Annotated in this window: 62 protein-coding genes, 1 pseudogene and 2 other annotated features (2 of these 65 running past the window's edge); of the genes and pseudogenes, 25 read left to right on the top strand and 38 right to left on the bottom strand. The window is 36.4% G+C overall.

Going from position 1 to position 57,671, the window contains the following annotated elements; translation table 11 throughout:
• From MKY90_RS06285 to MKY90_RS06275, 3 genes and pseudogenes are all read right to left on the bottom strand, one after another.
• Positions 1-1,045, bottom strand: partial view of an RNA-guided endonuclease TnpB family protein gene (locus MKY90_RS06285; protein ID WP_215584695.1) — the 5' portion only. It extends 35 nt beyond the left edge of the window; the window shows 1,045 of its 1,080 coding nt (coding positions 1-1,045); the start codon lies at positions 1,043-1,045; its stop codon lies beyond the left edge, outside the window.
• Between the two features lie 342 nt (positions 1,046-1,387).
• Positions 1,388-1,726: pseudogene (locus MKY90_RS06280) on the bottom strand (zinc-ribbon domain-containing protein); the annotation flags it as partial.
• Positions 1,727-1,745: 19 nt separating this feature from the next.
• Positions 1,746-2,531 (bottom strand): zinc ribbon domain-containing protein, encoded by a 786-nt coding sequence (locus MKY90_RS06275; protein ID WP_215552747.1) that lies wholly within the window; start codon positions 2,529-2,531, stop codon positions 1,746-1,748.
• Between the two features lie 195 nt (positions 2,532-2,726).
• Between MKY90_RS06275 and MKY90_RS06270 the strand changes: the two genes are divergently transcribed.
• Positions 2,727-3,560, top strand: a complete 834-nt coding sequence (locus MKY90_RS06270) for a hypothetical protein (RefSeq protein WP_215552748.1) — start codon at positions 2,727-2,729, stop codon at positions 3,558-3,560.
• 14 nt (positions 3,561-3,574) lie between these two features.
• Here MKY90_RS06270 and MKY90_RS06265 read toward each other — a convergent pair whose 3' ends face one another.
• The 10 genes from MKY90_RS06265 to trpE all read right to left on the bottom strand — a co-directional run bounded on the left by MKY90_RS06265 (position 3,575) and on the right by trpE (position 12,770).
• The gene (locus MKY90_RS06265) at positions 3,575-4,267 is read right to left on the bottom strand and encodes a DUF2278 family protein (RefSeq protein WP_215552749.1); all 693 of its coding nucleotides are present in this window, start codon (positions 4,265-4,267) and stop codon (positions 3,575-3,577) included.
• A gap of 82 nt (positions 4,268-4,349) precedes the next feature.
• The gene (locus tag MKY90_RS06260; RefSeq protein WP_341090812.1) at positions 4,350-5,849 is read right to left on the bottom strand and encodes an L-lactate permease; all 1,500 of its coding nucleotides are present in this window, start codon (positions 5,847-5,849) and stop codon (positions 4,350-4,352) included.
• 127 nt (positions 5,850-5,976) lie between these two features.
• A complete protein-coding gene (locus tag MKY90_RS06255; protein ID WP_002086916.1) occupies positions 5,977-6,327 on the bottom strand; it encodes a DUF4029 domain-containing protein in 351 nt (116 codons plus the stop codon).
• A 74-nt stretch (positions 6,328-6,401) separates the two neighbouring features.
• Positions 6,402-7,178: a tryptophan synthase subunit alpha gene (gene trpA, locus MKY90_RS06250; RefSeq protein WP_002011422.1), complete on the bottom strand. Its 777-nt coding sequence runs from the start codon at positions 7,176-7,178 to the stop codon at positions 6,402-6,404.
• A 3-nt stretch (positions 7,179-7,181) separates the two neighbouring features.
• A complete protein-coding gene (gene trpB, locus MKY90_RS06245) occupies positions 7,182-8,375 on the bottom strand; it encodes a tryptophan synthase subunit beta (RefSeq protein WP_002086917.1) in 1,194 nt (397 codons plus the stop codon).
• A complete protein-coding gene (locus MKY90_RS06240) occupies positions 8,372-8,986 on the bottom strand; it encodes a phosphoribosylanthranilate isomerase (protein ID WP_215552751.1) in 615 nt (204 codons plus the stop codon). The genes trpB and MKY90_RS06240 overlap by 4 nt, the downstream gene beginning before the upstream one ends.
• Complete coding sequence (trpC, locus tag MKY90_RS06235; RefSeq protein ID WP_016101537.1) at positions 8,983-9,744, bottom strand: indole-3-glycerol phosphate synthase TrpC; 762 nt, start codon at positions 9,742-9,744, stop codon at positions 8,983-8,985. The genes MKY90_RS06240 and trpC overlap by 4 nt, the downstream gene beginning before the upstream one ends.
• Before the next feature lies 1 nt (position 9,745).
• Positions 9,746-10,771 (bottom strand): anthranilate phosphoribosyltransferase, encoded by a 1,026-nt coding sequence (gene trpD / locus MKY90_RS06230; RefSeq protein WP_002140867.1) that lies wholly within the window; start codon positions 10,769-10,771, stop codon positions 9,746-9,748.
• On the bottom strand, positions 10,768-11,355 hold the full coding sequence (locus MKY90_RS06225) for an anthranilate synthase component II (RefSeq protein ID WP_002086924.1): 588 nt from the start codon (positions 11,353-11,355) through the stop codon (positions 10,768-10,770). Before MKY90_RS06225 ends, trpD begins: the two co-directional genes overlap by 4 nt.
• The gene (trpE, locus tag MKY90_RS06220) at positions 11,352-12,770 is read right to left on the bottom strand and encodes an anthranilate synthase component I (protein ID WP_341090808.1); all 1,419 of its coding nucleotides are present in this window, start codon (positions 12,768-12,770) and stop codon (positions 11,352-11,354) included. Before trpE ends, MKY90_RS06225 begins: the two co-directional genes overlap by 4 nt.
• 51 nt (positions 12,771-12,821) lie before the next feature.
• Positions 12,822-13,068 (bottom strand) — a binding site (T-box leader).
• 42 nt (positions 13,069-13,110) lie between these two features.
• Positions 13,111-13,348 (bottom strand) — a binding site (T-box leader).
• Between the two features lie 307 nt (positions 13,349-13,655).
• Here trpE and putP point away from each other — a divergent pair.
• Both putP and MKY90_RS06210 read left to right on the top strand, forming a co-directional pair.
• Positions 13,656-15,134 (top strand): sodium/proline symporter PutP, encoded by a 1,479-nt coding sequence (gene putP / locus MKY90_RS06215; RefSeq protein WP_002188786.1) that lies wholly within the window; start codon positions 13,656-13,658, stop codon positions 15,132-15,134.
• 158 nt (positions 15,135-15,292) lie between these two features.
• Positions 15,293-15,691 (top strand): Ig-like domain-containing protein, encoded by a 399-nt coding sequence (locus tag MKY90_RS06210; RefSeq protein WP_159146350.1) that lies wholly within the window; start codon positions 15,293-15,295, stop codon positions 15,689-15,691.
• Between the two features lie 24 nt (positions 15,692-15,715).
• On the opposite strand, the gene MKY90_RS06205 is transcribed toward MKY90_RS06210, so the two are convergent.
• Complete coding sequence (locus MKY90_RS06205) at positions 15,716-16,111, bottom strand: PH domain-containing protein (RefSeq protein WP_078184104.1); 396 nt, start codon at positions 16,109-16,111, stop codon at positions 15,716-15,718.
• 87 nt (positions 16,112-16,198) lie between these two features.
• On the opposite strand from MKY90_RS06205, the gene MKY90_RS06200 reads away from it, so the two are divergent.
• The gene (locus tag MKY90_RS06200) at positions 16,199-16,870 is read left to right on the top strand and encodes a DUF4386 domain-containing protein (RefSeq protein ID WP_215552753.1); all 672 of its coding nucleotides are present in this window, start codon (positions 16,199-16,201) and stop codon (positions 16,868-16,870) included.
• Here MKY90_RS06200 and MKY90_RS06195 read toward each other — a convergent pair.
• Together MKY90_RS06195 and MKY90_RS06190 are read right to left on the bottom strand one after the other, a co-directional pair.
• Positions 16,860-17,435, bottom strand: coding sequence for a Crp/Fnr family transcriptional regulator (locus MKY90_RS06195; RefSeq protein WP_113937697.1), 576 nt, complete (start codon positions 17,433-17,435; stop codon positions 16,860-16,862). The two genes, MKY90_RS06200 and MKY90_RS06195, sit on opposite strands and share 11 nt — an antisense overlap.
• 186 nt (positions 17,436-17,621) lie before the next feature.
• Entirely contained in the window at positions 17,622-18,533 is a 912-nt protein-coding gene (locus tag MKY90_RS06190) for a DMT family transporter (protein WP_002030492.1), read from the bottom strand.
• A 203-nt stretch (positions 18,534-18,736) separates the two neighbouring features.
• Here MKY90_RS06190 and MKY90_RS06185 point away from each other — a divergent pair, with 203 nt between their 5' ends.
• From MKY90_RS06185 to exsF, 6 genes are all read left to right on the top strand, one after another.
• Positions 18,737-19,468 carry an alpha/beta hydrolase gene (locus tag MKY90_RS06185; protein ID WP_113769139.1) on the top strand — a complete coding sequence of 244 codons (732 nt, stop codon included), beginning with the start codon at positions 18,737-18,739 and terminating at the stop codon, positions 19,466-19,468.
• Between the two features lie 90 nt (positions 19,469-19,558).
• On the top strand, positions 19,559-20,077 hold the full coding sequence (locus MKY90_RS06180; RefSeq protein WP_002011397.1) for a YjcG family protein: 519 nt from the start codon (positions 19,559-19,561) through the stop codon (positions 20,075-20,077).
• Position 20,078: 1 nt separating this feature from the next.
• Entirely contained in the window at positions 20,079-20,501 is a 423-nt protein-coding gene (locus MKY90_RS06175) for a GNAT family N-acetyltransferase (protein ID WP_002064289.1), read from the top strand.
• A gap of 235 nt (positions 20,502-20,736) precedes the next feature.
• Complete coding sequence (locus MKY90_RS06170) at positions 20,737-22,803, top strand: ATP-dependent helicase (RefSeq protein WP_002125980.1); 2,067 nt, start codon at positions 20,737-20,739, stop codon at positions 22,801-22,803.
• Positions 22,804-22,946: 143 nt separating this feature from the next.
• The gene (gene cotY, locus MKY90_RS06165; protein ID WP_098167271.1) at positions 22,947-23,417 is read left to right on the top strand and encodes a spore coat protein CotY; all 471 of its coding nucleotides are present in this window, start codon (positions 22,947-22,949) and stop codon (positions 23,415-23,417) included.
• 167 nt (positions 23,418-23,584) lie between these two features.
• Positions 23,585-24,088 carry an exosporium protein ExsF gene (gene exsF / locus MKY90_RS06160; protein ID WP_002011391.1) on the top strand — a complete coding sequence of 168 codons (504 nt, stop codon included), beginning with the start codon at positions 23,585-23,587 and terminating at the stop codon, positions 24,086-24,088.
• A gap of 76 nt (positions 24,089-24,164) precedes the next feature.
• Here the strand turns inward: exsF and MKY90_RS06155 are convergent, their stop codons facing one another.
• Entirely contained in the window at positions 24,165-24,350 is a 186-nt protein-coding gene (locus tag MKY90_RS06155) for a hypothetical protein (protein WP_033708144.1), read from the bottom strand.
• A 164-nt stretch (positions 24,351-24,514) separates the two neighbouring features.
• Positions 24,515-24,874 carry a DUF1360 domain-containing protein gene (locus MKY90_RS06150; protein ID WP_002140858.1) on the bottom strand — a complete coding sequence of 120 codons (360 nt, stop codon included), beginning with the start codon at positions 24,872-24,874 and terminating at the stop codon, positions 24,515-24,517.
• 124 nt (positions 24,875-24,998) lie between these two features.
• Between MKY90_RS06150 and exsY the strand changes: the two genes are divergently transcribed.
• On the top strand, positions 24,999-25,463 hold the full coding sequence (gene exsY / locus MKY90_RS06145; RefSeq protein WP_016094541.1) for an exosporium assembly protein ExsY: 465 nt from the start codon (positions 24,999-25,001) through the stop codon (positions 25,461-25,463).
• Between the two features lie 48 nt (positions 25,464-25,511).
• Here the strand turns inward: exsY and MKY90_RS06140 are convergent, their stop codons facing one another.
• The 10 genes from MKY90_RS06140 to MKY90_RS06095 form a co-directional block, all read right to left on the bottom strand.
• A complete protein-coding gene (locus MKY90_RS06140) occupies positions 25,512-26,036 on the bottom strand; it encodes a CotO family spore coat protein (RefSeq protein ID WP_215584693.1) in 525 nt (174 codons plus the stop codon).
• Between the two features lie 147 nt (positions 26,037-26,183).
• Positions 26,184-26,954 carry an enoyl-ACP reductase FabI gene (fabI, locus tag MKY90_RS06135; RefSeq protein ID WP_002011384.1) on the bottom strand — a complete coding sequence of 257 codons (771 nt, stop codon included), beginning with the start codon at positions 26,952-26,954 and terminating at the stop codon, positions 26,184-26,186.
• 108 nt (positions 26,955-27,062) lie between these two features.
• The gene (gene rfbD, locus MKY90_RS06130) at positions 27,063-27,917 is read right to left on the bottom strand and encodes a dTDP-4-dehydrorhamnose reductase (RefSeq protein WP_215552755.1); all 855 of its coding nucleotides are present in this window, start codon (positions 27,915-27,917) and stop codon (positions 27,063-27,065) included.
• A gap of 11 nt (positions 27,918-27,928) precedes the next feature.
• Positions 27,929-28,900 carry a dTDP-glucose 4,6-dehydratase gene (gene rfbB / locus MKY90_RS06125; RefSeq protein ID WP_341090796.1) on the bottom strand — a complete coding sequence of 324 codons (972 nt, stop codon included), beginning with the start codon at positions 28,898-28,900 and terminating at the stop codon, positions 27,929-27,931.
• Positions 28,901-28,915: 15 nt separating this feature from the next.
• Positions 28,916-29,461 (bottom strand): dTDP-4-dehydrorhamnose 3,5-epimerase, encoded by a 546-nt coding sequence (gene rfbC, locus MKY90_RS06120; protein WP_002011381.1) that lies wholly within the window; start codon positions 29,459-29,461, stop codon positions 28,916-28,918.
• 8 nt (positions 29,462-29,469) lie between these two features.
• Complete coding sequence (locus tag MKY90_RS06115) at positions 29,470-30,207, bottom strand: sugar phosphate nucleotidyltransferase (protein ID WP_002011380.1); 738 nt, start codon at positions 30,205-30,207, stop codon at positions 29,470-29,472.
• Between the two features lie 14 nt (positions 30,208-30,221).
• The gene (locus MKY90_RS06110) at positions 30,222-30,902 is read right to left on the bottom strand and encodes a glycosyltransferase family protein (protein ID WP_215552756.1); all 681 of its coding nucleotides are present in this window, start codon (positions 30,900-30,902) and stop codon (positions 30,222-30,224) included.
• A gap of 11 nt (positions 30,903-30,913) precedes the next feature.
• A complete protein-coding gene (locus MKY90_RS06105; protein ID WP_002140852.1) occupies positions 30,914-31,600 on the bottom strand; it encodes a glycosyltransferase family protein in 687 nt (228 codons plus the stop codon).
• A complete protein-coding gene (locus MKY90_RS06100; RefSeq protein ID WP_002125965.1) occupies positions 31,597-32,286 on the bottom strand; it encodes a class I SAM-dependent methyltransferase in 690 nt (229 codons plus the stop codon). The genes MKY90_RS06105 and MKY90_RS06100 overlap by 4 nt, the downstream gene beginning before the upstream one ends.
• A 155-nt stretch (positions 32,287-32,441) precedes the next feature.
• Positions 32,442-33,539: a tetratricopeptide repeat-containing glycosyltransferase family 2 protein gene (locus MKY90_RS06095; protein ID WP_002140850.1), complete on the bottom strand. Its 1,098-nt coding sequence runs from the start codon at positions 33,537-33,539 to the stop codon at positions 32,442-32,444.
• 165 nt (positions 33,540-33,704) lie between these two features.
• On the opposite strand from MKY90_RS06095, the gene MKY90_RS06090 reads away from it, so the two are divergent.
• The 7 genes from MKY90_RS06090 (at position 33,705) to MKY90_RS06060 (ending at position 41,224) form a co-directional block, all read left to right on the top strand.
• Complete coding sequence (locus MKY90_RS06090; RefSeq protein ID WP_341090794.1) at positions 33,705-34,610, top strand: BclA C-terminal domain-containing protein; 906 nt, start codon at positions 33,705-33,707, stop codon at positions 34,608-34,610.
• Between the two features lie 123 nt (positions 34,611-34,733).
• Positions 34,734-35,579, top strand: a complete 846-nt coding sequence (locus tag MKY90_RS06085) for a TylF/MycF family methyltransferase (RefSeq protein ID WP_002186420.1) — start codon at positions 34,734-34,736, stop codon at positions 35,577-35,579.
• 224 nt (positions 35,580-35,803) lie between these two features.
• Positions 35,804-36,562 carry a class I SAM-dependent methyltransferase gene (locus MKY90_RS06080; RefSeq protein WP_061674941.1) on the top strand — a complete coding sequence of 253 codons (759 nt, stop codon included), beginning with the start codon at positions 35,804-35,806 and terminating at the stop codon, positions 36,560-36,562.
• A gap of 6 nt (positions 36,563-36,568) precedes the next feature.
• Complete coding sequence (locus MKY90_RS06075) at positions 36,569-37,495, top strand: glycosyltransferase family 2 protein (RefSeq protein ID WP_215552758.1); 927 nt, start codon at positions 36,569-36,571, stop codon at positions 37,493-37,495.
• Between the two features lie 130 nt (positions 37,496-37,625).
• Positions 37,626-38,786, top strand: a complete 1,161-nt coding sequence (locus MKY90_RS06070; RefSeq protein ID WP_002030401.1) for an FtsW/RodA/SpoVE family cell cycle protein — start codon at positions 37,626-37,628, stop codon at positions 38,784-38,786.
• A 79-nt stretch (positions 38,787-38,865) separates the two neighbouring features.
• Positions 38,866-39,606: a bis(5'-nucleosyl)-tetraphosphatase PrpE gene (prpE, locus tag MKY90_RS06065; protein ID WP_002030403.1), complete on the top strand. Its 741-nt coding sequence runs from the start codon at positions 38,866-38,868 to the stop codon at positions 39,604-39,606.
• 223 nt (positions 39,607-39,829) lie between these two features.
• On the top strand, positions 39,830-41,224 hold the full coding sequence (locus MKY90_RS06060) for a peptidase G2 autoproteolytic cleavage domain-containing protein (protein ID WP_215552760.1): 1,395 nt from the start codon (positions 39,830-39,832) through the stop codon (positions 41,222-41,224).
• A 45-nt stretch (positions 41,225-41,269) separates the two neighbouring features.
• On the opposite strand, the gene MKY90_RS06055 is transcribed toward MKY90_RS06060, so the two are convergent.
• The 4 genes from MKY90_RS06055 to MKY90_RS06040 are packed head-to-tail and all read right to left on the bottom strand — an operon-like array spanning position 41,270 to position 44,035.
• Entirely contained in the window at positions 41,270-42,163 is an 894-nt protein-coding gene (locus MKY90_RS06055) for an RluA family pseudouridine synthase (RefSeq protein WP_012260553.1), read from the bottom strand.
• 15 nt (positions 42,164-42,178) lie between these two features.
• The gene (locus MKY90_RS06050; RefSeq protein ID WP_002011365.1) at positions 42,179-42,976 is read right to left on the bottom strand and encodes an NAD kinase; all 798 of its coding nucleotides are present in this window, start codon (positions 42,974-42,976) and stop codon (positions 42,179-42,181) included.
• Positions 42,977-42,994: 18 nt separating this feature from the next.
• On the bottom strand, positions 42,995-43,633 hold the full coding sequence (locus tag MKY90_RS06045; protein WP_002125951.1) for a GTP pyrophosphokinase: 639 nt from the start codon (positions 43,631-43,633) through the stop codon (positions 42,995-42,997).
• A 30-nt stretch (positions 43,634-43,663) separates the two neighbouring features.
• Positions 43,664-44,035 carry a UPF0738 family protein gene (locus tag MKY90_RS06040; RefSeq protein ID WP_002030390.1) on the bottom strand — a complete coding sequence of 124 codons (372 nt, stop codon included), beginning with the start codon at positions 44,033-44,035 and terminating at the stop codon, positions 43,664-43,666.
• 144 nt (positions 44,036-44,179) lie between these two features.
• Between MKY90_RS06040 and MKY90_RS06035 the strand changes: the two genes are divergently transcribed.
• The 4 genes from MKY90_RS06035 (at position 44,180) to MKY90_RS06020 (ending at position 46,639) form a co-directional block, all read left to right on the top strand.
• Complete coding sequence (locus MKY90_RS06035; RefSeq protein ID WP_002064261.1) at positions 44,180-44,758, top strand: CYTH domain-containing protein; 579 nt, start codon at positions 44,180-44,182, stop codon at positions 44,756-44,758.
• 185 nt (positions 44,759-44,943) lie between these two features.
• Complete coding sequence (locus MKY90_RS06030; protein ID WP_000043388.1) at positions 44,944-45,342, top strand: globin domain-containing protein; 399 nt, start codon at positions 44,944-44,946, stop codon at positions 45,340-45,342.
• Positions 45,342-46,235 (top strand): ClpXP adapter SpxH family protein, encoded by an 894-nt coding sequence (locus tag MKY90_RS06025; protein ID WP_002011359.1) that lies wholly within the window; start codon positions 45,342-45,344, stop codon positions 46,233-46,235. Before MKY90_RS06030 ends, MKY90_RS06025 begins: the two co-directional genes overlap by 1 nt.
• Positions 46,236-46,465: 230 nt before the next feature.
• Complete coding sequence (locus tag MKY90_RS06020) at positions 46,466-46,639, top strand: hypothetical protein (RefSeq protein WP_000748141.1); 174 nt, start codon at positions 46,466-46,468, stop codon at positions 46,637-46,639.
• Between the two features lie 132 nt (positions 46,640-46,771).
• Here MKY90_RS06020 and pepF read toward each other — a convergent pair whose 3' ends face one another.
• The 4 genes from pepF to mecA all read right to left on the bottom strand — a co-directional run bounded on the left by pepF (position 46,772) and on the right by mecA (position 52,276).
• Positions 46,772-48,598, bottom strand: coding sequence for an oligoendopeptidase F (gene pepF, locus MKY90_RS06015; RefSeq protein ID WP_002140837.1), 1,827 nt, complete (start codon positions 48,596-48,598; stop codon positions 46,772-46,774).
• A gap of 50 nt (positions 48,599-48,648) precedes the next feature.
• Positions 48,649-49,884, bottom strand: a complete 1,236-nt coding sequence (locus MKY90_RS06010; protein ID WP_341090785.1) for a competence protein CoiA — start codon at positions 49,882-49,884, stop codon at positions 48,649-48,651.
• Between the two features lie 91 nt (positions 49,885-49,975).
• Complete coding sequence (locus tag MKY90_RS06005) at positions 49,976-51,520, bottom strand: cardiolipin synthase (RefSeq protein WP_002064255.1); 1,545 nt, start codon at positions 51,518-51,520, stop codon at positions 49,976-49,978.
• A 72-nt stretch (positions 51,521-51,592) separates the two neighbouring features.
• On the bottom strand, positions 51,593-52,276 hold the full coding sequence (gene mecA, locus MKY90_RS06000; protein WP_002011351.1) for an adaptor protein MecA: 684 nt from the start codon (positions 52,274-52,276) through the stop codon (positions 51,593-51,595).
• Positions 52,277-52,712: 436 nt separating this feature from the next.
• Between mecA and MKY90_RS05995 the strand changes: the two genes are divergently transcribed.
• Positions 52,713-53,387: a TerC family protein gene (locus tag MKY90_RS05995; protein WP_061674935.1), complete on the top strand. Its 675-nt coding sequence runs from the start codon at positions 52,713-52,715 to the stop codon at positions 53,385-53,387.
• Positions 53,388-53,437: 50 nt separating this feature from the next.
• On the opposite strand, the gene spx is transcribed toward MKY90_RS05995, so the two are convergent.
• Positions 53,438-53,833: a transcriptional regulator Spx gene (gene spx / locus MKY90_RS05990; protein WP_002011348.1), complete on the bottom strand. Its 396-nt coding sequence runs from the start codon at positions 53,831-53,833 to the stop codon at positions 53,438-53,440.
• Between the two features lie 580 nt (positions 53,834-54,413).
• Between spx and MKY90_RS05985 the strand changes: the two genes are divergently transcribed.
• The gene (locus tag MKY90_RS05985; protein WP_000559981.1) at positions 54,414-54,617 is read left to right on the top strand and encodes a hypothetical protein; all 204 of its coding nucleotides are present in this window, start codon (positions 54,414-54,416) and stop codon (positions 54,615-54,617) included.
• Positions 54,618-54,646: 29 nt separating this feature from the next.
• Here the strand turns inward: MKY90_RS05985 and MKY90_RS05980 are convergent, their stop codons facing one another.
• Positions 54,647-56,293 carry a peptide ABC transporter substrate-binding protein gene (locus tag MKY90_RS05980; RefSeq protein ID WP_002134962.1) on the bottom strand — a complete coding sequence of 549 codons (1,647 nt, stop codon included), beginning with the start codon at positions 56,291-56,293 and terminating at the stop codon, positions 54,647-54,649.
• Between the two features lie 353 nt (positions 56,294-56,646).
• Between MKY90_RS05980 and MKY90_RS05975 the strand changes: the two genes are divergently transcribed.
• Positions 56,647-57,671 carry the 5' portion of an MATE family efflux transporter gene (locus tag MKY90_RS05975; RefSeq protein ID WP_002166144.1) on the top strand. Its footprint extends 421 nt past the window's final position, so only the first 1,025 of its 1,446 coding nucleotides appear in the window; its start codon is at positions 56,647-56,649; its stop codon lies beyond the right edge, outside the window.

Genomic DNA, 57,671 nt, shown 5'->3' with positions numbered 1-57,671 from the left:
CGTAGCGAATATTCATCGCCCCAACGATATCACGATGTGTCTCAAACCTACATGGACACTTGTATTTTCTGTCTTGTGCCTTATTCTTTTCAGCACATTTCGGACAGCTTTGACTTGTATAAGCCGGATTCACATATTCAACCTGAATACCAACTAATGCTGCTTTGTATGCAATAAATCGCGATAAACGATAGAATGACCAAGTGTGTAGGTTTTTTTCGTTTTTACGGCTTGTTCTTGCCGTCTGTCTTATATTCGTTAGTTGTTCTAATCGAATGACAGAAATATGATTAGCGATCGCAAAATCAATGATTTCACGACTTATTTTGTGATCTTTTTCTTGCATCCATCTTTGTTCTTTATCATCAAATCGCCGAATTGCATTCACTTTTTTGTCTTTTCCTAACTTCTTACGAACACTACGAAACTTGCGCTTCCTATATTTGTTTTGCCTACCATTCCCAAAGAAACGAACCTTGTCATCATCTGTGATCGCTACCGCAGGGACTTTGAGACCTAGGTCTACTCCTAAAATTTTCGTCCCTGCTCTTTCATTTGTAGGAACCATGACAGATATTTGGGCAATCCACTTATTCGATTTCTTTGTGATGCGAAGTGTACCTAACTTATGTTTTAGCAAATCCAAATTGCGATTGTTTTTATCGATTAATAAAGCTCGGACCTTTAAACGAGTGGACTTTCCATTTACCTTAAACGGGATTGAAATATGAGTGGCGTCAAACGAATAATTTTGATTGTTCCATATACAAACAGGCCTCTTTAAAATCGGAATGATTTTATAATTGCTTTTCTTTACTTTTGTAGCAAACAAACTTTTCGCGTCTTTGATTGCTTGATTCTTCACCGCACTTGGGATATTTGCTTCGATATCTTTTGTGCTTTTTTTCGTACTTTTCTTTGCTTCAACCATTTCTGATACAAGTGTATTTATGACTTTGATATATTCTTGGCTACTTTGTTCTAATAAACAGATTTGTCCTTTTGTTGGAATCAATTTCACTTTCACTGTTAGGGTCTGTGACATACGTTTCATCCCCTTGTTTTTTGATTTTCAGCATCATTCATTTAATACATTTCTAGCAATAGAAACAAAATGAGAACGTGTCCATAAACTTTGCAACTGCATGAGACGAGAAGATTTTTCTTTCAAACACTTTGAACCGTTCTTCTATAATCATTTATTCTCGTTACAATATATCATTTATTCTCAGAAAATTACAACAAAAATTCTTGAAGAAACTACCTATACGTTGGATACTTAAAGTACCACGAACCTTGCGATTTTTAGTGGTACTCCGTATCCAACCTCACTTTCATCCCATGCCTAAAGGCAATGGGCTTTCTCATTCGGAAAGGGCTGTAAGATAGATTCTTTTATATATGAAAATAGAGGCGTTACACTCTCTCTTGTGACAATAACGGCTGGATCATCTGCCGTGGTGATCTCAGCTAATTTCTCCCCGTTCCTCTCTTGTAAAACAGTAATAATTCTCTCTACTTGCGATGATTGTGAGTAATATGAAGATCCATACGCATATAACCCGCCCAATACTATAATAAAAAATGTTAAAAGTGTAATTCCAATTATTGTCCCTTTGCTCATTTTCTGCTTCTTTACTACAGGATCCCGCCTCTTCGTCCCGCAGTTTTGACAAAATTGCACACTGTCTTCAAAATGAGTCCCGCACTTTGTGCATACATTCATCCGTTCAACCACCTTTTCGTTAGAAGCCTGTTAATCCCCCGATAAAGGTTTGGATTATCGTTTTAATGTAAGACCAAAACACGATAAACGTTGCAATTCCGATTAAAACATTTGCGATAATAAGTGTGTAAACAGGATCTACTCCGCCGTTGTCTAGTTTTAATATAGCTACAATTATACTAATTCCCATATATGTTGTAGCCAGCCCTAATAAGATTGGTAAAAAAAAGATCAATAGGAAACTAAATAGAAAAGAAAGAACTAGTATAGCAATAGCTGGCGTCGCTATCGTCCCCCATATACCGAATGCTTCAAGAAAAGAAAAAGATGATTTCATCATCTTACCACTTACAAAAATAATAAATCCGACAAATAAAGTTAAAATTAATAAAAAGAAAAAGACCATTACAGATTCTCCAAAGAAAGTAGGAGTAGCTATATCTGGCACTAATGTCCTCGTAACAGTCGCCGCTGCGCTCATCATTCTATAAAAAATACATGCTCCTAAAAAGCAAATAAGTACAAGACTTACAATTCCATTTCGCACTTCAATATTTCCACTTTTCATAATGGCCGATGGTGATTTAAAAGCATTTTTAAAGAACTGAAAATAGCCACTTGCAAATTGTTTCGCTTGCTCTACCGTTTCATTCGGACGGCTTTCCTTTACTTGTGCTGCGCGCGCTTGTTGCTGTCCTTCTTCCTGTGCACCACTTGCTACCACTTCTTCCGTTAACGAATGTCCACAATTCCCGCAAAACCTTGCTTCCGCTGCATTTTCTGTATTACATGCCGTACATTTCATTCTCTCATCCCTCCTTAAGCATATACCTTATAGGGTGTTACAAATTCAATATATGACTTTGTACATAAAACATGACTACAAGAAAAAGAATATGAAATCCTTCTTTTAAACGAAACTATGTGTGCTAGTATTATAGAAAAATAATGGTATTATGAAACAGAGCAACTAACATTTTAAACAGATTGGATGAAGACAGTGGAATTTGTAAACTCGATTTTTCAAACACTCCTTACAAGTGTGATCCAATTATTTTCTTTAATTGGTGTCATCATTGTAATTGGATTTATATTAGGTTATTTAGAATCTCTCACACGAACGTATTGGTCGAGAGCTTTTGGTAGGAAAGGTTTTCTTTTAACCGCGTGGATTGGTGTTCCCGTTCATGAACTTGGGCATGCAATTATGTGTCTATTATTCCGCCATAAAATTGTAGCAACGCAGTTCTTCCCGACAGATACAAGTCAAGGAGCTTTAGGTTACGTACAACATCAATACAATCAAAAAAGTATATACCAACGAATCGGTAATTTCTTTATCGGCATCGGTCCTATTATTTCTGGGATTACTGCCTTAATACTTTTAATGCGCTATTTCGTACCAGAATCATATTCTTTATTTAATACAACTCTCGAAACAACTGTTGCATCGACTTCTATTAACTTAGACATGATCCAAAACATGTTTTTATCAACATTCTTTTTATTAAAAAGCTTGTTTACAATGGGCAATTTATTGACCCCTTCTTTTTGGTTATTTTTGTTTATCGCTATTTGTATTTCTGCACATATCGCTTTAAGTAAACCAGACATTAAAGGATCAATAGACGGTGTCATCGTCATGTTTATCATATTATTTTTATTCAATATAATAGCAGGACTTTTTCAGTACGATAGTAATCAACTAATCGGTAAAATGATGAAATATAATATGTATCTCATCGCGTTTTCTAGTGTAGCGCTTCTTTTCTCTTGTATTTCTACACTTGTTAGTTTTGGGTTTTATAAAATGAGAAGAGGGCGTTCATTGTGAACGTCCTCTTCTCATCAGTTATTTCTCTTATAATCACAATGCTCAACCGGCACACGAGCATGCCCTTCTTCATCCGTACCCCATGACTGTGACTGAAAGGCAAGAAAAATACCAATCCACTCTTCCTTCTTCTCAAAGTGAATCAATATCCCACCGTCTTGCCATTTGCCATCATCACCTTGCCATTTCTCTACATTCCCTTGATTCATATGAATATCGTGTATACCGTTTCCAGGTGTAAAGTGGAAATACGAATCCGGAACCTTTTCTTCTGGTCCCCACCTTTCACCAAACGCATAAATAATTGCTTTCTCATCTATTGCTCTTTTTATATAATGTTCTATTTTCTCATTTAAATCATTATCAGATCCCGATTTTTCAGCAGGTAAAGGAATCATTTGCTTTGAATCAAATAAATTACCTCTTACATAATCTAAAGCTACTTTCGGCTCATTGTTTTTCACTTCTGTAAACCCAAACGGTAATGTTGGTAAAATGTGAATAGCTTCTGAATCAATATGTTCGCTTGCAAAATATAAAACTTCTGACGGATAACTTTGCGACTTTACGTTAATTGCAATACGATAATCTACTTCTGCTTCGCCTTGTAAATGAACTTGATAATGAGGTGTGTTCCCTTTTCCAATCTTTGACTGTATAACTGTACCTTTTAACACGCCGTAGTTTTTTAGGGGCATACATTTCATCTCCTATTCATTTAGTAGAAGCTTTTCATACTTTAGGCATTATCCATATAAAAAGAAAATCCTCCTTTCCCAGGAGGATTTCTTATTTTCTCAACATATACCAAACAATAACCTCTACCACTACAAGCAACACCGCACCAAAGATCATTAACGTCGTCTTCTTTAATAGTTCATTTTCACGATAAGGGATATTACATAAATACGCGCCTAGTGTAACTCGTGATGGACAAGCGATTGTGGCTACTGATGATGCGGTGTTTTGGAGTGTTGTGACGTATTGCCACGGGAGCGCTACGTTTTGCGCTGTTTGCATTTGTAGTTTTATAAACATCGCATTTGATCCTGCGTTACTACCTGTTAAAAAGCCGCCAATTCCGCCTATGAAAGGAGCAACGAAAACGAAAAATGTCCCAAATGTTTCACCAGCTGTTTTTGCGAGTAATGAATGCATACCAGATGCACCCATTAGTTCTGAAATGGCGATGAACATCGTCGTTGTAATAGCGAAAGGAATCCATTGTTTTATCGTTTGTGAGAGTGATTGTTTAATAATATTTGATGGAATGCGGAAGAAAATAATTGTAAATAAACAAGTCATAGCGAGCCAAAATCCTGGTGAATATAGTAGCTCTAGTTTGTAAGAATATGATTTTAAATCGAGAACTGCATATGACCTAAGAAAATCATGTAATGCTGGAACGAGGCGAGAAAGTAAAATACAAACTGTTAAGAATATATAAGGGCTAATAATTTTTATAATAGATACTTCTCTCTCTACAGCCGCAGCATGTTCTGTTATAAAGTTTTGCTCACTTTTTCCTTTTAATTTAATGATTAGAAAGCCAAATGTAATGGTAACGATAGAACTTAATATCCCTGCAAGTTCAACACTTACGTATGCGTTAGAAAGATAGATTCCGAGAGAAAATAATAGAAAGAATCCTACTCCTTCCTTACACTTTTCTATAACTGCCTGCCAGCCACCGACAACGTATAAAGAAAGGATGATAAAGTATGCGAAAATCGGGATGCTTAATAATGCTGTATTTGTACCAAGAGTTGTGAGCGGCATGTTAATAAGCTGAGAACCGATAATCGTACCCGTTGCCATCGCGCCCCATGAACTTGCAAGTAAACCGATAAACGATAGTAGCACAGCTTGAAACGGTTTATAACCGAGCGAAAGAAAAATAGGTGCTGCTACCATAAAACCAATTCCGAATCCACTCACTGATTCAATAAGTGGACAAATACCAAAACACATAAGAAGCATTTGCAATAATCGATCGCGCGTGACTTGTTCTAGAAATCGTGCTACTTGATCGATGTATCCCATTTTGTTCATGAGGTGAAATAAAAAAATACCGAAAAATAAAACGTATCCGACAATAAAACAAATTAACCACCCTTTAATTGTTGCGTGTACAGTTTCACTTATCCCTAATTGAAACGTTGTCGAGAGTAAAACGATTCCGACAGAAACGGCATAAGAGATTAGTGAGGCTCTTAATGACGTTTGTTTAAACAAAAACAAACAAATAAAAATCATCATAATCGGGATAAGTGCCAACAATATGGCCATGCTATCATCTCTTTTCGTAAAAATTGCAATTTTTAACTATTATATAACAGATGTTATGATTTTCAATTATTTTTATAACAGATTTAAAAAAGGAGCCACTTGGCTCCTTTTTTGAATAACTAATATTTTATCTTTTATCCTGAAAAACCGTCTGCTGTCCAATCATTTTTTCTAGTACAACAAACACAATATAAGCACATATTACTTGCAATACAATATTCCCAAGTTTTATTAATTCAAATGAATGGATCCATTGGAATAATTCACTTAATAATACAATCGAAACGATACTAAATAGTTCTATACTAACCGAAAATATACATACTTCTAAAATAGATTGCTCTTGTATTCGATTTAATTGGGAAAAGATGAATACATATCCTAAAAACAGAGCCATCAACTCTATTTTCGTCATGCTAATGAGCCAAGCGTATAATGGTACAGTTAAAAGAAGATATAATAGTTTACGTCTTAGCATGCCTTCTCACCCTCTAAGTTATAAGTATTTTCTGTATATTTTAACATTTATTACACAAAAGAAACAGAAGAGACTTAAGCCTCTTCTGTTTCTTTTACTGCATGTATTAACTCACAAATTTCTTCTCGCTTTTCATTTTCTAACAGCTCAATGACTTTACTTCCAACGACAACGCCGTCACATATTGTAATCATTTCTTCAATTTGCTCTCGTGTTGAAATACCGAATCCTGCGACTACTGGTAAGTGGACGTGTGCTTTTACTTTTTCTAAGTAACTACGAATCTCATCTTTAAAGTTTTGACGTACTCCCGTTACGCCCGCTACTGTAACGGCGTAGACGAATCCTTGTGATTCACTCGTAATTTTTTCGATTCGTTCAATAGGGCTCGTTACGGTAACGAGTGGAATTAAAGCGATATTCGCCACGCGAAGGAGCGGTGCAATAATGTCTTGTTCTTCATACGGTAAGTCTGGAACGATAATACCGTCCACCCCTGCTTCAAGACAGCTCTCAATGAAACGTTCCTTTCCGAATGCGAGTACTGGATTTAAATATGTCATAAGTACAAATGGAATTTGAACTTCTTGCCTCACCTCTATTAATGCTTGAAAAATACCTTTCAATGTTACACCGCTATCTAATGCTCTTTTTCCTGCCCTTTGAATAGTTGGACCGTCTGCGACTGGATCTGAAAACGGAATACCAATTTCAACGATGCTTGCTCCTGCTTCATCAAGAAAACGAATTCTTTCTTTTAACTTTTCAAGTCCACCATCTCCGCCCATTACATACGGAATAAATGCTTTCTTGCCATTTTCAAACGCTGCTATAATTTTTTCTACTCCCATTTTTTACACCTCTTCCATATAACGTTTTATACTCTCTACATCTTTATCACCGCGGCCGGATAAACAAATGACAAGTCCTTCGTCTTTCTTCATTTGCGGCGCTAGTTTTAAAGCGTATGCAACAGCATGTGAACTTTCTAATGCCGGGATAATCCCTTCTTTTTTCGTTAATAATTGAAATGCTTCTAACGCTTCTTCATCTGTAATGGAATGATAAGAAACGCGGCCAATATCTTTTAGCAAGCTATGTTCTGGCCCAACACCTGGGTAATCCAGCCCTGCCGAAATAGAGTGCGCTTCTTGAATTTGCCCTTCTTCATTTTGCAGAAGGTACATCATCGATCCGTGTAAAACACCGACACTTCCTTTCGTTAAAGTGGCTGCGTGCTTTTCTGTGTGAACACCTTTTCCAGCTGCTTCAACACCGTAAAGAGCAACTTCTTCATCGTGTACGAACGGATAAAACATTCCCATTGCATTACTACCACCGCCAATACAAGCAACGACTGCTTCTGGTAATTTTCCTTCTAACGCTTCGTATTGCTTTTTCGTTTCTTTCCCAATTACACTTTGGAAATCACGAACAATTTGCGGGAATGGATGTGGCCCGAGAACTGATCCCATAATGTAGTGCGTATCGTGTACATGTGAAACCCAGTAACGAAGCGCCTCGTTTACCGCATCTTTCAACGTGCCGCTACCTGCCGCAACGCTTTCTACTTTTGCTCCGAGTAATTCCATTCGAAACACGTTTAATTTTTGTCGTCTCACATCTTCTTCTCCCATGAAGATGACGCATTCTAAACCGAAAAGTGCACATACAGTAGCTGTTGCAACTCCGTGTTGTCCTGCTCCTGTTTCAGCGACAACTTTTTTCTTACCCATTCTTACCGCAAGAAGTGCCTGACCAATTGTATTGTTAATTTTATGAGCTCCCGTATGATTCAAATCTTCACGCTTTAAATAAATCTTTGCTCCACCGCAATACTTCGTCATATTTTCCGCAAAATAAAGCGGTGTTTCTCTTCCAACATACGTTTGTAAATAATGATCTAATTCCTTTTGAAACGCTTCATCTTGCATCGCTTCTTTATATGCTTCTTCTAGTTCTAATACGGATTGCATTAACGTTTCTGGAACGTATCGCCCCCCGTATATACCGTAATGACCTTTTTCATCTGGATATGCGTAGTTCATTTGGAACACTCCTTCGCTTTTTTAATAAATTGTTTTATTTTCTCTATATCTTTCTTTCCTTCTGTCTCTACTCCGCTGCTCACATCGATCATATATGGCTGAACGGTTCGAATTGCTTCTTCTATATTAAGGATGTTTAATCCGCCAGCTAATATCGTTTTCTCTCGCAACTCGTTTGGCATATGTGCGAGTAACTCCCATGAGAATGTCTTTCCGTTTCCTCCGTGGAACTTTTCTTTCGGGCTATCAAATAACAGATAATCTGTATCGTATTTTTTCGCACATTCAATATCTTTCTCTAAAGTTACTCCTACCGCTTTTATAGACGGAATATTCAATCTCTTAATTTGATGATTGTCTTCATCCCCATGTAGTTGCACATGCGTTAACCCGCACTCCTCTGCAATTTTCTGGATCACTTCGACTGATTCATTTACGAAAACACCTACCTTGAAAACGTGGGCTGGAATTTCCCCAATAATTTCTTTCGCTTGTCCTGGAGTGATTTTCCGTTTACTTTCTGCAAAAACAAATCCGATTGCATCTGCTCCGTATTCACACGCTCTTTTTGCTGTTTCCATATCAGTGATGCCGCAAATCTTCACTTTCATATGCTCACCTTACAGTCTTCAAAAAAGGTACTGATAGAAGATGATGTCATAAGCGCTTCTCCAACTAATACACCTTTTGCACCAGCTCGTTTGACGCGAATGATATCTTCTTTTGAATGAATGCCGCTTTCACTAATCCAAAGTAGGTTTTCCTCATTCAGTCGTTTTCCGAGCTTTTCAGTTTGGCTTAAATCTACTTCAAACGTTTTTAAATTACGGTTGTTAATACCGATAACGTGCGGATTTAATCGGATTGCAATTTCTAATTCCTGTTCATCATGAACTTCAACAATCGCTTCTAATCCTTTTTCTAGCACGTAGTTATAAAGCTCGTTTAATTTCTCTTTTGACAATGCTGCAACAATTAATAAAATAAGATCTGCACCAGCTTCATACGCTCTATCAATTTGGATTTTATCGATTATAAAATCTTTACATAAAAGCGGAATGTTACTTTCTGCTCTTGCCGTTTGTAAGTCGTGAAACGACCCTTTAAAAAATTGACCGTCTGTTAAAACCGAAACTGCTCCAGCACCGCATTCTTCATATGTTTTCACTTGTTTTGGCACATCAACGTGTAAATTAATATCGCCTTTTGATGGAGACGCTCGCTTTACCTCTGCAATTACAGTAAACCGCTCTAAAGCTTTTACAAGTGAGTGTGTTTTCCTTTTTTCTTTCACTGGTGAATATGTTTCATATAACTCCGCAACTTCTACTTTCTTTTGCTCTACAATTTTGTCTAAAATCGTCCCCATTTTAATTCACCCTTTCTAATTTTTCATGGCTTGCTGCAATTAATAAGTTTAGTTTGGCTAATGCTTTTCCAGAGTCAATGCTATGCGTTGCTAGTGTAATTCCTTCTTCAATCGTTTCTGCTCTTCCATTTGCGAAAAGGGCTAGACCTGCATTTAATAAAACAGTATCGCGATAGACACTCTTTTCTCCGCTTAATACTCCGAGCGTAATCTTTGCATTTTCTTTTGAATTCCCACCTCTAATTTCTTCATTTTTCACTCTTGAAAAACCATACTTTTCTGGATCAATACTCATTTCTACTATTTCATTATCTTTTAAAACGACGACATGATTTTCTCCCTGTAATGATGCTTCATCTAAAAAGCCACTTCCGTTTACGACGAGCGCTTGTTTTCTGCCAAGTTTCTGCAATACTTCCGCTACTGGCAATAACATATCTCGCTTATAAATACCGACAAATTGTGTTTCTAAATTAACCGGATTCGTCAACGGTCCAATTAAGTTAAAGATCGTCGGAACGTTTAATTCTTTTCTTATTTTCATAATGCGTCTTAATGCTGGATGCATCGCTGGTGCGAATAAGAAGGCAATACCTACATTCTCTAATAAATAGTCAATCTCACCCGGCGTACAGCTTATGTTTACACCGAGTTCTTCTAATAAATCAGCACTTCCTGTTTTACTAGAAACAGCGCGGTTTCCATGTTTCGCAACCTTTACACCAGCTCCGGCAAGTACAAATGCCGATGTTGTACTAATATTGAATGTTTGCGCACCGTCACCACCCGTTCCGCAATTGTCCATCGCGCCTTTTATATGATTTGAAAACGGTAATGCCTTTTCGCGAAGAGCACGAACGAGACCGTATATTTCTTCTGCTGTTTCGCCTTTCGCTTTCAGCAATACTAAGAAAGCTGCAACTTCACTTTCCAATATGTTGTCACTTAATAAAAGAAGTCCCGCTTCATACATTTCTTCTTCTGTTAAATGTTGTCCCTCTACTAATTTTCGAAGATAACTGTTCATACTCTCTCCTCCTCTTTCACTTCTGCTAAAAAGGCACGTATTAACTTTCCGCCTTCTTCTGTTGCAATTGATTCTGGGTGAAACTGTAATCCGAAGAGCGGATAATAGTTGTGACGAACTGCCATGATTTCTCCGTCATCCATCGCTGTCGCAAGTATGTCAAAACACTGCGGCAAACTATTTTGCACTGCGACGAGTGAATGGTAACGCATCGCTGTTAACGGCTGCGTTACGTACGAAAAGATTGACGTTCCGTTATGTTTCACACGCGATGTTTTTCCGTGTTTAATGCGCTCTGCTCTAACAATTTCTCCTCCAAATGCGGATATGATTGCTTGATGGCCGAGGCAAATTCCTAAGATGGGAACGTTCTTATAAAAATGACGAATAACATCGATACAAATTCCAGCATCTTCTGGTTTCCCAGGTCCTGGTGAGAGCACAATTCCTTTCGGCTTCATCTCCTCTAATTGTTCAATTGTTATTTGATCATTTCTTACGACAACAATTTCTTTCTCGTACTCGCCTAATAGTTGATACAAGTTATATGTGAACGAATCATAATTATCAATAAGTACAATCATTTCATAACCTCCAAAAGCGCTCTCGCTTTATTTAATGTTTCTTCATATTCAGCAACCGGGTCTGAATCGTAGACGATACCCGCTCCTGCCTGAACGTACGCTTTCTCATCTTTTACAACCATCGTTCGAATTGCTAGCGCCATATCAAGGTTTCCTGAGAATGAAATATATCCAACCGCTCCGGCATATACATTTCTTTTTTCACGCTCTAACGTATTAATAATTTCCATCGCCCTTATTTTCGGAGCACCTGATACTGTGCCAGCTGGTAAACAATACGCTAATGCATCAAATCCACTTGTTTGTTTTCGCAATGTTCCGTAAACTTCAGATACAATGTGCATAACGTGAGAGTATTTTTCTACTTTCATATATTTATCTATCGTCACAGAGCCAATTTCACTTACTCTGCCAATATCATTTCGTCCCAGGTCCACAAGCATCATATGCTCTGCTCGCTCTTTCTCATTTCCTAACAGTTCTTTTTCGATTTCCTCATCTTCCTGCTTCGTTTTCCCTCTCGGCCTCGTACCAGCAATTGGGTTTGTCATCACTTTATCCTCTCTTACTGATAACAAACTTTCCGGCGAAGAGCCAAGTACAACATAATCTTGAAAATCGATATAGAACATATATGGTGATGGATTTGCAATTCGAAGTTTCCGGTATAATGCAAATGGATCTCCAATACATTCACTTTGCAAACGCTGGGATAATACAACTTGGAAAATATCTCCGGCCCGAATGTATTCTTTCGCTGTTTCTACCATTTCACAAAATTCTTTTTCAGTTATTGAAGAAGTGAATGATAAAGATGATATTACTTCACTCACCTTCTCTTCTTCTCCGTTTAGCACTTCCTCTTTGTATACTTGCAATCTTTCGTATACTTCTTCATAAGAAGCTGAATCGTCTTCCCTGCATACATATACAAATGACAACTTTTGGCGTAAATGATCGTAAACGGTAAACTCACGATATAGTAAAAGGTGTACTTCTGGAATATTTAATGGATCGTGTAAATCTGCTCCAATGTTTTCATACTGCCGAATGACATCATAGCCAATATAACCAACTGCTCCTCCGCAAAACGGAAACGGACTGTCTACTTGTGCTGACGCGATTACTTCCTCTAACACTTGTAGTACGTTACCTTGCAACTTTTCTGTTTGGCCGTAAATCGTTCGTTCGACTTCCATACCAACGCTTTTCACTTCTCCATAAGGATTACACCCTAAGTAAGAATAGCGCCCTTTATCTTGATGAAGCTGCGAGCTTTCTAATAAAAACTTTTTCTTTCCCTTCATACGTCTATATAAAGAAATTGGCGTAATGCTATCTCCTTCTTCTTCAGCGATTACTAAAAATGTGTTTCTTTGTTCTTTTTGCTTCATAAATTCCTCTTTTGTCATCATGCCTTTCACCTCACTCTGAAAAATAAAAAAGTCCCCTACATATCGAAATATGTAGAGGACGATAAATTTACCGTGGTACCACCTCATGTTGGACGCAAAAGCATCCCGCTTTATTCAGGTACAAAATATATACCTTATCCTTTTAACGGCGGAACCCGGGTTGCCTACTGAATAGAAATTGTTCAGCATACCTCTCGTAAGCCCATTCGGTATATGGTACCGTACCGGGCTCCCACCTGCTCCCGGCTCTCTGTAACGTCTCCAAATATACGTACTCTTCTTACTTAAACGATTTAGCTTATTTAATTTTTTATACACAAAAAGGGAGTACTCATCCTATAGAAAGGACGGGTACTCCCGTGGTGCCACCTTAATTCGTTACGAATGTAACGCACTTTGCCGTATCAAAAATAATACGTGTCTCTTATATCGATGAGATCATGTCGCCAAAGCCTACTTCTTTCGTTTCGGTTTGGAAGCTCCGAAGCCCATTCCACATCAATTCCATACTGATTCGCACCAACCATCAGCTCTCTGACATGTTCATCATGTGTACTCTTCTTCATCAACGCTTGCATTTTTTTAAGTTGCACTCATTATATTCCTCACGTTTCTAATAAGTCAATACTTTTTTCAAAAAAAAAATTTTTTTCTTCATCCGATATTATATTGACAAAACAACCTGTTTTTATGTAAATATAATAAATACTCTATTAAAATTAAGGTTTTTTGTCAGAAAATTATATATTACAAAAGAAAAACACTGTCGAAAAACGCTTACATTTCAGAAAATTCGTATTTTCGAATGGATTTTTCAGAATAATCATGATAGATTATAAATATGCATAATGCATCAAAAGACATGACAAAAGGAAGGGGAACTACATGAGTACGCAGATGTTAACTTTAACTTCTATCTCTATTTACATGCTCGGGATGTTAGTAATCGGCTATTTCGCCTACAAACGAACGTCCAACTTAACAGATTATATGCTTGGCGGGCGTACACTAGGCCCCGCAGTAACAGCATTAAGTGCTGGAGCAGCTGATATGAGTGGTTGGCTTTTAATGGGCTTACCCGGTGCAATGTTTAGCGTTGGATTAAGTAGTAGTTGGATTGCGATCGGCCTAACATTAGGCGCATACGCAAACTGGATCTATGTCGCTCCTCGCTTACGTACCTACTCTGAAATTGCAAACAACTCTATTACTATCCCAGAATTTTTGGAACACCGTTTCCACGACAAATCCCATATGCTACGCCTAGTATCTGGACTTGTTATTATGATATTTTTCACGTTTTATGTAGCTTCAGGATTTGTCTCTGGCGCTGTATTATTCGAAAATTCATTTGGACTCAATTACCATGTTGGTCTTCTTATCGTTGGTGGAGTTGTCGTAGCTTACACATTATTTGGTGGGTTTTTAGCTGTAAGTTGGACAGACTTCGTGCAAGGAATCATTATGGTAGTCGCTCTTATTCTTGTTCCAGTCGTAACAATTATGCACGTAAATGGACTTGGTCCAGCATTTGAAACAATTAAATCTATCGATCCGGCATTATTAGATATTTTTAAAGGTACTTCTGTATTAGGAATTATTTCATTATTCGCATGGGGCCTTGGTTATGTTGGACAACCACATATTATCGTACGCTTTATGGCAATTTCTTCTGTAAAAGAAATTAAAAGCGCACGACGTATTGGTATGAGCTGGATGATTTTTTCTGTTGTCGGAGCTATGTTTACTGGCCTTATCGGTATTGCGTACTATTCAAAAGCAGGTTTAAAACTTTCTGATCCAGAAACGATTTTCGTTGAACTTGGCACTATTTTATTCCATCCACTTATTACTGGATTTTTATTAGCAGCTATTTTAGCAGCGGTTATGAGTACAATTTCATCTCAGTTACTCGTTACTTCGAGTGCTATAACAGAAGATTTATATCGTACATTCTTTAAACGTTCTGCTTCTGATAAAGAACTTGTATTTGTCGGTCGTATGGCTGTTCTTGTTATCGCTTTAATTGGATGTGCATTAGCACTTAAACAAAATGATACAATTTTAGCTCTTGTTGGATACGCTTGGGCTGGATTTGGTTCTTCATTCGGACCTGCTATTTTATTAAGCTTATATTGGAAACGTATGACGAAGTGGGGCGCACTTGCTGGTATGATCTCTGGTGCCGCTACAGTAATTATTTGGACTCAGTTCAAATTCTTAAAAGAATTCTTATATGAAATGATTCCTGGTTTCACTATTAGTTTACTAGTAATCGTAATTGTTAGTTTACTAACACAACCTTCAAAAGAAGTTGAAGAGCAATTTGAGGATTTCGAAAAACAACATAGTCATAATCTATAAAAAGAAAGCTCTGCTGTTATGATAACAGCAGAGCTTTTTTTACAGTTCGACAATCTTCTTCTCAAATTTAACAAATTCTTTATGTTTCGTTAAATTTAACATAACACTACTCCTTTATAGTATGAGTATCAGCACTTATACAGAAAGGGGACTCCAACATGTTAGCAGCTTTCCAGCAACAACAAACACGAAAATTTTCACCCATCACAAATACTTCTACGTCTTGTTTGAACATACAACCTAATCCACCTAAAATTTCAATCGCTCCTTCTGTTATTTCAGTCATTGGTGTTCATATGAAAAAAAATAAGCTGAAAGTAAGAACTGGACAAAGCACTGAGTTATCAGCTTCCGTTTTGCCAGTGCAAGCAACGAATACAGAACTTATTTGGACAAATATGAATGCTGATGTTATCACAATGTATCCAAAAGGTGATACGGTAACGATTACTGGAAAAAGTGCCGGAAGAGCAGTCGTAATTGTCACAACTGCTGAAGGGAAATTTCGTGACCTATGCGTCATTCATGTACAACCTTATATGACAAATCCAAAGTAAAAGAGTGGCTTCATAGCCACTCTTTTACTTTGTTTCAATGTGTGAATTTTTACTTGTAACGAGATTGATGAATTGTTCTTTATCTTTAGGAGAAATAATTTCTGTTTGATGTGATCCATAAATAATTTCAAGTCGATCAAATGATAATGCATGAGCAGCTATTGGATTTTTCGTATTTGAAATTTGTTTTATATCTCGTATAAATATGCGTTTTTTAACGAAACCTGATCTAATTGTAATTGTTTCTTCCCCAACAATATATTTTGTTGAAAACCAACTCCAAATAAATAGTATGGCTAAAGGAATTGTAAAAAATAAAAGAAAATATTCGCTCCCTGCAAATATCGGAGCAAAACAGACACCTACAACAATACAAAGAATTGGATATAACCATACATCTTTTTTTGATGGAAATTCCACTAAACTTCCTCTCCCTTGATTTAAGTCAATGAATCTCCTCCTCTTCCCTATTACAATGAAAACAACATTAGAATAGGAGGACGTATTATGACTGAGCGAAATTTCGCCTTATTTGCAGGCACTTCTCTTCTTATCATGGCATTCACTGCATTTTTTTCTTACGGTTTTGTTCACGGAAATCTCGTTGTACAAGGAGATGCGAGCACGACACTCCATAATATTCAAACTTCAAGTTCACTTTTCAAAGCAGAAATTTTCGGATGGATTATCATTTTCATTACGGATATTATCGCCTCGTGGGCTCTTTATTTCTTTCTAAAACCTATCCATACTAGCCTCTCATTACTAGCTGCCTGTCTTCGTCTTATGTATACAGCTATACTTGGGATTGCTATATTCAATTTAATATTTGTATTACTTCTTTCAAAAAACACAGTTGCTAATTCAGAAGCATATACAATGTTATTTCTAGAAGCTTTTGAATACATTTGGTCTGTAGGATTAATCATTTTCGGCTTACATCTTCTCACCTTAGGATACGTAACCTTTCAATCTAAAAACATACCGAAAACTATTAGTATATTACCGCTCATTGCTGCAATCGGCTATATCATCATTAACGTAATGAATACGATGTTTTCACAATATGATGCGATTATTTCCATTCTTAACGTTGTCTTTCAACTACCGATGATCGCAGGTGAACTAGGATTTAGTATATGGCTATTGCTTAGAGGTGGAAAAAACTCTACTGTTTGAGTCGTTTCTTAATTCTGCTTAATGATTCTGGCGTAATACCTAGATAACTTGCCAATTGATATTGAGGAACACGATCGATTAAATGCGGTCGTTTTTGTAATAATGATTTGTAGCGCTCTTCTGGTGTCGATGCAATAAATAATGTAAGTTCTTCTTGTACTTCACCAAAATTGTATTCAATCATTTGGCGCGTCATTTCTTCTAACTGTGAATATTTCTTATACATGTCCTTTTCACTATACAGATCGCCAACTACAACTAGACAATCTTCTAGGCACGTTAACGTATGTGGGGATAATTTATCTTGTTTATGATGATTGAAATTTACGATTGCTTGTTCTTCTGTATAAAAATTTGATGTAACTTCTTTTCCAGATTCATCTATACAATGTTGCCTCACGCATCCTTTTAATACAAAATAACATTTAGACGGAACATCTCCTTGCCCTAGGAGCACTGTTCCTTTTTTATACTCTTCAATTTGTAATTCTTCTACGATCATGCGCTGCTGTTCTTCACTTAATGTTGTAAGATTTGTCATGTATTTCATTAAAATCTCTTTCATTTGGTCTCTCCTTCCCCTTCCCCTTCTATATTTGTATGAGAAACGTATGATGTAACTCCACTATATATTATCTTTTTTCATGCTATATGGAGGGGATTCCTCCTATTGATTTGTTTTATTTTCTGCATAGAACAAAAAAAGAGAAGTTACCAATAACTTCTCTTTTCGTATATTAGAATAGGCTCGTTATAATTCCTGTGTATAAGCCGGTTCGTTCACCACATTTTTTGCTGTTCGCTTTTGTTGCTGTAGTAAGAAAACAGATACACCAAACAATACGAGCATGCTACCGATAATTTGCATTGCGTTTAATTTTTCTCCAAGTAAGAAGAACGCTAGTATAGATGCCCCAACTGGTTCTCCTAAAATACTCATTGAAATCGTTGTTGCATTTACGTAATTTAATAACCAATTATTAATGACGTGTGACACTGTCGGTACAATCGCAAGTAAAAGAAAAATACTCCAATCCCACTTCGTATAGCCTGTAAATGGCACTTGAAGTATGACGTTATAAATCGCTATAAATATACCAGCGAAGGCAAATACAGTGAAACTATAAATCCAATGAGATACTTTCTTTACTGTCGTTTGTCCGATAAATAAATAACCGACAACTGCAATTACACTTAAAAAGGATAATATATCCCCATAAATTGCTTGCTCACTTAGCCCTAAATCTCCCCAGCCAATACACATTACGCCTAGTATCGCAATTCCCATCGTCGCAATTGCTGAATAGGTTGTTCTTTCTTTAAATAAGAAAAAACCTCCCACTAAAGATACGATCGGTTGAAGTGCTAAAATAATCGTCGAACTAGCAACTGTCGTATGCTTTAAGGATTCAAACCATAGAAGAAAATGAAGAGCTAAAAAGAAACCAGATCCAATTAAAAATCCCCAATCTTTTATTTGAATCCTACTAAACTCTTCCCGTTTTTTCCAAACGATCGGCAGCATAATAAGTACGATAATCCATAATCGATACATACTTAAAACGGAAGATGGTGCTGAGGACATCTTTGCAAAAACAGCTGCGAATGAAATTGCTATAATGGAAATTGCTAGTGGTAGTGCAATTGATCTTTCTTGTTTCAAATCCTGTCTCCCCTCTCACCTGTAAAAAATCCCACTTCATTATATCCGTTTTCTTTCACAACTTAAATACTAATTTTTTAGATTCTTCGTACCATTATGGTAAAATAGAAATTAAGGCACCTATTAGTGATTATTTCTTTCCTTTTCACTACAAGCGTCGCTCTTACAATCATTACAGTAAATTTTTATTTAGGGGGATATACATGAATCAAACAATAGGGAGAATTGAAGAAATTTCATTTTTTAGTACATCACTTCAAGAGGAGCTTACACTTCTTGTTTATTTACCAGTAAATTACACACCTCTCCATAAGCATACGATTGTTATTGCACAAGATGGTAGAGATTATTTTCAGCTTGGTAAAGCGCACCGTGTAATTGAGCGTCTTCGTGAAACTGAAGAAATCGACCGCACAATTATTGTCGGTATTCCATATAAAAATGTACACGATCGTAAGGAAAAATATTTCCCAAATGATGTAAAGAATGCTGCTTACATTCGTTTCCTTGCTCATGAGCTTGCTCCATATATTGATGCAAATTATCCAACATATCAAATGGGTAAAGGACGCGTTTTAATTGGAGATTCTCTCGGCGGTACAGTTTCCTTCATGACCGCACTTATGTATCCGCATACATTTGGTAAGGTCGTTATGCAATCACCATTTGTTGATGAAACAGTCATGAACTTAGCAAAAGATTTCAAAAATCCGGGGGCGCTAGATCTTTATCACGTAATTGGGACCGAAGAAACAGCTGTCAAGCGTACAGACGGACAAGTATCTGATTTCGTAGAACCGAATCGCGAGTTAAATAAACTACTTACAGATAGAAATTTCATCACGCATTATGAAGAGTTTGAAGGGAATCACACATGGAAATATTGGCAAGCAGATTTACCAAAAGCATTTTCTCATATCCTATCAATGAAATAATAGAGAGCGGTATTCAGAATAATTTGATATAATAGATAAAGAGATTTATTCTCAAAATCTAACTAGACTTGCAAAGGGAGGAATTGGAACATGAAATTAGGAATTGTAATTTTCCCATCAAAAATGATTCAAGATAAAGCGAACGGATTACGTAAACGTTATGATCCGCATTACGCATTAGTTCCGCCACATATTACATTGAAAACACCCTTTGAGACGCAAGATGAACAATTAGAATCGATTGTGAATGAGTTACATACAATCGCAAATAAAACGAACCCTTTCACCCTTCATGTTGGGAAAGTCGGTTCATTCGCACCTGTTAATAATGTTCTTTATTTTAAAGTAGAAAAAACACCTGAACTTACTTTCTTAAATGAAGAAATGCATAATGGTTTCTTTACACAAGAGCGCGAGTACTCTTTCGTACCTCATTTAACAATCGGTCAAGACTTATCAGACGCAGAGCACGCTGATGTATTAGGTCGATTACGTATGAAAGATTTCTATTATGAGCAACCAATCGATCGTTTCCACCTTCTATACCAATTAGAAAATGGAACGTGGACTGTACATGAAACATTCCACCTTGGAAAGGAGAACAACTAATTTGCACGCACAAATCGTACAAACGGACGAACAACTAAGAGATGCATTCTCTGTACGTAAGCAAGTATTTGTAAATGAGCAACGTGTTTCTGCAGAAGAAGAGTATGATGAGTTTGAAGAGATTTCAACACACGTTGTTATATATGATAATGATGTTCCAGTTGGTGCTGGTCGCTTCCGCATCGTTGATGGAATAGGAAAAATGGAGCGCATTTGCGTACTAGCTTCACATCGTAAAAAAGGCATTGGTAAAATCATTATGGATGCACTTGAAGCGTATGCGAAGGAAGAGTCTCTACCGAAATTGAAACTCCATGCTCAAACACATGCTGAATTTTTCTATAAAAAGCTAGGATACGTGACGGCTTCTGATGTGTTTATGGAAGCAAATATCCCACACGTCGTAATGATAAAAGAATTATAAAGTGAAACTTTAATCAGTGGGAGTTTTGTTCATCCCCCACTGATTATTAGCCTTCACCAATCGGGCGTTTACGGACAGTTGATCTCCAACCTGAATTTTAAGATGGGAGTTTTACTGCCCGCAAATAGCGGGGTAATTTTGTAGCAGGAGGTAGCCCCTCCTGTTTTTTACATTGCTATTTTCTTTTTCTTCCGCTAAAGTTAAATGTTGATGCTATAGTTTTGAAGGTGAATATATGACACAAGAAAAATTTTCACAAAAACCGTTAACACACGCTGGCATTCCGCAAGCGGCGTATCATATTCCGAAAACATCTACCCATTTAATTATGGAAGAAGATGCAGATGCGGCGTATTTCCGCGCTTTAGAACAGCAAGGTGTTTATTTAAATGAAAAACAGTTAGAAGCAGTGCAAACGACAGAAGGACCTGTCCTTACACTAGCTGGTGCTGGAAGTGGTAAAACATCTGTTTTAACAACTCGCGTTGGTTATTTAGTTAATGTAAAACATGTCCATCCGCGAAATATTTTGCTGCTGACGTTTACACAAAAAGCAGCTGAAGAAATTCGAAGCCGTGTAGCGAATTTACCTGGTATGAATCATGCCGCAAGTAGCTATGTCGTTGCTGGTACATTCCACTCTGTCTTTTTAAAATTGCTTCGTAGTCAAGGATATAATCAGCAAATTTTAGCAAATGAAAAACATAAACAAATTATGATAAAGAAAATTTTGAAAGAATTGCGCTTAAAAGACGATTATGATGCCGAAACGATACTCGCTATGATTTCACTTGAGAAAAACAAATTGAATCGTCCGAAAGATGTAAAAGCGAAAACACCGGTTGAACAAGAGTTCAAAGAAGTATACGAACGTTTCGAAGAGGTAAAACAACGACACAATTATATCGATTTTGACGACATCTTATTAGAAATGTATTATATGTTAGAAAATAACGCTCCCCTGCTTACTCAATTACAAGAGCGTTTTCATTACATTGAAGTAGATGAGTTTCAAGATACGTCGTATGCACAATATGAAATTGTAAAATTGTTAGCCACGCCGAGAAATAATTTATTTATCGCAGGTGATGACGATCAAGCGATTTACGGCTGGCGAGGGGCAAGTCACCAAATTATTTTATCTTTTCCAAAGGAATTTGATAATACTACGATTATCGCACTTAATACGAATTATCGATCTAATCCATTTATCGTAGGACTTGGAAATGAAGTTATTAAGCTCAATCAAGAACGTTTTGATAAAGAGCTATATTCTGTTCGTAACGATGGCATACAGCCGTTTTATGCACGACCTGCGACAACTCTTGATGAAGCAAATCAAATTTTGCAACTCATTCAGGAAAAAGTAGATAGTGGTGAACGAAATTATAAAGATTTTTGTTTATTATATCGTACACATTCTGTAAGCCGTTCTTTACTTGATCAGCTTACAATTCATAAGATTCCATTTATTAAACATGGAGCGAGCCAATCGTTCTACGAACATTCTTTAATTAGGCCCGTATTAGATCACTTACGACTCGTGCTTGAACCGTTCCGCCTCGAATCACTTTCAAATATATTACCAACAATGTATATTGGCCGTGATGAGTGCATTTCATTTATTGAACGTGAACAATGGAAATATGGTGAGGGCCGTTTCCCTTCTCTTCTTCATTTTCTATTACTAAACCCAAGCTTGAAACCTTTTCAAGTTAAAAAAGTAAATGAGCGAATCGATTTTATTAAGTTTATAAAAGAACTTGAACCTAAAAAAGCATTGAAAGAAATTATTCATGGTAAAGGAAAGTATTTAGAGTACTTACAAAGTAATGATCGTTCTTCCTTTACCATGCATAAGGACATACAAGAAGAAATGTTAGAAGAATTAATGGAATCAGCAACTCGCTTTACGGATATTCCAGCTTACTTACAATTTATTAACGAGGCCATTCAAGGTCAAAAAGAAATGGAAGCATTAAAAACAATGCCGCAAAAAGATGCTGTATCGCTTATGTCAATTCATAACGCGAAAGGCCTTGAGTTTCCATGCGTCTTTTTACTCGGAGCAAGCGATGGTATATTGCCGCATACTTCTTCTTTAAAAGATGCAAATGACCGTGTGACGGAGACTTCTGAAGCATTAGAAGAAGAACGACGATTACTCTATGTCGCCATTACACGCGCAAAAGAAGAACTTTACATTTCCTCCCCGCAATTTTTCAGAGGAAAGAAACTAGATATATCTCGTTTTCTATATACTACGCAAAAAGATTTACCTGAAAAGACATCCATTAAATAATGGGTGTCTTTTTCCATATCACGATATGTACATCCCCTCTATATAAATTCCCTGTTTCTATCCTGAGAATTAACGTAATATCAACCATATCCCGTTCATATTGTAATAGTGTATGTCAGAACTCACGATAAGGAGTGAACATAATGAGCTGCAATTGTAATGAAGATCATCAACACCATGATTGTGATTTCAACTGTGTATCTAATGTCGTTCGTTTTATACATGAACTACAAGAATGTGCAACCACAACATGTGGATCTGGTTGCGAAGTTCCATTTTTAGGAGCACATAACACTGCATCAGTAGCGAATACACGTCCTTTTATTTTATACACAAAAGCTGGAACACCTTTTGAAGCATTTGCACCATCTGCAAGCCTTACTAGCTGCCAATCTCCAATTTTCCGTGTAGAGAGTATAGATGATGATGACTGTGCTGTATTGCGTGTATTAACTGTAGTTTTAGGTGATGGTACCTCTGTACCACCTGCTGACGATCCAATCTGTACATTTTTAGCTGTACCAAATGCAAGATTAGTATCAACCTCCTCTTGTATTACTGTTGATTTAAGTTGCTTCTGCGCTATTCAATGCTTACGCGATGTTTCTATATAAAACTGAATACTAATTTAAGCATGGATTGGGTGGCAGATGATTCTGCCACCCAATCCATGCTTAAAAGGTATTATTATGTATTTTTTATAAAATTGGGAACTTGTCTAGAACATAGAACCTGTCCTTTTCATTAACTAAAAGTAGAAACAGATAAAGGAGTGAAAAACATGTTCTCTTCTGATTGCGAATTTAATAACATTGATTGTGAGGCGAAACCAGCTAGTACACTACCTGCCTTCGGTTTTGCTTTCAACGCTTCTGCACCTCAGTTCGCTTCACTATTCACACCACTACTATTACCTAGCGTAAGTCCAAACCCAAATATTACTGTTCCTGTAATAAATAATACAGTAAGTGTCGGAGACGGTATTCGAATTCAAGTAGCTGGTATTTATCAAATCAGTTATACATTAACGATCAGTCTTGATAACGTTCCTACTGCACCAGAAGCTGGTCGTTTCTTCTTATCATTAGGTACACCAGCTAACATTATTCCTGGATCAGGTACAGCGGTTCGCTCTAACGTTATTGGTACTGGTGAAGTAGACGTATCCAGTGGTGTTATTCTTATTAACTTAAACCCTGGTGACTTAATTCAAATTGTACCAGTTGAACTGCTTGGAACTGTAGACATCCGTGCTGCAGCATTAACAGTTGCACAAATTAGCTAGTAAAAAGCGGTATTTCTTAATTGAAATACCGCTTTTTATTTTTACAATAAAAAACACTCACCGTAACATGAGTGTTTCATTCTTCATATTGTTTTATTGTATTCTTCTTTTTCCCACAGTTGCATCCCTTTTTTTTCACAAATCCTTGTTGCTGTAACTGTTCTTGATATGCCTGTTGGTGTGCTTGTTGCTGTTGCTGTATGTTATACCACTGCTGTAGATCATATGAATTTTGCCTTGGATTATTGCTCACAGCAAACATCTCCTCTACTGTCAATTCTGTCTATTTACTATATGAACAACTCTTTATTTCCGTTCCCGCATCCTCTTAAACTCCGCTTTTTCTAACATCATGAAGATTTATCCCGATTGGTGAGGGCTGATAATTAGCGGGGGATGCCCCACACTGATTAAATTTTCACTTTATTATTCTCCCATAAAATATCCTGTAATTGTTTCAATGATCGCTGCTGCACCTGCAATGGCTAATAATGCTAGTACAGGCTCTGCAACAATAGGAATCCATTTATATAAAACTAATAAAAAAGCACTAACCCACACACCTGTACACCAATAGCAGCTTAATAATTCTCCCATCCACTTTCTTAATCCTTTTCCTTTCACCTTTGTAAAAGTCGATACACTTCCATCAGGCTCTGTAATCTCTAACTCATCAATAAACGGTCTTCGCAAAAAAGCTGTAATTTTATCATAAACAATAAGACGAGTTAACCTAAATGCAGCTAGCGCAAAAATAAAAAATAAAAGCCAGCTTGTAAATAACATAATTCCACCTTCCCTATCCTCTTTAGCCTATTTAAAAAAAAAGGTCTTAAGATTGTGACCAAATCTCCCCCACTCCAATATCTTATTAATGTAAATACAAACAAGAAGATAAGGAGTGACATTAATGAGTTGTAACGAAAATAAACACCATAGCTCTTCTCACTGCGTAGTTGACGTCGTAAAATTCATCAATGAACTACAAGATTGCTCTAGTTCAACATGTGGTTCTGGTTGTGAAATTCCATTTTTAGGAGCACACAATACTGCAGCAGTAGCAAATACACGCCCTTTTATTTTATACACAAAAACTGGTGAACCTTTTGAAGCATTTGCACCATCTTCAAGCCTTACTAGCTGCCGATCTCCAATTTTCCGTGTGGAAAGCGTAGATGACGATAGCTGTGCTGTCCTACGTGTGTTAACTGTAGTATTAGGTGACGGTTCTCCTGTACCACCTGCTGACGATCCAATTTGTACGTTTTTAGCTGTACCAAATACAAGATTAATCTCGACATCTACTTGCATTACTGTTGATTTAAGCTGCTTCTGTGCTATTCAGTGCTTACGCGACGTTTCTATAGTTAAGTAAACTAAAAAACTATTGGGGTGGTAGAAGCTTTCTACCACCTTTACATATTTAAAAGCCGGCCATATCAATCGTTTTGATGTCTTCTATAGATAATCGAATATCTCTCATACTATTTGGTGGCATAATGGATACAATGCCATTACGGTAAGATATAATCGATCCTATATATGAGACGGTCGTCGTTCTTATTCTACATCTTACTTTTGGAATGTAATGAGGACGATTTAATAAAAAATGAATTTTTTCTTCATTATTCATATCCTTAAAGGATTTATTGTAAGGGACCGTTCTCACTTGCTCTTCCTCTTCCTCTACTTTTTCTTCCACCTCCACTTGAGGCTCCTCTCGTAGTTCTTGTTTCTCTTGTTCTACCACTTCTTCCACAGCACTACTTACAATACTTTCATTTCTATTACTTTGCTCTTTTTGATCCTCATCTTCGAAATTCGTTAAAATAATTCTTTTTATTTTCGGTGCAGCGAGTTCTAAATTTACTTGTGCAATATATAACAACGGTTTTCCAACTGTTGAACTTTTATTTTTATTCTTCACACTCGTCCCTCCCACTTCCATACGTAGCTGGATAAATCGTGTACTATTATAGTTATATTCATAACGTGGCTAGAACTTTCGTTAAAAATCGTTCTTTCTGGGAACAATTAAAAAGGACAGTCTCAACGTTTAGAGACTGTCCTTTTTAAACTTTAATTCCTATTATATTTATCCTAAAATATGATATCCTGAATCAACATGAATGTTTTCACCTGTTACTCCGCGTGCTAAATCACTGAATAAGAATACTGCTGTATCTCCCACTTCTTCTGGAGTCGTCGCACGACGAAGTGGTGCGCGTTCCTCAATTTCTTTTAAGATTGAGTTAAAGTCGCCTACACCTTTCGCAGATAACGTACGAATTGGTCCTGCAGAAATAGCGTTAACGCGAATGCCGTGTTGTCCTAAATCGTTCGCTAAATATTTCACGCTAGCTTCTAACGAAGCTTTCGCAACACCCATAACGTTATAGTTTTTCACAACGCGCTCGCCGCCAAGGTATGTTAAAGTTAAAATATTTCCGCCTTCTGTCATCACTTTCTTCGCTTCTCTTGCTACAGCTGTTAAAGAGAATGCACTAATATTTTGTGCAAGTAAAAATCCATCGCGAGAAGTATCTACAAATTCGCCTTTTAAATCATCACGATTTGCAAAAGCAATACAGTGTGCAACACCGTGAATTGTACCAACTTCTTGCTTAATAGTTTCAAAGCAAGCTGTAAGTTCTTCATCATTCGTTACATCACAAGGTAATACAAGTGATTCTTGTCCTTCTAATGTTTCCGCTAGTTCACGAACATTTCTTTCTAAACGCTCTCCTGCATATGTGAATATTAATTTTGCACCTGCATTATGCAAAGAACGAGCAATTCCCCATGCAATACTTCTTTGGTTCGCAACGCCCATAACAACAAATGTTTTCCCTTGTAATAGTTCCATGATATATCCTCCCAGAAATACTTATACTTGTTATTAGTACCTGATACTATAATTATAGTACCATAAAACCTCTTAAAGGCAAACAAAAAAGTCACTAACATAAATTTGTTAATGACTTTTTGTTTCTATAAAAAACCTTTCTAATCCTTCTTCCCAAGTAGGCATTTGTAAAAAACCATTTAATTGTAGCATTTTATGCTGAAAGATCGAATATTTCGGTCTCACTGCCGCCGATCCAAATTCCTCAGTCGACACAGGTAACACATTCACTCTTATTTTTGTATGCGAAAATATTTTTTGAGCAAATTCAAACCAAGAACATGAACCGCGATTTGATACGTGATACGTACCGTATAAGGATGTATGAATGAGCTTATTAATCACAGTAATTAAATCCGCCACGTACGTAGGAGAACCAACTTGATCAGCTACAACAGATATGTTTTCTCTCTCTTTTCCTAATCGTAGCATCGTTTTCACAAAATTATTTCCATACTTACCATACAACCACGATGTACGAACTATAAAATATTTATTATGTAACTCTTTTACGAACTGCTCTCCTGCAAATTTAGAAGCTCCATATATATTTATCGGTGCTGGATTATGAAATTCATGATAGCCATCCGGTTTGTCACCTGGAAATACATAATCAGTACTGACATACACTAACTTAGCCCCTACTAATTGTGAAGCAACCGCTACATTTCGAGCTCCAATCGCATTTATTAAGTAAGCAAGATCCTGTTCTTTCTCAGCACCATCTACCTTCGTATACGCTGCACAATGAACAATTGTATGTGGCTTTATTTCTTGTATCACTTGCTTAATTCGGGATATATTTGTTACATCTAATAACTTTTTATCAAATGGATATATGTCATATTCCTCAGAATTCAACTCTTCTTGTAGTTGCTTCCCTAGCTGACCGTTCGCTCCCGTTATGATAATCCGTTCTTTCATCTACATGCCCCTTACTTTTCTTTTAGTGGTTTCCACCAGTCCACATTGTTTTTATACCATTCCACCGTTTCTTTTAATCCTTGTTCGAACGTATACTTCGGTTCCCATTCAAACTCATTCTTCATTTTTTGTGCATCAATCGCATAACGACGGTCGTGACCTAAACGGTCTGTTACAAATTCAATATCTTTTTTCGTTTCCCCTAAAATTTTTATAATTTGTTCCACAACATCTATATTTGTTTTTTCGTTATTTCCGCCGATATTATACACCTCTCCTACACATCCCTTATGCAAAACGGTGTCAATTGCACTACAATGATCCGTTACATGCAGCCAATCCCTTACATTCAATCCATCACCATATAATGGTAGTTTCTTTCCTTCAAGCGCATTCGTAACCATTAACGGAATTAATTTCTCAGGATATTGGTACGGTCCGTAGTTATTAGAACAACGCGTTATAATAACCGGTAATTGATACGTTTCATAATAAGATAAGGCTATCATGTCGCTACTCGCTTTACTTGAAGAATATGGACTATTAGGAGCTAGCGGGGTTTCCTCGGTAAACTTTCCTGTTTTCCCTAAAGAACCGTATACTTCATCTGTTGATACTTGCACGAGTTTAATATGTGAATATTTTTTCACTAACTCCAACAGCGTGACTGTACCTATTACATTCGTATCATAAAAAGGAATTGGGTTTTCAATACTACGATCCACATGTGATTCAGCTGCGAAATTTACAATTACTTGCACGTCACGTTCCTTAACAACATGTTCCAGCAGCTCTCCATTTTGGATTTTCCCTTTTACAAATGAGTAGTTAGGATTTTCTTGAATAGACTTTACATTATTTAAATTCCCGCTATATGTTAATGCATCGTAATTAATGATTTTATATGTTTCATAGTTTTTTAACATATAGTGAATGAAATTACTTCCAATAAATCCAGCTCCACCTGTAACTAATATATTCATAAACAACTCTCCTACTTAAAAACTATCTTCATATTCCTGAAGTAATGGTAATATTCGATCCTTATCGGACAAGATAGGATTTGTTACCGGCCATGGAATTGATAATTCTTTATCTTCCCAAAGCAAACCGGAATCGTGATCAGCACTATAATACTCATCTACTTTATACATAACAATTGTATGAGGTACAAGTGTACAAAAACCATGAGCAAATCCTTTCGGCACTAATAATTGCCTATGATTATCCGCACTTAAAATATAACCTCTCCACTTTTTAAATGTAGGTGAATCTTTTCGTAAATCAACGATAACATCATATATTGCACCTTGCATAACTTGAATGAGTTTCGTTTGTGCTTTCGGATTTTTTTGAAAGTGTAGCCCTCGAATCGTCCCCGAATGCGCTGAATAAGATACGTTATCTTGCAGAAATGAATGCGTAATCCCTAACGATTCTAGCATCTTCTTATTATAACTTTCAGTAAAAAAACCTCGCTCGTCTTCAAACAATCTCGGTTCTAACAATTTCGCATCGGTAAAATTTGTTTCTACAACTTTCATATTTTCACCTATTCTCCATTAAACTGTTTCCCAAAGTTTATATCCCGCGCTAACGTATTCGCTCTTTGAAGAGAAGCATGCGTTCCCGCATCAGTCCACCAGCCACTCATTTCATTATAAGTAAGTACTCCTCGTTTTAAATACCAATTATTTATATCTGTAATTTCAAGTTCCCCTCTTGCGGAAGGTTTTAATTCTTTTATATAAGAAAAGACTTTCGAATCATACAAATAAATTCCCGTAACAGCATAAGAACTTTTCGGCTCATTCGGCTTTTCTTCAATTTCAATTATTTTTCGGCCTTTAATATGTGCTACACCAAATCGCTCGGGATCTTCTACAGATTGAAGCAGCACTTTAGCCCCTTCTTTTTGACTTGCAAACTCTTTAACATACGGGCAAATATCATCTGAAAAGATATTATCTCCTAATATAACTACCATCCGATCATTTCCTACGAAATCTTCACAAAGTCCTAGCGCCTGCGCAATCCCGCCCGCCTTATCTTGCACACGATACGTAAAGGATACACCAAACTCTTGACCACTTCCTAGAAAGCTCACAACATCTCCCATATGCTCTTTACCTGTAATAATCATAATATCTGTAATTTCACATCGCTTCAGCTTATATACCGCATGATAAATCATCGGATACCGCCCAACGGGAAGTAAATGTTTATTCGTTACTTTCGTTATTGGATATAATCTCGATCCTGTCCCGCCTGCTAAAATAATCCCTTTCATCCTTCATCTCTCCCTTATGATGGAGATAGCACCTCTTTATAATGTTCCACAAAAATTTCCCGGTATTTCTCATATGTATCCGCATCAAACTCATCTCCGTTGTAATGAATACACCATAGATTTGCTTGATTAGGGATACCAATTAAATATCCAGCCTTTTGAAATTCTAAAGACTGTGACACATCATAGAAATGGAATCCTTGAAACAAATCCTCTCGCCACGGAATATCATACTGCGTTGCCATGAGTAAACCATCGATTGCTTGCACTGACATAAAAGATTGATTTCCATAAAACCCCTGATCCAAATTTAATAATTGATAATTCTGTCTTCTGTGCTCAATCACTTTCCCTACTAAATTTTTCCCTTCCCACCATATCCCGTTACTCGGTAAAAACTGAGCACCAGCTACTCCAATTAAACCAAGCTTTTCATTTTCTTTAAAAAGAGAAATGAGGGTACAAAACATATCACGATTAATAAGGTAAGTATCTTGATGTATATATACTTTATATTTCGCCGGATATGAAAGTGCTCGATTGTACGCACTTGCCATACTTTTCGCATCTCGTATCGGAAAAATTTGCACTACATAGCCAGGGGGAACAACAATGTTTCTTATTTGCCTTTCGCATTGCTCGAAAAGCTCTTCATTATTTACACAAACAACGACTAATATTGTATGATCTTTCATTTTGTAGCCCTCTATTCTTCCTTATTCACATCTGACATATAGTTCTCTACAAATACTTTTCTATACTTTTCATAGTTCGTCATATTTACATCGAAATGATAATGAATACACCAAGCATCACGCTGCACAGGGACACCGACTGTATACCCAGCTTTTTTAAATTCAAAAGATTGGGATACATCATAAAAATCAAACCCATCAAATAAGTCCTCTCGCCACGGAATATCATATTGTGTCGCCATCAATAAACCGTCAATACATTCCACAGGAATAAATGTTTTCGATTCATGAAATGGTTGCTCTAAACTTGCCATATAAAACAAATCGTTCATATAACCAATGACTTTCCCGACAATCCCACGCCCTTCGTTCCATACACCATTTGGAGGAACATATTGGGATCCAACCATCCCAATCATCCCAAGATGTTCATGCTCCTCAAATAATTGAATTAATCCGTATAGAAAGGCTCCATTTATAATAAAGACATCTTGGTGTAAATACACTTTATACTTCGCTGGATGTGAAATGGCTTGATTGTATCCGCTCGTCATACTTTTTGCATTTCGAATCGGCATAAATTGTATAGTATACCCAGGAGGTACTGCCAATTTCAATATATGTCGCGCACATTGTGCATACAATTTCCGATCATTTATACATGTAACAAATAGTATTGTTTTTTCTGCAGCACTCATAATTGTGATTTTTCTGCTTCAATAATATATTGAAATACAACTGTCTCAGCCATGAAGCCACTTCCAAGACGATACTTTTTACAAATTCCATATAACTCTTCAATAAGTGGCTCATATATTTTATGATCAACATATACACGATCTACTTTACTAATAGAATATCCTGCTTTTAAAAACATTCTTAGCATTTCATTAAAAGTAAAGAAACGAATATGAGTTTTATCTAATAATCCATATTCTGTATACGTCCAATTTCCAGCGAGTAAGGGAGCTAATACTGAAATGTGCGCAACGTTTGGTATGCTAGCTAAAATCACACCATTTTCTTTTATATATGGCTTTACTTTCTTTATGACAGCCCACGGATCAAATAAATGCTCTAATACATCCCCGAATATGACACAATCAAATTGTTCCTTCTCATAAGGAAGATCCATTGTTTCTATATCACCTAAAATAACATGATCTAGTTTTTCTTTCGCTTTTTCGGCAGCCTCTGGGAACGCCTCAATTCCTGATACACGTGCTCCATTTTCTTTTATAGCCGCTCCTAATGCACCGCTCGAGCAACCAATATCAAGAACTTCTTGCCATTCCTTTTTTATATGCTTGAATAAATTAGGATTTATCGCATTATAATAATGTTCAGATTTTTCTTCGTATAAAGAACTTTTCTCCCGATTCATTTCACACACTCCTTATGCAAATTGAATTTGAAATATAAACAAAAGATATTCTACAAAGGATGCCATCTCTATTGGTTGCATTACCGATAATCTAATATATAGCCATTCTACTATCATTAGAATAGCGACAAGTCATTTCCTAAAAAGAGAACAAATTACATTTTATATTGTTTATCATAGATGCCTCTAAAATATTTACGGTTATATTCAATCGCAGCATTATTCGGAACATAAGAAGCTGCCAATTCATTATAATAATAAGCTTTATCTTGATCTCCTAATCTGCTATAACAAATACACATTTGTAAATATGGAATCCACGTATAACTAGCCGGACTGTGAAAAGGACTATCCTCTGCTAGCGGCACTTCAGTTGCTAGCTTAAACCAAAATATCGCTTCATTATACTTTTGTTGTTCCATATATATATATCCTATTCTTGTACAATTCTCTCCTCTAGGAATACCATAACGAAACGACTTCGTACAAGTTTCAACTGCCTTCTCCCAGTCTCCTAACTTCGCATAACAATCTCCTAACTTACCACATGCATAAATTTTCTCTTCATGCCATCCTTCCTCTTGATTAAGAAATGTTTCATACAGAAGAACCGCATCGTCGTATTTTTGATTATCCATAGATTCATTACCGTAATAAAATAAATCTCTCGGGCTTAATTCTTCTCCAGCTGCTACAGCATTTTGAAAAATTTTCAAATTACGATTCGTTATTTCTTTTTCTTTCTTATGTGTAATGGCGACATTACTATTGTAAATCTCACCAGAAACAGCTAAATACTCATGCACCTTTCCAAACCATTGAAATTGTTTTTCACGCTTTACAAGTCGATATCTTCTTGTGCAATATAAAGGTTTCCCATTAGAATCCATTACAAGATAATAAGGCATAGAAACAGCGTCAACTTTACCATCTAACTCTCGTTTTAATGTTTTCAGTGATTCTTGAGCTTCCTCTAATAACACATCATCAGCATCTAACCATAATATATATTCTTGCGTTGCTTTTGAAAACGCAAAATTTCTAGCTGCCGCAAAGTCATCAATCCACGGAAAATCGTGTATGTTAGAAGTGTATTTTGCTACAATTTCCTTCGTTCGATCAGTCGATCCTGTATCAACTACAATAATTTCATCAACAATTTTTTCTACCGCGTCCAAACATCGATCTATTGTATTTTCCTCATCGCGAACAATCATACATAGACTAATTGTAATTCCTTGCTTGTTCAACATAATCACCCTCTTCCAACTCAATCATATGTTATACATACAATAAACTTTCCATTTTTTTAACTTGTTCAAGCTATTTAAGATTTCTTTTTAATAATTCAAATGTCCGTGTCATTTTCTTGTGATTTTGCATCTACTATATAATGAAAGCTTTATGGAGGTGAATTTATGTCAAATAATAATTATTCAGATGGCTTAAATCCTGATGAATTCTTATCAGCTAGTGCATTTGATCCTAATCTTGTAGGTCCAACTTTACCACCAATACCACCGTTTACACTTCCAACCGGGCCTACTGGACCGACTGGGCCTACTGGACCTACTGGACCTACCGTACCTACTGGGCCTACTGGACCGACTGGACCGACTGGACCGACTGGGCCTACTGGGCCTACTGGACCGACTGGACCGACTGGACCGACTGGGCCTACTGGGCTGACTGGAGACACTGGTACAACTGGCGCGACTGGAGACACTGGTACAACTGGCGCGACTGGAGACACTGGCGCAACTGGGCCTACTGGACCTACTGGGCCTACTGGAGACACTGGCGCAACTGGACCGACTGGGCCGACTGGAGACACTGGCGCAACTGGACCGACTGGGCCGACTGGTGCAACTGGTGCAACTGGTGCGACTGGACCTACTGGGCCTACTGGGCCATCTGGATTAGGACTTCCAGCAGGATTGTATGCATTTAACTCTGCTACAATTTCTTTAGCTCTTGGAATTAATGATCCTGTACCGTTTAACACGGTTGGATCTCAGTTTGGTACAGCAATTTCTCAATTAGACGCTGATACTTTCATCATAAGTGAAACGGGATTCTATAAAATTACTGTTATCGCATATACTGCAGCAGTAAGTATATTAGGTAGCCTTGCAATTCAAGTGAACGGCGTTAATATACCTGGCGCTGGAACAAGTTTAATCTCACTTGGCGCGCCTCTCGTTATCCAGGCAATTACACAAATTACAATAACGCCATCAATGGTTGAAGCTGTTGTTACAGGACTTGGATTATCTCTAGCTCTTGGTACAAGTGCATCCATTATTATTGAAAAAATCGCTTAATTTTTTTACTTAGCAGTAAAACTGATATCAGTTTTACTGCTTTTTCAATTATGAATTCAAGCATGAAACTTTCACTATCTACATAATCATATTGTTGTATGACATTTTGCAGGAGGCACAAATATGGAAAATAAATTTGCTGTTCAGCTTTATCTCGAGTTGTTAAAGAAAACAATTTTATTTGAAATATGGCTAGAGTATGAGCCATATTTACCTGCTTCATTACATATTTCTAAGGAACTTCCATATGAACCAGTTACCGTACCACTTCCTTTATTCATTAAGCAATATGCTGAAAACCATAACTTGAAAATTGTGAAACCAGATGTTTTAAAAAGTGAACGTCAAGATGGGATGGATTGGCCAAGAGCAGCACACAGTATGATCGGCCGGGAACGAATGAATCAATTACATGAAGCACTAGAAACAGTTGTCCGCGAAAATATAGAAGGTGATTTTATTGAAACAGGTGTGTGGCGCGGGGGATCGTGCATTTTTATGAATGGTTTTTTACAGGCAAATAACATTACTGATCGTAATGTGTGGGTTGCAGATTCATTTGAAGGTTTGCCAACACCGAATTTAGAACACTATCCGAAAGATTACGGAGATTATTTACACTCTTTCGATTACTTACGCGTTTCTTTAGAACAAGTACAAGAGAATTTTAGAAAATATGATTTATTAAATGATCAAGTAAAATTTTTAAAAGGCTGGTTTAAAGATACTTTACCAACAGCACCAATAGAAAAAATTGCAATTGCACGCCTTGACGGTGATATGTACGAATCCACAATGGATGGTCTCGTGAACTTATACGATAAAGTTTCTAAGGGCGGCTATATTATTATTGATGACTATGGACTACCAGCTTGTGCAGAGGCCGTGACAGACTTTAGAAATCAAAGAAACTTAAAAGCTCCTATTACTAAAATTGATGTATTCGGGGTTTATTGGCGAAAAGAATAGGGCGAAACTTTATTCAGTTAGGGTTTCTCCATCTCACACTAATTATTAGCCTTCGCCAATAGCATGATAAATAAAAACAAAAGCTCCCATTACTATTTCCAGTTGTTCTAGGGAGCTTTTTACATATCGCAACAGTTCTAATATCGTTTCCCCTCCCACTATAAAATGTTAGCTGCATATTAAAAATGTTGGTTCCCTATTTACTACAAGGAAGGAGTGAAATTATGAGCGAGCTTGAAAAAAAAATCGCATTAATCCCACCTCCCGAACTCGTCCAATATGTAGGTGGCGACTTTCAAAAGGTTGGAAAAGAATTCATAAAGCATTTTATTCAAATTGGCAGTTTAAAATCCAATGAAACAGTGTTAGATGTAGGTTGTGGTGTCGGTCGAATGGCGGTTCCATTAATGAATTACTTAGGTGATGATGGAGCTTATTATGGATTTGATTTATTTAAAGATGGCATTACATGGTGCAAAAATAATATTTCAACTGCCCGTAGTAATTTCCATTTCGAACATGTTGATATATATAATCAATTCTACAACCCAGAAGGAAAAGAAGATGCTTCTCAATACAAATTTCCATATGAAGACGATTCATTCGATTTTATTTTTTTAACTTCTGTATTTACCCATCTCCTTCCGAAAGAATTAGAACATTACGTATCTGAGATTGTACGTGTTCTAAAAAAAGATGGGAGATGTTTTATTACCTTCTTTCTCATTAACCCTGAATCATCCTATTACTTAAATTCTGGGCTAAGTACATTAGGTTTTTATCATCAAATTGAAAATTGTTATGTTGTGAATAAAGATATTCCTAATTTCGCAGTTGCCTATCCTGAAGAAGATATCCGCACCTTATTAAATAAACATGGCTTAGAGGTAATTAATAAACCGCATTATGGTTTATGGTGCGGCAGAAATGAGTATACAAGTTATCAAGATATCATTCTTACAAAAAAAGCTTCTGAAAGGTAGTTTCGTATGAATAATAAAAAAAAGTCACCTCTCGTTTCCATCCTTATTCCCACTTATAATCGACCACATTATTTCAAAATTGCTCTAGAAAGTGCATTAGCACAAACTTATCCAAACATTGAAATTATTATAGGAGACGATAGTACAAATGATGAAACAGAAATCTTAATAAATGAACAGTATTTACCTACTTATAAAAACATAACATACATTCGAAATACCACTACTTTAGGACAATTTCATAACGATCTTATGCTCTTAGAGAAATCTAATGGGGAGTATATAAATTTTTTAATGGACGATGATGTGTTTTATAATCATAAAATACAAAAAATGATGGCTTATTTTGAGCAAGACACAAATAAAAATATCGCTCTTATAACTTCTTATCGAGTACGTATTGATGATCATGGGAATTTGATTGGAGATGCTCATCCAACACAAAGATTATATAGCGAAGACATTCAATTAAACGGAATATTTTTAGGCGACTGGATGTTAAAAGGTGGACATAACATTATCGGTGAGCCTACAACTATTCTGTTTAGAAAACAGTTACTCACTGAACCTTTCGGCACGCTAAAAGGAAGGCACTATTCTTGTAGTGTCGATATGGCATCATGGATTTCCTTACTTTCTAAAGGAGACGCAGTATACATATCCGAACCTTTAAGCCAATTTCGCTACCATACTGGGCAACAAATACACAGCAAGCTCCTTGAAGGATCTGAGGATTTTACGCACCTCGTTATAACTTCAAAAGAATACGGATTTTTACAAGATAATACAGATTATAGACTAGGTCTAATTAGCGCTTATAAATGGTGTAAAGGTTCCTTAGAATATTATAGCCAGCTACCAAACCTCATTCCAGATGCACATGTACGTCTTTCCCATTGTTTGGACATAATTATAAAAGAGCTACATCATTAGTCTATTCTGCGAAAATAAAATGTGTGAGCTTTACGTGAATAATGCGTATAGTTCATACATTCTTTTTAAACTATGTGATGCACCAACTAAAACCCACTAATATAGAGAGCAGTAGAAAGGAATTCATACAGTGAAAGATCCGAACACTCAATATCAAATAGACTACATATTAATATTCATTTTATTTGCCATTGGGATTGTTAGCTGCTTTGCTATCGCAAGTGCACAAGCTTCTTTACCACCATTTTTACAAAACGTAAATTTTGTATTAAAACAAATCCAATGGTATGCCATTGGATTTATCGCCATTGGTGTTATTATGGTTATTGATTTCGATCGCTATAAACAAATTGCTTGGTATTTATATAGCTTTGCACTCATACTTCTAATTGGCCTAGAACTTCAAGTTCCTGGCGCCGTTACAATTAAAGGGGCTACCGCGTGGTACAGACTTCCAGGCATCGGAAACTTTCAGCCTTCTGAAATTATGAAATTATTTTTGATTATCGTCGTTGGGCGAATTATAGCGAATCATAATGAAAAATACCTTTTTCGGACAACTCGTGAAGATTTCATTTTACTTTTAAAAATATTTGCAGCTAGTTTACCTCCACTACTTCTAATCGCAAAAGAACCTGATTTAGGAAACACAATGGTCATTTCAGCGATGCTTGCAACAATGGTTTTAGTTTCTGGTATACGTTGGCGCTTTATCCTCGGATTAACCTCCGGTATTTTCGCCATAGGCTCTACTTTAACATATATTTATTTCACGCATACAGAGTTTTTTAAAGAGCACATTCTAAAAGAATATCAATTAAATCGCTTCTATGGTTGGCTTGCACCTTATGAATATGACGCACAAGGATACCAATTAAGACAAGCATTTTTAGCTACTGGATCAGGAGAGATGCAAGGAAAAGGATGGGAAAATAGACAAGTATATTTTCCAGAGCCACATACAGATTTTATTTTTACAAATATCGCTGAACAATTCGGTTTTTTAGGAGCAAGTGTTATTATTTCATTTTTTTTCTTACTCATTTACCGAATGATCCATATCGCTTTAGAAAGCAATGAACCTTTCGGTAGTTATATTTGCGCTGGTACAATTGGAATGTTTACGTTCCAAGTATTCCAAAATATTGGGATGACAATTGGTTTACTCCCTATTACAGGAATAACGTTACCGCTTATGAGCTACGGCGGGAGTTCACTGCTCACATATATGGTTGCTATTGGATTTATTTTAAACGTACGCTCAAGAACTAAAATCTTTATGTTTAAATGAACCATATCGAAAAACGGTATGGTTTTTTTCTATGTCCATTTTAGATATACTAATGAAAAAATGAGCTGGAGGTTTAAATATGAAATATGACATTATAGGTGATATTCACGGATGCTTCCAAGAGTTTCAAGATTTAACAACGAAACTAGGGTATAGCTGGGATAGTGGTATCCCAATTCATAACGCAAAACGAAGGCTTGCATTCGTTGGTGATATTACAGACCGAGGTCCTCATTCATTACGGATGATTGAAATTGTATGGGAGCTCGTAATAAATAGAAAAGATGCTTATTATGCTCCAGGGAATCACTGTAATAAACTGTATCGTTTCTTCCTTGGACGTAATGTTACAATCGCTCATGGGCTCGAAACAACTGTTGCAGAATATGAAGCATTGCCTTCTAATAAGCAACAAATAATAAAAGAAAAATTCATTACTCTTTACGAACAATCACCGCTATATCACATACTGGATGAAAAAAAATTAACCGTCTGTCACGCTGGTATTCGGCAAGATTACATAGGAAGACAAGATAAAAAAGTACAAACCTTTGTATTATATGGTGATATTACAGGCGAAAAACACCCTGACGGCTCACCTGTCCGCCAAGATTGGGCGAAAGAGTATAAGGGTGAAACATGGATTGTTTATGGGCATACACCTGTCAATGAACCTCGCTTTGTGAATCATACAGTCAATATTGATACTGGTGCTGTATTTGGTGGTAAACTAACTGGACTACGTTACCCTGAGTTGGAGACCGTTTCTGTCCCTTCTTCCCTACCTTTTGTCCCTGAAAAGTTCCGCCCAATTTCATAAAGTGAAACTTTAATCAGTGGGGGTTTTGTTCATCCCCCCCTGATTATTAGCCCGCACCAATCTGGATAAATACCTCTACTTAATACAATTCACGATTTGCAGAGGATCATGGTGTTTTCTAGACATATTCCACACTAAAACTAGATAAAGCAATTAAAAAAAGATGCAATAAAGTGCATCTTTTTTTAATTGCACGGCATATACTGTCGCAGGAGGTGACGGAATGAAGAAAAAATCTTCTAAACAAAAAAGAAAATTCCACCCTTTATACCATCCCATGTATGGAATTAACAACTGGTGCAGTATTCGAGCGGCAGCTATAGAAGAAATAGAAGAACAAGAGTCATCAAAAAAAAGCAAACCGAGAGAAAAATATATCTCTTTAGAAAATGCTGTTATGAGGCGAATTATAGATAGCAGGAAAATAAAAGCAAAACAAAAAAAGAAGCTCGCTTCTAATAATGATGAACCTGTGCTTAATTCGGAAAAGATACAAGAAAATATAGAAGCAAACATTCCTGCAGCAATAAAGGAAAAAGTACAACCAGAAATTCCAGCTACTATTATAAATCAAGTAAAAAAAATAAAAGAAGCATTAATCTCGGGCAACGATGTACAAATAGAAAGATCCGCCCCTATTCAGGCTCCTGTACCTACACCTATAAAAAAAGAAAATAACAAAGGAGCTCGTCACGCATATAAAGAAGGACTTCACTCTAAAGCTGATGGAATCGCTTCACATGCAGAAGGGCTTCTTACACATGCAACGGGTCCCTTTTCTCATGCAGAAGGGACAAAAACAAAGGCAACTGGACATAGTTCGCATAGCGAAGGAAGTGAAACGACAGCAGGCGGCTCTTATTCTCATGCAGAAGGAAAACATGCAATTGCTTTGGGCGAAGCAGCACATGCAGAAGGAACCGCAACTATCGCTAACGGATTCTCATCTCATGCGGAAGGAAATCATACATCAACAGCTAATTTTGCAGGCAGCCATATTATGGGTAAATTTGGTACAGCAGAAGAAGCTTATTCCTGGTTTATCGCAAATGGGACAAATGACACTGATTATAATATAGGTGCCAAATGGCTTGCCCATAACGGAGAAATGTATATCGATGGTGCTTCTTACAATGCAGGTGGTACTGATTTTGCACAAATGTTTGAGGCAGCAGATCATAGCCCTATTGATATCGGCTATTTCATTACATTTAGTAGCGAAGAAAAAATTCGAAAAGCTACTTCAAATGATTCATTCATATTAGGAATATCTAGTGCTACCCCCGCTCTCATAGGAAATAGCGGTGCTTTAAGTTGGCAAAAACGCTATAAAACAGACAGCTTCGGAAAACGTCAATATACGCGTACGGATACGCAAGAAATACGACCTCTTTTAAATACAGAATGGGATCCAGCTTGTAAGTATATATCAAGAAGAGACCGTACTGAGTGGCTTCCTGTCGGATTAATTGGACAAATGTTAGTACGTGATGACGGCACTTGCGAAACACACGGATATTGTCGTCCGAATGATGACGGTATTGCCACGAAAGCTGAAAGTGGCTTTTTCGTTATAAAACGTACTGGTGAAAATCAAATTTTAATATTATTCCGCTAAAAAAAGGGAACAAAATTCTTTTTATGATAAGAATTTTGTTCCCTTTTAATTGTTATGTAAAGCGTATTGCATATCCTCTGGGATACTTACGGTAAAAGTCATTCCCTTTTCTAAAATAGGATGATAAAACGTCAAAGATGTACTATGCAGCGCTTGACGTTTTATCACATCTCTTCGGCCACCGTATAGGTCATCCCCAAGTAGCGGATGTCCTATATATGCCATATGTACACGAATTTGATGTGTTCTTCCCGTCTCGAGCTCAAGCGCTACATGCGTCTTATCGGAAGAACTCTCCATCACTCTAAAATGAGTAACAGCTCTTTGACCATCTTCACAGACAGTTCGCTCGATAATACTATCCGCTTTTCGTCCGATTGGCGCGTCAATCGTTCCTACTTCTTCTAAAATAGTCCCATGAACGATTGCCTCATACGTTCGTTTCACCCCTTTTTGTTGATGCTGCTTCGATAAAAGGTGGTGAACGAATCTATTTTTCGCAATTAACATAAGCCCTGAAGTATCACGGTCTAACCTCGTCACAATGTGCACCGTACTTGCAAGATTTTGTTTATCATAATGATATAAAAGAGCGTTTGCAATACTTCCTGACGGGTGCTCCCTAGACGGAATCGTCGACATATTTGCTTCTTTATTTATAACAAGAACCGCATCATCTTCATATACGATACATAAAGGGATATCTTCCACTTCCATCCCTTCACTTCTTTCCTCCACTGGAAAAAAGATTTGTAACTCTTCACCAGCTTGTAACTTGTGACGAACACTTGTGTGTTGACCGTTTACTTCAATTGCTCCCCCGCGGAACTTTATATCCGTTAAAGCAGCTTTCGAAATCCCTTTTGTTTTCAAAAATTCTCTAACTAAAGTTCCCTCTTCAGCCAGCCCTATATCCCATTTCAATGTAAATCTGTTCAAATATATAAACCCTCTCTATTTATCTGCAACAAACGAGTCACGAACACGTTTCCAGAATGGGAACGGACGGAAACGAACAAATCGTACTTTCTCGTTTGCAACGCGATACTGAATTGATTTCACATCTTGATGAACCATCGTCAAATGATCCACGGTAATTTGCATGTTCATTCCTGCAGCCGGCTTTAAAACGCATGTATGATGCTTCGGCAGTACGAGCGGCGAACCTACCGTACGAAATACACGATTGTTGATAGATGCCATTTCTGCAATTTGAATCGCTTCAATAGAAGGGTGAATAATTGCTCCGCCAAGCGCCTTATTATACGCGGTACTTCCTGAAGGAGTAGAAATACAAAGACCATCTCCGCGAAACGTTTCGAAATACTCTCCGCGTATTTCCACTTCTGTTACTAATGTACCTTCTGCACTTTTTACAGTCGCTTCATTCATCGCCAAATACTGCGACTCTTTACTACCATTCACATAGCGAATAATCACTTCTAAAAGTGGATATTCCACCACTTGGAACGGTGTTTTAGCGATTGCAATCACCAACTTCTCTACTTCCGTCGGTAACCAATCTGCATAGAAACCTAAATGCCCTGTATGTACACCAACAAATGCGGTTTCATCTAATCGATTATAGTAACGATGGAATGCATATAAAAGCGTTCCATCTCCCCCAACAGAAATTACAATATCAGGTTCCTTTTCATCCATTGTAAACCCAAAATCTAACAAGTATTCTTTCATCGTACTTGCTAGTGTATCTGATGATTGATCTCCCTTTGACATAATTGTAAATTTCATCGCCCAACACCCTTTAGTTTATGATTCAGAATCTTTCGTTTCCTGCTTTCGTGAAAAGACCTTTTGCGCTTCTTGAATTTCAAGACGAATGGAAGACATTTCTTCATCTAATAAAAACGCCGCTTCCGCTGCACGTTGTAAGCGTATTTTAATATCTTCAGGAAAACGTCCACTATATTTGTAATTTAAAGAATGCTCAATCGTTGCCCAAAAATTCATTGCTAACGTGCGAATTTGAATTTCAACTAACACTTTTTTCTCCCCCTGTATCGTTTGAACAGGATAACTAATGACAACGTGGTAAGAGCGATAGCCGCTATCTTTCTTTTGCGTTACATAATCACGTTCTTCTACAATGTCAAAATCATTTCGTTTTCGAAGATATTCTACAACAGGCTTAATCTCATCTACGAATTGACACATCATTCGAAGGCCCGCGATGTCCTGCATATCTTCTCTAATTCGGTCTAGCGGTACATTTCTCTTCTCCGCTTTATCAATAATACTTGCAACCGACTTTACCCTTCCTGTTACAAACTCAATTGGAGAATGCTCCGTTAACATTGCAAATTGAGTACGCATTCCTTTTAGTTTCACTTTCAGCTCCGCCACCGCTTGGTGATACGGTGCTAAAAATTCTTCCCAATTACGATTCATTTCAACCACCACCAAAATCAATCCATTTGCTTATAGAAACACTTTTTCTACAGCAGTTACTAGTTCTTCTCCGTAATTTGCATTACCTTCAATATTTTCAACTAAATATTCTACTTCTTCTTTTAATCCTTCTAATTCTATTTCAACATCATTCACGCGAATAAACATCGCTGTATCTTTATTCATCGCTTCATGCACTGCTTCCCAGCATGTATGCGGAATACTTACATAAATGAAAGATGATTCATTTTCTAAGATATATAAAAATGATAAATTGTCTGAGTCTACAAGTACGTGATTACGCGCACTTAACTCCTTTACCTCTATTTCAGTATTTTCCGCACAAAAAATAAGCGCATTCTCTCTCGTTTCTACGCTCTTAACTTGAATTTTATTTTGCATACTCAAACTCCTCCATCTCAACTTCCTGTCTTACTTAACAGTATTATTGTATCATAACATGGACGCAAACAAATAAAACATTGAACCAAATTTGCGAAAAAGCGATAATGTGGAAAGAATTATTTTTCAAAAGGAGCGCATACAATGACACAAGAAATTGAAATTGAATTTAAAAATATGGTTACAGAGGAAGAATTCCAAACATTATGCAAATCTTTTTCTATTGAAGCATTTACAAAACAAGTAAATCACTACTTTGAAACGCCTCACTTCTCTTTAAAAGATACGGGCTCTGCACTTCGTATTCGTCATAAAGATGGAACTTATACATTAACATTAAAACAACCTGCTGAAATTGGTTTATTAGAAACTCATCAGTCTGTAACAGAAAAAGAAGCACAACTTATGATGGAAACAAACACAATCATTCAAGGAACTGTAATGGATCAGCTACACAAATTACAAATTCCCGTTTCCTCTTTAACTTATATGGGTAGTTTAACAACAGAAAGAGCTGAAATATTATTTGAAGGCGGAACGCTTGTCTTTGATCATAGTTTCTATTACAATCACGATGATTATGAAATTGAATACGAAGTGCAAGATGAAAAGACCGGTAAAGCAGCATTTATAAGGTTATTAAAGCAACATAACGTACCAGTTCGTCATACAAACAACAAAGTAAAACGCTTTTTCCTTGCCAAACAAAACGAAGAGCGCTAAAGTAAAATTTCCATCAGTGAAGAAGAGCTGTACTTACGGCTACATTTCACCTTTTTGAAAAGTAAAAGATTTATTAGCAACATATAGAATAAGCAAAGAATGTTATGAAGGCTGTTTAGTTGCTCTTCATAACATTCCATTGCTACAATAGATATACATTTCATGGAAAAAGGGGTTTATAAAGGATGAGCAAGCAACCGATGACACCATTTGAAGCAATCGGCGGTGAACAATGCATTGCAACATTAGTGGATACATTTTATTCCTATGTCAGTGAACACCCTGACTTATCTCCGATCTTCCCGGATGATTTAACAGAAACTGCTAGGAAGCAGAAACAATTTTTAACACAATATTTAGGTGGTCCTAATTTATACACTGAAGAACATGGGCATCCTATGCTAAGAGCACGCCATCTTCCGTTTGAGATTACTCCAAAACGCGCAGAAGCTTGGCTGTCATGTATGGAGCAAGCAATGGATGATACAGGAGTGCACGGTCATATAAGAGAGTTTGTTTTTGAACGTTTAGCATTAACTGCTCAACATATGGTCAATACTCCAAATGAAACAGGTGAAGTGTAATGGATAAGCAGGAAGCAAAGCATATAAATATGCCTTCTCCTTCCACATGCGAGCATAAATCTGTAGAAGCATATTTATTTATTGATCCACTTTGTAAAGATTGCTGGGATATCGAGCCATTTATTATTAAACTATGGCTTGAGTATGGGAAATACTTCTCTATTCGTCATATAGTAACAGGAAAAGTGGACGGGGCAAACGCTTCCTCACACAAATGGAATAAACCTGCTAATATTCGATTTGTGTGGGAAAAGACAACAAGTTTACAAGGTTTTTCATGTGATGGAAAAGTACATATGCAAGAGGCGTCGTCAACACCGTATTTAGTTTCGATGGCAATTAAGGCGGCGGAGTTGCAAGGCCGAAAAGCAGGTTCGAAGTTTTTGCGAAAACTCCAAGAATACATTTTTCTTGAAAATGTATCAAACCCTGACTGTGAATTATTGCTTACATGTGCTAAAGATAGTGGCATTGATGTAGAGGAATTTAAAAAAGACCTACACTCAGTTAGCGCAAAAAAAGCTTTCCAATGCGACCTAAAATTCACAAATGAGATGCATATTACAGAAATACCTTCCCTCCTATTTTTTCATGCAAATTCAGATGAGGAAGGTATTAAAATCACAGGGATTTATTCCTATGATGTATACGTACAGCTATTAAAAGAACTGGTAAAATGCGAAATTGAGCCAGAGCCATTACCTCCTTTAGAAGTATTACTAGAAGCAACACAATTTATTTCTTCAAAGGAAATCTCATTTATATATGACTGCCCTCAACAAGAAATAGAGCGTGAACTAAAAAAATTACAACTAAAACGAAAAGTACAAATGATTGAAGTGAAGTGCGAGCGTTATTGGAAATGGATAGCAAAAGAAAAAGACCTGGTGTAAACACCAGGTCTTTTTCTTTACGGCTTATAAAAATATTAAAGGGGATGGGAGAAATTTTCACGTTCAAACAAAGGGGTATATGTTTGTATGTGAATTCGTTCACGCTTATTATATTACAAGATTCGACGTCAGATGACAACCCCTTTTGTCGAATTTCACATTTTTGTCACATTCTAAACGTTTTCATTTTTGAATAAGCTATAAAAAAGAACATTTAGGAGGTTTTATTAATGAAAAAGTCTCATATTTTTCTTATCTTTCTATGTGTTATTGTTTCTTTTTTCTTGTATATCCTCTCTCTATTACAAGCTTTCCCTAAAATTATTGCCTTTCCTCTTTTATTCGGAGTTATCGTCATCGCTGTCTCTTATTTCAACTATAGAAAACGATTTAAAGGATTTTAATTACAAAAATCAACTGTAAAACTGCCTTCTAATTTAGAAAAAGTAAGGAAATCCTCCTTATTTTATCGACAAATATCGACAAAAACATTTTCAAACAAAAAAGACGAGGATAAAATCCCTCGTCTTTTCTCATTACTTTTCTTCAAATAATAACGCTTCTAATTCATTTAATTTCTCTTCAAATACTTGAAGTGCCTCTTTCACTGGTTCAGGAGATGCCATATCAACTCCTGCTTTTTTCAACACTTCAATTGGATAATCGGAGCTTCCCGCTTTTAAGAATTCGTTAATGTAACGTTCTACTGCTGGTTGCCCTTCTTCTAAAATTTGTTTAGATAACGCAGTCGCTGCACTAAATCCTGTTGCGTATTGATATACGTAATAGTTGTAATAGAAGTGCGGAATACGAGACCATTCTAAACCGATTTCTTTATCGATTACTAAAGCATCCCCGAAATATTTCTTATTTAAATCGTAGTAGATCTCCGTTAACATATCTGGCGTAACCGCATGTCCTTCTTGTACTTTTTTATGAATGATATGCTCGAACTCTGCAAACATTGTTTGACGGAATACAGTACCACGGAATCCTTCTAAATAATGATTTAATAAATATAGACGCTCTTTTTTATCTTCTGTCGTTTTTAATAAATAATCATTTAGAAGCGCTTCATTACAAGTTGATGCTACCTCTGCAACGAAGATTGAATAATCACCGTATACGTGTGGCTGTGTCTTTCTTGTGTAATAACTATGCACCGAATGACCAAACTCATGAGCAAGTGTATATAAATTATTTACATTATCATGCCAGTTCATTAAAATATACGGATTTGTTCCGTATGCACCAGATGAATATGCTCCGCTTCGTTTGCCTTTATTCTCGTACACATCTACCCAGCGATTTTCATATGCTTCTTTTAAAATTTCAACATATTCATCACCAAGTACGTTTAAAGATTTTAATAACAGGTCTTGCGCTTCTTCATACTTCACATTCATTTTCACTTCTTGTACAAGTGGTGTATATAAATCGTACATATGAAGCTCATCAAGTCCTAGTGCACGCTTACGAATATCAATGTAACGGTGTAATAAATGTAAGTTGTCATTTACCGTTTCAACGAGTTGATCGTATACTGCTTCAGGAATATTATTATTGCTTAATGCTGCTTGGCGAGCAGAGTCATATTTACGAATACGTGCATTGAAATTATTACGTTTCACTGCCCCGCTTAACGTACTTGCAAATGTGTTCTTAAATTTCCCATACGTTTCAAATACAGCTTTGAATGCATCTTCGCGAACACGACGATCATCACTTTCTAAAAACTGAATGTAACGGCCATGTGTTATTTCTACCTCTTCTCCATCCTCACCTTTAATAGATGGGAATTTCAAATCCGCATTATTCAACATACCGAATGTATTACTTGATGCACTCATCACTTCAGATGCTTCTGCTAATAACGCTTCCTCTGCCTCAGATAATACGTGCGGGCGTTGACGTGTAATTTCTTCTAATGCATGCTCATATACACTTAGTTCTCGATTTTCTTGTAAGAATGTTTGCAATGTATCTTCTGAAATAGATAAAATTTCAGGTACGATATACGCTGTGCTACTAGATACTTGTGAGTATAAATTTGTTGCGCGATCATTCAGTGCTTGATACACAGAGTTTGTTGTATCTTGATCGTAACGCATATGTGCATATGTATATAGCTTACCTAATCGCATTGAAATTTCATCTTCATATTGCAATGCCTCAAGCAAATTGTCTGCAGAGTCGCCAAGCTTCCCTTTAAATTCAGTTAACTTTGGCAATAGCTCTTTAATAGCTTGGAATTCTTTTTCCCATTCTGCATCTGTTTGGAAAATATCTTCTAATCGCCATGTGCTTGCTTCTTCAATCTCATTGCGATTTGGTAATGATTTTACTGTATTTTTTTCAGCCATTCTTTAAGCCCTCCTTATAATATCTCTACTTAAGTACAATTCGAGTTTTCTTATGTAATTCCTTCACGATCAGTCTTTATTATATCCCCTTTTCCCTCTCTCATGTTGTACTTTATCTCAAATAGAGATAGTGCATGTGCTAAGCAAATTTCATCATATTTCATAATTTCTCCCTCTGTTTTTACCAACACAACATCTCTTATTTTTCGATACTTATTAATACCTATTTTTATTAATACACCTGCATAACATAAAAATGTCATATACTCCGCAACTGCTACCTTCCATATATGTTGTGCAAAATACGGAAGTAGACGCCTCTTCGTATATTTTGCTACATAGTTACATACGTATTGCAGAGAAATATACTCCCCTACCTTAAGCATACCTATACACTTCAAATAAAGAGAAGCTTGCCATATAAATGGATTTGTTTGAAAAGCAAACGCGGATGGGAGCGGAACACCGATTTCAGAAGGAAAACCCGCTGGGGTACATTTATATTGATATAAGAGGCGGAGTAGTGACTTATGATTATAATTCCAGACAGATAGAGCGTTTTGCCGAAAATGGTTCTTTTTTCTCTTCCATTCTTGTCCTAATACCTCTTTTTGGAAAGGAACGGGGGAAAAGATCATGTCAACAGTAGTCGTATCAGTTGGTAAATAAATAGTATGTGAGAAAGAGACATTTGTAGAAAACGGAGTGATAAATGCGCATTTCATAAACGATTTTTGTTTCGGACAGAAGAAAATAAGAAATGGCTGAGGATAAGGTTGTAAGGAGAAAGCCATAAGGGAGGAGAATGTCATCCAATAGGCGGATTGCTTTCTCAACTGATTTCCACCGATTATCCAGATGACTTGTATACTAGCTTGCCAATACGAATATGTTCGCTTATAAAGCTGCTCTACGGAGAGATTTGCACATTGATATTCAATCGCAATTTTTCTATCCGCTCTCTCTACGTAAATATCTGGCCGTTGCTTGATTACTGGCAGATAATGCTCTATATCGACATGAAAATCTTGATGTTTTAACCATCTATATAACAATTCTTTACCTTGCATATGATACATAGATTCTGCTTCATAAAAGGTAAGACATGAATCCACTTTCTTATGAGCAAAATGCCAGCTCTTTTGTGTTCCTAATTTCATTTGCACTTCTTTTCCGCAAGCTGTACAAAAGAATTTTTCTCGTTTACGCATTTCGCGTAAACGTTCTTCATCCCGGTTATATAATAGATGAATTTTCTCTCCGTTTTCTCTCCTTGCAATAAACATCCACCATCACACCCTTTCAACTTCTTGTATTCTACAATTTACTACAAATTCCTCTCAAAAAAAGAGATGTCCTAAATTAGGACATCTCTTTCTATAATAAAGGTGATAATAACCGATACGTCGATTCAACAATCCGCCTATGAAGACGTCTCTTATGAAATCGGTCAACATGAATTTCACTGGATTCTTCTAAATCGTCTTTAAAATCTTGAACGAGCTTTCGAATGCTACCTGTATCATATAAAAAGGCATTTACTTCAAAGTTTAAATGAAAACTTCTCATATCCATATTAGCTGTCCCAATTGATGCGAGATCAGAATCCACGATGACAACTTTACTATGAAGAAAACCTTTTTCATATTCATATATTTTTACTCCTGCATCTAATAACTCCGGAAAGTACGATCTTGATGCATAAAAGACAGTCCGCTTATCTGGCTTACTTGGCATTAACAAACGAACATCAATACCAGCAAGTGCAGCTACTTTTAATGCAGATAAAATATCATCATCTGGGATAAAGTATGGTGTTGCAATCCAAATCGATTTCCTAGCTGAAGCAATCATTGCAAAATATAAATGTTTAATTGTTTCCCATTTATTATCCGGTCCACCTCCAACAAGTTGGACTCCGCCCCAATGATCACCCTCAACTGCTTCCGCTTGTAAATATTCAGGTGCTAATACCGCCTCACCAGTCATATAAAACCAGTCTTGAAGGAAAATTAGCTGTAAACTTTGAACTGCTTCACCGCGTAAATATAAATGCGTGTCTCGCCAAAAACCGAAATATTTATCCTTCCCTAAATACTCATCACCAATATTTAATCCACCTACAAACCCTTCATTTCCATCTATAATAACGATTTTTCGGTGGTTTCGATAATTAATTTTATCGTTTAAAATTGGAAAGCGCACAGGGAAAAATGGAATCATTTCTACTCCTGCATCATTCAATTCTTCAATATACGAATTTGATAATTTAAAGCTTCCAACCGCGTCGTATAAAAAACGAACGACAACGCCTTCTTTTGATTTTTTTATTAAAATATCTTTAATTTCTGTACCGAGCTTGTCATCACGCACAATGTAATACTCCATATGAATGTGGTGTTTCGCTCGATTTAACCCATCTAAAATTGCCTGAAACGTTTCGTCTCCATTTGTTAATGTCCTCGTTTCAGTTTGAAATGAAATATTTAAAGCACCTAGTCGATCTGCTAAACGAAATAACAATTCTTGATGCTTATGATTTCGTAAAATCCGTTCTTCGTAATCTTCGTGTCCCTTATATTGTAAAAACGCCTGTTCATCGAGTAATGCCTTCTTTTGGAACATTCTTTTTCTACGAAAATTTTGTCCAAATAAAAGATAAGCAAAGAAACCGAACACTGGAAAAATACCTAGTACGATTAACCACGTAAGTGTTTTAGACGGATGGCGGTTTTCTAAGAAAATAACACATCCAATTAAAAATGCGGAAACCGTAAATAAAATACTAATAATACCTAAAATAGAAACATCCTTTATCCCGATGACATCCGAATAAAATGCTACATCAATAAACATGCGTAATGAAACAAATAATGCGAACAATAGTAGAAAAAAGAAAAGTAGTTTTAACGTGTTTTTCATCTCTTACCTCCTTACTAAGAAAGCCTTCCTATTCTTCATAAAAAAAGCCGATTTCATACTATAGAAATCGGCCTACATTTTAGGAGGGAAATTGTTGCGAATTGTCTCAAGTGCACGCTCTTTCACAACCTGTTTCCCATACTCACTTACACGGTGAATCGTTAAAGTAGATTCTTCTCCATATTCTAAAACAATACTTAAAATACGATCAATTTCTTCTTCATCATGTAGCACTTCATCGAATTCCACATATACATAATATCGGTCCTCAAATGAATGTAATTCATCTTTTATATCTTCAAAGATAAGACGATGACTTAATGAAATCACATCTTCAAAATCATTAAACTTAATTAAAAAGCCAAACGTACCATCTTCATTAAAGTTTGTTCCTACTTGTTCTTCTACCTCTTCCACTAATTCTTGCTGGAATAATGATTCGATGCCTTCATCTAGAGGAATGTCTATAATTTTGTCTACACCTATTGGTAGTTCCAGCTTTTGTCCATCCTTTGAAAGCTCCGCTTTCGTTACAAGTACTTCAATCCCTTTATCGACTGCTTGCACTTGGATCCATAACGGCCCATCGATAAAGAAATCATCATGATCACGAGCTTCGTCCATCATCTCCCAAAAGAGCTCTTCACTTCGTTCGCGATCATACCAAATTTCTTCACGATTAAACCCTCTGTCCTCTATATCAATGTACGTAATAAAAAATTTCATCGTATGGTCATTAATTCTTTCAATATCCAAAATACAACGCTCCCTTCCTGCTTAGAATTGTTATGAAGGGATTCCCCACTCATATGACAAAACAATAGATTCTTGTACTCTCATTTTATGATAAGATTCTCCAGAAGGGAAATAAAATCGATTTATTTTACAAAAATAGTTATATACCTATCTGTATTCGACTTTTTACATAAAGTGAAACAATAATCAGTATTTTTTTCATCCTCCACTGATTATTAGCTCGCACCAATCGGAATAAATATACCATTATACCAATTCACTGCTCGCAAAAAATTTGGACATACATTCCCATATTCCCTCGTACACTGTAATAAAGTGAAACTTCTATTAGAGGTGATTATTTTGTCCCTGGGAACGCGGGATCAAAACTAGACAAACTTTCTTCACCACATACATATATTTCGCTTATTAAAACATCATAAATGGAGGCAGACGAATGGACTTAGAGTTTTTAACATCTGTACTAATGATTGTCGGTATCGATGTTGTACTAGGTGGCGATAACGCAATTGTCATCGCACTAGCTAGCCGAAATTTACCTGAAGCAAAACGAAATAAAGCCATTTTGATTGGTACTATGTTAGCAATTGTGCTACGAATTCTCCTCACGATACTAGCTGTCTATTTACTTGATATCCCATTTTTACAACTCACCGGCGGAATTTTACTTACATTAATTGCGGTCAATTTACTCACTGATAATAACAACGATCTTTCTTCTATCAAAGGAAAAACGACTTTATTCCAAGCTGTGCGTACAATTGTATTCGCGGATCTCGTTATGGGGTTTGACAATGTTATTGCCATTGCAGGAGCAGCTCACGGAAAACTTTCACTCGTAATTATCGGTTTATTCATTTCTATCCCGATTATCATTTGGGGAAGCAAACTTATTTTAATACTCATGGAACGCTTTCCATTTCTCATTTATTGCGGAGCAGCAGTTCTCGCCTATACAGCAGGAAAAATGATTACACATGAAGACAGACTTGCAACGTTTTTTCATCATAATCCTAGTTTTGCCACAAGTATCCCTTATTTGTTCATTTTCACCATTTTATGCATAGGCTTTATCGTTCAACAAGTGCGATTACGTAATGTTAAACAGTAAAAAAAAACCTTCTACTCTATAATAGGTAGAAGGTTTTCATATTATTATAATTAATTTACAAGACGCTGTGCTTCACGTAATTGGAACGTTCTTACTGTACGTGGTAAGAAACGACGGATTTCATCTTCGTTGTAACCTACTTGAAGGCGTTTTTCGTCAATCATAATTGGACGACGTAAAATACCTGGATAGTCACGAATCATCTTATATAAATCTTGAAGTGGTAAAGACTCTAAGTTCACATTCAATTCTTGGAAAACTTTTGAACGAGTAGAAATAATCTCATCCGTTCCGCTTTCTGTCATACGTAAAATCTCTTTAATCTCATCAATCGTTAATGGATCTGAGAAAATATTACGTTCTGTATAAGGAATATGATTTTCCTCTAGCCATAATTTCGCCTTTCTACAAGACGTACAGCTTGGAGAACTATATAATGTTACCATACAAAGCTCACTCTCCTTAAAGAGTACAAATTCTGTACTAATTACAGTTTAAATTTCTAACTTCCGCAATTTTTCGCGATAACTTGTCTTATAGCAAAGTAAAAAATCGCAATTCATGTAAGCAACAATAATTACTTTTAATAAGTAACTTCTATAATCATTATACAATAGTTTTTGCAAGAAATATACAGTGAATTTACTGCTAGTTGAGAAAATCCCTCCGTGTACTCCACTGCTATGCAACATGATTATACTCAGTAAAACTGTCCTTTAACAACGGTCCTCAACCCTTTTGATACTTACTTTCTACAATAATATTCACTTGATATACAATTACAGTTTCATAATCTTCCCCACTAAAAAGAGAGCGTTTTCTTACCTTTTCCCAACAAAACAATTGAGAAATGTAAGACTCTAAAGGTTAGAAACGAAAAGGAACATTTGTTCTTATTTTAACAAATCTCCCCGCTCATGTCTATATGCTTTCTAAAGCAAATCGAATATTTTTCTGACATTTCTTTCTTTTTTACCATTTATCTCATACAATAAAAATACAGACAGACAAAGGGGGAATTTGCATATGATCGCTTTTTTTACTGATTTTATCATTGTTGCTACCCTCATCATCGGAATAACAGCATTGATTGGTGTCATTACAAATAGCATCGGTGAAAAACTCTTTGGTGGGAAAGAAAAAATGAAGTTTGTTAATAAAAGTTTAGATGTACAATCTGGCTGGAACCAAGTTGGCGGAAAAGGCATTTATAAAAAACGTACGTACTAGAAAAAGCAGGTAATCACCTGCTTTTTTTGTTATTTTCCTACTGATGCCCATTTGAAGCTTACTTCCCCGCCATACTTATGGTTGTACATATCTTTAATTGTTTCTCTTTGTAAATATGCTCTACCACGTTGATATACCGGAACAATCGCAGCGTCATCAAGTAACATTTTTTCTGCTTCAAGTAAGTTTTTCCAACGAGCATTTACGTCGCTTCCATCTTTCTTCGCTTTCATAATAATCTCATCGTACTTCGGATTAGAATACTTCATTTTATTTTGTGCCCCATCCGTTACGAACATATCAAGATATGTAACTGGATCTGGGAAGTCTGCACTCCATCCAGAGAATGACATTACAAAGTCGCCCGCATCTTCTAATTTTAGTTTTTGCGCGAATGGCTGTTGTTTAATTTTCACTGTTAATCCTGGTAAATTCTTTTCTAATTCACCTTTTAAATATTCACCAGTTTTCTTCGATAATTCAACATCTTCATTTAACATCTCTAATTCAATTTCGTTTTTACCAAGCTCTTTTTTACCAGCTTCCCAATACTTTTTCGCTTCTTTTACATTTGGTTTTACAATATCTCCATTTTCAACACGGAAATCTTTTTTATCCGGTCCTTTAATAAAATTGTCAGGAATTAATCCTGTCGCTGGCTTAGAACCGTTATTTAATAATGTATCAACGAATGGTTTACGGTCAAAACCAAGAGAAATTGCTTTACGAATATTTTTATTTGCTAAAGCTGGGTCTTTTTGATTTAAGCGAAGGAAGAATACAGATGTATCTTCTACCGTTTTGAAATCTGGTTTGCCTTTATATTTATCGATGAACTCTGCTAATAACGTCGCTCGATCGACTGCGTTTGTTTCATATAAATTAATTGGCGTAGACGTATCTTTTACAATATTAAAGTTTACTTCCTCAAGCTTCACTTCTTTATTGTCCCAATATGATGAGCTCTTTGTCATTTTGAAGCTACGTTCATGTTGCCAATCACTTAATGTAAATGGTCCGTTATAAAGTGTTGTATTTGCTTCTAAACCAAATTTCGTCCCTTGCTCTTTCACATACTTTTCATTAACAGGATAGAAGATCGGATAGACCATTAAATCAACAAGATATGGAATAGAATTATCTAATTCTACTTCTAGTGTATGATCATCAATCGCTTTTACACCTAATTGGTCTGGACTCATCTCTTTTTTATTAATTTTCTCAGCATTTTTTATATCGTACATAATGTACGCCGATTTCGCAGCTGTATCTGGATTAATTGCTCTTTGCCATGCATACACGAAATCTTTCGCCGTTACAGGTTCACCATTTGACCATTTTGCATCTTCACGTAATTTAAATGTATACTTTTTACCGTCTTCTGACTTCTGGAATTCCTTCGCTACACCTGGAACTAATTTATCGTCTTTCCCAAGGCGGTATAGACCTTCCATCGTATTGTTCATTACTTTTGAAGAAACTGCATCAGCTGATAACGCTGGGTCCATCGTTGGAATTTCTTGTGTTTCAATTAAGTTAATAACTTGCTTCGCACCGCTTTTCCCGCTATCCCCTTTTGCGTTCGCTTGCGGTTCATCTTTTTGGTAGCCACATGCCCCTAAAATCATGCTCATTGCTACTGTTGATGCTACAAAAACTGGTATCTTTTTTTTCATACTTCCACCCTCCAAAAAAATGTTAGCCCTTTCATTTTCAAACAGAAAGAAATATATATATGTTCTAATAATTCATATTATACACACAAATATAATCTTTGTATATTTATATTTCTATCTTATTAAAATTCCCTGTGAACACTCAGTATATTTGTAAACGTTTCATACTGCGTTTTTATTGAACTAAAGTGTTAAAAATGACGATTTTTATAATTTTCTAAATTATCAGGGAAAAACAAATTTTATATTCTATAATATCTTAAGCATAATTATCCCTCCTTTTTTATCATAAAATGAAGGTTTATTCATATTGAAAATATGTAGGCTAAAATGAGTGCAAAGGATATGAAAGTGTGTTACGATACACTTTGCTAAAAATAGATATCGGTAAAGAGGGGACGGACATGACAGCAATTCGCTCAAAAAACGGGCCAACAGAGAAATTGAGTTTATTCTTATTAACATGGCCTATTTTTCTAGAAGTTTTTCTTTTTATGCTGATGGGGATCGCTGATACTTTCATGTTAAGTGCATTATCAGACGATGCTGTATCTGGGGTTGGTGCAGCGAATCAATACCTTCATATCGCGATTTTAGTACTAGAAGTCATAGGGAATGGTGCAGCTATCGTTGTATCCCAATACCTCGGTTCTAAACGCTTTATGGAAGCATCAAAAATATCAGCATTAGCCGTCACATTAAATTTAGTGGTCGGACTCATTATAAGCGCTGGTTTTCTTTTATTTTCAAAACATATGATGATGGCAATGAATTTACAAGGCGATGTACTAACGTATGCACAAAGCTATCTATCCATCGTCGGAGGAGCTATTTTCCTTCAAGCTATTATTAACTCATTAGCCGCAATTATCCGCGTTCACGGCTTTACAAAACAAGCAATGTTTGTTTCGCTTGGAATGAATATTATTCATATCGCCGGAAACTACGTACTTATTTTCGGGAAATTCGGTTTCCCTGAACTTGGTGTGCAAGGAGCCGCGATTTCTTCCGCTGTCAGCCGGTTAATCGCACTTATCGTTTTCTTCTGGTTACTGTACCGCGTTATGGAATACCGTGTGAAATTACAATATTACTTCACTTTATCAAAAGAATACGTTGGCAAAATTTTGAAGATCGGCATTCCATCTGCATTCGAACAAGTCATGTATCAAGCTTGTCAAATTGTCTTCTTATATTACGCAACATACTTAGGTACGGAATCGTTAGCTGCAAGACAATACGCTACTAACATTTCCATGTTCACTTATTTATTCGCCATTGCTATCGGTATGGGAACAGCTATTATCGTTGGACGCCTAGTTGGCGGAAATGAAAAGGATGAAGCTTACACACGCGTATGGAAAAGTGTACAATGGGC

The sequence above is a fragment of the Bacillus sp. FSL P2-0099 genome (assembly GCF_038007445.1).
Taxonomy (GTDB): Bacteria; Bacillota; Bacilli; order Bacillales; family Bacillaceae_G; genus Bacillus_A; species Bacillus_A mycoides.
Note: the sequence above shows the minus strand (reverse complement) of the source record. Positions and strands in the feature narration are given on the sequence as shown.

Excerpts from the sequence above, each read along its gene's own strand:
- fabI (WP_002011384.1), bottom strand. The coding sequence starts at position 26,954 with ATGGAACTATTACAAGGGAAAACATTTGTTGTTATGGGCGTTGCGAAC.
- MKY90_RS05980 (WP_002134962.1), bottom strand. The coding sequence starts at position 56,293 with ATGAAAAAAAAGATACCAGTTTTTGTAGCATCAACAGTAGCAATGAGC.
- MKY90_RS06255 (WP_002086916.1), bottom strand. The coding sequence starts at position 6,327 with ATGCTAAGACGTAAACTATTATATCTTCTTTTAACTGTACCATTATAC.
- trpB (WP_002086917.1), bottom strand. The coding sequence starts at position 8,375 with ATGAACTACGCATATCCAGATGAAAAAGGTCATTACGGTATATACGGG.
- MKY90_RS06225 (WP_002086924.1), bottom strand. The coding sequence starts at position 11,355 with ATGATTGTACTTATTGATAATTATGATTCGTTCACATATAACTTGTAT.
- MKY90_RS06260 (WP_341090812.1), bottom strand. The coding sequence starts at position 5,849 with ATGGCCATATTGTTGGCACTTATCCCGATTATGATGATTTTTATTTGT.
- MKY90_RS06180 (WP_002011397.1), top strand. The coding sequence starts at position 19,559 with ATGAAATTAGGAATTGTAATTTTCCCATCAAAAATGATTCAAGATAAA.
- MKY90_RS06020 (WP_000748141.1), top strand. The coding sequence starts at position 46,466 with ATGAAAAAGTCTCATATTTTTCTTATCTTTCTATGTGTTATTGTTTCT.
- MKY90_RS06195 (WP_113937697.1), bottom strand. The coding sequence starts at position 17,435 with ATGAAAGAGATTTTAATGAAATACATGACAAATCTTACAACATTAAGT.
- MKY90_RS06155 (WP_033708144.1), bottom strand. The coding sequence starts at position 24,350 with ATGTTTGCTGTGAGCAATAATCCAAGGCAAAATTCATATGATCTACAG.
- putP (WP_002188786.1), top strand. The coding sequence starts at position 13,656 with ATGAGTACGCAGATGTTAACTTTAACTTCTATCTCTATTTACATGCTC.
- MKY90_RS06140 (WP_215584693.1), bottom strand. The coding sequence starts at position 26,036 with ATGGAAGTGGGAGGGACGAGTGTGAAGAATAAAAATAAAAGTTCAACA.
- MKY90_RS06005 (WP_002064255.1), bottom strand. The coding sequence starts at position 51,520 with ATGAAAAACACGTTAAAACTACTTTTCTTTTTTCTACTATTGTTCGCA.
- MKY90_RS06010 (WP_341090785.1), bottom strand. The coding sequence starts at position 49,884 with ATGTTTATTGCAAGGAGAGAAAACGGAGAGAAAATTCATCTATTATAT.
- rfbC (WP_002011381.1), bottom strand. The coding sequence starts at position 29,461 with ATGAAAGTTGTAGAAACAAATTTTACCGATGCGAAATTGTTAGAACCG.
- MKY90_RS06090 (WP_341090794.1), top strand. The coding sequence starts at position 33,705 with ATGTCAAATAATAATTATTCAGATGGCTTAAATCCTGATGAATTCTTA.
- MKY90_RS06100 (WP_002125965.1), bottom strand. The coding sequence starts at position 32,286 with ATGAATCGGGAGAAAAGTTCTTTATACGAAGAAAAATCTGAACATTAT.
- MKY90_RS06030 (WP_000043388.1), top strand. The coding sequence starts at position 44,944 with ATGAGCAAGCAACCGATGACACCATTTGAAGCAATCGGCGGTGAACAA.
- trpC (WP_016101537.1), bottom strand. The coding sequence starts at position 9,744 with ATGGGGACGATTTTAGACAAAATTGTAGAGCAAAAGAAAGTAGAAGTT.
- MKY90_RS06265 (WP_215552749.1), bottom strand. The coding sequence starts at position 4,267 with ATGAAATGTATGCCCCTAAAAAACTACGGCGTGTTAAAAGGTACAGTT.
- MKY90_RS06150 (WP_002140858.1), bottom strand. The coding sequence starts at position 24,874 with ATGTTATTTACAAGCTGGCTTTTATTTTTTATTTTTGCGCTAGCTGCA.
- rfbD (WP_215552755.1), bottom strand. The coding sequence starts at position 27,917 with ATGAAAGAACGGATTATCATAACGGGAGCGAACGGTCAGCTAGGGAAG.
- MKY90_RS06200 (WP_215552753.1), top strand. The coding sequence starts at position 16,199 with ATGACTGAGCGAAATTTCGCCTTATTTGCAGGCACTTCTCTTCTTATC.
- MKY90_RS06275 (WP_215552747.1), bottom strand. The coding sequence starts at position 2,531 with ATGAAATGTACGGCATGTAATACAGAAAATGCAGCGGAAGCAAGGTTT.
- trpD (WP_002140867.1), bottom strand. The coding sequence starts at position 10,771 with ATGAACAGTTATCTTCGAAAATTAGTAGAGGGACAACATTTAACAGAA.
- MKY90_RS06095 (WP_002140850.1), bottom strand. The coding sequence starts at position 33,539 with ATGTTGAACAAGCAAGGAATTACAATTAGTCTATGTATGATTGTTCGC.
- MKY90_RS06035 (WP_002064261.1), top strand. The coding sequence starts at position 44,180 with ATGACACAAGAAATTGAAATTGAATTTAAAAATATGGTTACAGAGGAA.
- MKY90_RS06105 (WP_002140852.1), bottom strand. The coding sequence starts at position 31,600 with ATGAGTGCTGCAGAAAAAACAATACTATTTGTTACATGTATAAATGAT.
- MKY90_RS06075 (WP_215552758.1), top strand. The coding sequence starts at position 36,569 with ATGAATAATAAAAAAAAGTCACCTCTCGTTTCCATCCTTATTCCCACT.
- MKY90_RS05985 (WP_000559981.1), top strand. The coding sequence starts at position 54,414 with ATGATCGCTTTTTTTACTGATTTTATCATTGTTGCTACCCTCATCATC.
- MKY90_RS06025 (WP_002011359.1), top strand. The coding sequence starts at position 45,342 with ATGGATAAGCAGGAAGCAAAGCATATAAATATGCCTTCTCCTTCCACA.
- MKY90_RS06050 (WP_002011365.1), bottom strand. The coding sequence starts at position 42,976 with ATGAAATTTACAATTATGTCAAAGGGAGATCAATCATCAGATACACTA.
- cotY (WP_098167271.1), top strand. The coding sequence starts at position 22,947 with ATGAGCTGCAATTGTAATGAAGATCATCAACACCATGATTGTGATTTC.
- exsY (WP_016094541.1), top strand. The coding sequence starts at position 24,999 with ATGAGTTGTAACGAAAATAAACACCATAGCTCTTCTCACTGCGTAGTT.
- MKY90_RS06115 (WP_002011380.1), bottom strand. The coding sequence starts at position 30,207 with ATGAAAGGGATTATTTTAGCAGGCGGGACAGGATCGAGATTATATCCA.
- MKY90_RS06170 (WP_002125980.1), top strand. The coding sequence starts at position 20,737 with ATGACACAAGAAAAATTTTCACAAAAACCGTTAACACACGCTGGCATT.
- MKY90_RS06210 (WP_159146350.1), top strand. The coding sequence starts at position 15,293 with ATGTTAGCAGCTTTCCAGCAACAACAAACACGAAAATTTTCACCCATC.
- trpA (WP_002011422.1), bottom strand. The coding sequence starts at position 7,178 with ATGGGAGTAGAAAAAATTATAGCAGCGTTTGAAAATGGCAAGAAAGCA.
- rfbB (WP_341090796.1), bottom strand. The coding sequence starts at position 28,900 with ATGAATATATTAGTTACAGGTGGAGCTGGATTTATTGGAAGTAATTTC.
- MKY90_RS06085 (WP_002186420.1), top strand. The coding sequence starts at position 34,734 with ATGGAAAATAAATTTGCTGTTCAGCTTTATCTCGAGTTGTTAAAGAAA.
- MKY90_RS06240 (WP_215552751.1), bottom strand. The coding sequence starts at position 8,986 with ATGAAAGTGAAGATTTGCGGCATCACTGATATGGAAACAGCAAAAAGA.
- MKY90_RS05995 (WP_061674935.1), top strand. The coding sequence starts at position 52,713 with ATGGACTTAGAGTTTTTAACATCTGTACTAATGATTGTCGGTATCGAT.
- MKY90_RS06045 (WP_002125951.1), bottom strand. The coding sequence starts at position 43,633 with ATGAATCGTAATTGGGAAGAATTTTTAGCACCGTATCACCAAGCGGTG.
- MKY90_RS06185 (WP_113769139.1), top strand. The coding sequence starts at position 18,737 with ATGAATCAAACAATAGGGAGAATTGAAGAAATTTCATTTTTTAGTACA.
- spx (WP_002011348.1), bottom strand. The coding sequence starts at position 53,833 with ATGGTAACATTATATAGTTCTCCAAGCTGTACGTCTTGTAGAAAGGCG.
- MKY90_RS06110 (WP_215552756.1), bottom strand. The coding sequence starts at position 30,902 with ATGAAAGATCATACAATATTAGTCGTTGTTTGTGTAAATAATGAAGAG.
- pepF (WP_002140837.1), bottom strand. The coding sequence starts at position 48,598 with ATGGCTGAAAAAAATACAGTAAAATCATTACCAAATCGCAATGAGATT.
- prpE (WP_002030403.1), top strand. The coding sequence starts at position 38,866 with ATGAAATATGACATTATAGGTGATATTCACGGATGCTTCCAAGAGTTT.
- MKY90_RS06040 (WP_002030390.1), bottom strand. The coding sequence starts at position 44,035 with ATGCAAAATAAAATTCAAGTTAAGAGCGTAGAAACGAGAGAGAATGCG.
- MKY90_RS06080 (WP_061674941.1), top strand. The coding sequence starts at position 35,804 with ATGAGCGAGCTTGAAAAAAAAATCGCATTAATCCCACCTCCCGAACTC.
- MKY90_RS06060 (WP_215552760.1), top strand. The coding sequence starts at position 39,830 with ATGAAGAAAAAATCTTCTAAACAAAAAAGAAAATTCCACCCTTTATAC.
- exsF (WP_002011391.1), top strand. The coding sequence starts at position 23,585 with ATGTTCTCTTCTGATTGCGAATTTAATAACATTGATTGTGAGGCGAAA.
- trpE (WP_341090808.1), bottom strand. The coding sequence starts at position 12,770 with ATGATGACAAAAGAGGAATTTATGAAGCAAAAAGAACAAAGAAACACA.